The 56,796-nt window shown below is 68.2% G+C and carries 52 protein-coding genes (2 of these 52 running past the window's edge); 20 read left to right on the top strand and 32 right to left on the bottom strand.

From position 1 onward, the window contains the following. The 5 genes in view from P7L68_RS00710 to P7L68_RS00690 are tightly spaced (each overlapping or abutting the next) and all read left to right on the top strand, a layout consistent with a single transcriptional unit that may run on beyond the window. Positions 1-2,596, top strand: the 3' portion of a protein-coding gene (locus P7L68_RS00710) for a tape measure protein (protein WP_371999080.1). Its footprint begins 1,712 nt before the window's first position; 2,596 of the gene's 4,308 nt are visible here — the last part of the coding sequence; the start codon falls outside the window, past its left edge; its stop codon occupies positions 2,594-2,596. Continuing rightward, the gene (locus P7L68_RS00705) at positions 2,593-3,000 is read left to right on the top strand and encodes a hypothetical protein (protein WP_371999079.1); all 408 of its coding nucleotides are present in this window, start codon (positions 2,593-2,595) and stop codon (positions 2,998-3,000) included. The genes P7L68_RS00710 and P7L68_RS00705 overlap by 4 nt, the downstream gene beginning before the upstream one ends. Next, positions 2,997-7,238 carry a hypothetical protein gene (locus tag P7L68_RS00700; RefSeq protein ID WP_371999078.1) on the top strand — a complete coding sequence of 1,414 codons (4,242 nt, stop codon included), beginning with the start codon at positions 2,997-2,999 and terminating at the stop codon, positions 7,236-7,238. Before P7L68_RS00705 ends, P7L68_RS00700 begins: the two co-directional genes overlap by 4 nt. After that, a complete protein-coding gene (locus P7L68_RS00695) occupies positions 7,238-8,032 on the top strand; it encodes a hypothetical protein (RefSeq protein ID WP_371999077.1) in 795 nt (264 codons plus the stop codon). Before P7L68_RS00700 ends, P7L68_RS00695 begins: the two co-directional genes overlap by 1 nt. Beyond that, entirely contained in the window at positions 8,032-9,129 is a 1,098-nt protein-coding gene (locus tag P7L68_RS00690) for a hypothetical protein (RefSeq protein ID WP_371999076.1), read from the top strand. Before P7L68_RS00695 ends, P7L68_RS00690 begins: the two co-directional genes overlap by 1 nt. Positions 9,130-9,135: 6 nt before the next feature. Here the strand turns inward: P7L68_RS00690 and P7L68_RS00685 are convergent, their stop codons facing one another. Beyond that, positions 9,136-9,666, bottom strand: a complete 531-nt coding sequence (locus P7L68_RS00685; protein WP_371999075.1) for a superoxide dismutase family protein — start codon at positions 9,664-9,666, stop codon at positions 9,136-9,138. A gap of 160 nt (positions 9,667-9,826) precedes the next feature. Between P7L68_RS00685 and P7L68_RS00680 the strand changes: the two genes are divergently transcribed. Further along, positions 9,827-11,608, top strand: coding sequence for a thiamine pyrophosphate-dependent enzyme (locus P7L68_RS00680; RefSeq protein WP_371999074.1), 1,782 nt, complete (start codon positions 9,827-9,829; stop codon positions 11,606-11,608). A 24-nt stretch (positions 11,609-11,632) separates the two neighbouring features. Here P7L68_RS00680 and P7L68_RS00675 read toward each other — a convergent pair whose 3' ends face one another. The 8 genes from P7L68_RS00675 to P7L68_RS00640 all read right to left on the bottom strand — a co-directional run bounded on the left by P7L68_RS00675 (position 11,633) and on the right by P7L68_RS00640 (position 19,136). Then, a complete protein-coding gene (locus P7L68_RS00675) occupies positions 11,633-11,920 on the bottom strand; it encodes a type II toxin-antitoxin system RelE/ParE family toxin (protein WP_014752916.1) in 288 nt (95 codons plus the stop codon). Further along, positions 11,917-12,219, bottom strand: a complete 303-nt coding sequence (locus P7L68_RS00670) for a type II toxin-antitoxin system RelB/DinJ family antitoxin (protein ID WP_014752915.1) — start codon at positions 12,217-12,219, stop codon at positions 11,917-11,919. The genes P7L68_RS00675 and P7L68_RS00670 overlap by 4 nt, the downstream gene beginning before the upstream one ends. A gap of 98 nt (positions 12,220-12,317) precedes the next feature. Next, on the bottom strand, positions 12,318-13,118 hold the full coding sequence (locus tag P7L68_RS00665; RefSeq protein WP_371999073.1) for an ABC transporter ATP-binding protein: 801 nt from the start codon (positions 13,116-13,118) through the stop codon (positions 12,318-12,320). Further along, entirely contained in the window at positions 13,103-13,879 is a 777-nt protein-coding gene (locus P7L68_RS00660; RefSeq protein WP_062764148.1) for an ABC transporter permease, read from the bottom strand. Before P7L68_RS00660 ends, P7L68_RS00665 begins: the two co-directional genes overlap by 16 nt. A 119-nt stretch (positions 13,880-13,998) precedes the next feature. Continuing rightward, positions 13,999-14,937 (bottom strand): ABC transporter substrate-binding protein, encoded by a 939-nt coding sequence (locus P7L68_RS00655; RefSeq protein ID WP_371999252.1) that lies wholly within the window; start codon positions 14,935-14,937, stop codon positions 13,999-14,001. A 252-nt stretch (positions 14,938-15,189) separates the two neighbouring features. Then, on the bottom strand, positions 15,190-17,031 hold the full coding sequence (ilvD, locus tag P7L68_RS00650) for a dihydroxy-acid dehydratase (protein WP_371999072.1): 1,842 nt from the start codon (positions 17,029-17,031) through the stop codon (positions 15,190-15,192). Positions 17,032-17,303: 272 nt separating this feature from the next. Beyond that, positions 17,304-18,005 carry a pirin family protein gene (locus tag P7L68_RS00645; RefSeq protein ID WP_371999071.1) on the bottom strand — a complete coding sequence of 234 codons (702 nt, stop codon included), beginning with the start codon at positions 18,003-18,005 and terminating at the stop codon, positions 17,304-17,306. 129 nt (positions 18,006-18,134) lie between these two features. Beyond that, on the bottom strand, positions 18,135-19,136 hold the full coding sequence (locus P7L68_RS00640; protein WP_371999070.1) for an ABC transporter substrate-binding protein: 1,002 nt from the start codon (positions 19,134-19,136) through the stop codon (positions 18,135-18,137). Between the two features lie 175 nt (positions 19,137-19,311). Here P7L68_RS00640 and P7L68_RS00635 point away from each other — a divergent pair, with 175 nt between their 5' ends. The 9 genes from P7L68_RS00635 (at position 19,312) to P7L68_RS00595 (ending at position 27,301) form a co-directional block, all read left to right on the top strand. Further along, complete coding sequence (locus P7L68_RS00635) at positions 19,312-20,004, top strand: TetR/AcrR family transcriptional regulator (RefSeq protein ID WP_371999069.1); 693 nt, start codon at positions 19,312-19,314, stop codon at positions 20,002-20,004. 116 nt (positions 20,005-20,120) lie between these two features. After that, positions 20,121-20,942 (top strand): ABC transporter permease, encoded by an 822-nt coding sequence (locus P7L68_RS00630; protein WP_014752905.1) that lies wholly within the window; start codon positions 20,121-20,123, stop codon positions 20,940-20,942. After that, positions 20,939-21,982, top strand: a complete 1,044-nt coding sequence (locus P7L68_RS00625) for an NAD-dependent epimerase/dehydratase family protein (protein WP_371999068.1) — start codon at positions 20,939-20,941, stop codon at positions 21,980-21,982. Before P7L68_RS00630 ends, P7L68_RS00625 begins: the two co-directional genes overlap by 4 nt. Further along, the gene (locus P7L68_RS00620) at positions 21,969-22,823 is read left to right on the top strand and encodes a GNAT family N-acetyltransferase (protein WP_371999067.1); all 855 of its coding nucleotides are present in this window, start codon (positions 21,969-21,971) and stop codon (positions 22,821-22,823) included. Before P7L68_RS00625 ends, P7L68_RS00620 begins: the two co-directional genes overlap by 14 nt. Positions 22,824-22,848: 25 nt before the next feature. Continuing rightward, positions 22,849-23,910 carry a dihydrodipicolinate synthase family protein gene (locus tag P7L68_RS00615; RefSeq protein WP_371999066.1) on the top strand — a complete coding sequence of 354 codons (1,062 nt, stop codon included), beginning with the start codon at positions 22,849-22,851 and terminating at the stop codon, positions 23,908-23,910. Next, positions 23,907-24,701: an ABC transporter ATP-binding protein gene (locus P7L68_RS00610; protein WP_371999065.1), complete on the top strand. Its 795-nt coding sequence runs from the start codon at positions 23,907-23,909 to the stop codon at positions 24,699-24,701. Before P7L68_RS00615 ends, P7L68_RS00610 begins: the two co-directional genes overlap by 4 nt. Positions 24,702-24,766: 65 nt before the next feature. After that, positions 24,767-25,687 carry a LysR family transcriptional regulator gene (locus P7L68_RS00605; protein ID WP_371999064.1) on the top strand — a complete coding sequence of 307 codons (921 nt, stop codon included), beginning with the start codon at positions 24,767-24,769 and terminating at the stop codon, positions 25,685-25,687. Positions 25,688-25,755: 68 nt separating this feature from the next. Continuing rightward, positions 25,756-26,361: a LysE family translocator gene (locus P7L68_RS00600; RefSeq protein WP_371999063.1), complete on the top strand. Its 606-nt coding sequence runs from the start codon at positions 25,756-25,758 to the stop codon at positions 26,359-26,361. Positions 26,362-26,461: 100 nt separating this feature from the next. Beyond that, positions 26,462-27,301, top strand: coding sequence for an isopenicillin N synthase family dioxygenase (locus P7L68_RS00595; protein ID WP_371999062.1), 840 nt, complete (start codon positions 26,462-26,464; stop codon positions 27,299-27,301). A gap of 5 nt (positions 27,302-27,306) precedes the next feature. Here the strand turns inward: P7L68_RS00595 and P7L68_RS00590 are convergent, their stop codons facing one another. Continuing rightward, positions 27,307-31,455, bottom strand: a complete 4,149-nt coding sequence (locus P7L68_RS00590) for a PAS domain S-box protein (RefSeq protein ID WP_371999061.1) — start codon at positions 31,453-31,455, stop codon at positions 27,307-27,309. Positions 31,456-31,697: 242 nt separating this feature from the next. On the opposite strand from P7L68_RS00590, the gene P7L68_RS00585 reads away from it, so the two are divergent. After that, entirely contained in the window at positions 31,698-32,888 is a 1,191-nt protein-coding gene (locus tag P7L68_RS00585; RefSeq protein WP_371999060.1) for an NAD(P)/FAD-dependent oxidoreductase, read from the top strand. A 10-nt stretch (positions 32,889-32,898) separates the two neighbouring features. On the opposite strand, the gene P7L68_RS00580 is transcribed toward P7L68_RS00585, so the two are convergent. The 3 genes from P7L68_RS00580 to P7L68_RS00570 form a co-directional block, all read right to left on the bottom strand. Then, a complete protein-coding gene (locus P7L68_RS00580; RefSeq protein ID WP_371999059.1) occupies positions 32,899-34,065 on the bottom strand; it encodes a GGDEF domain-containing protein in 1,167 nt (388 codons plus the stop codon). Between the two features lie 115 nt (positions 34,066-34,180). After that, positions 34,181-34,969, bottom strand: a complete 789-nt coding sequence (locus P7L68_RS00575) for a sulfite exporter TauE/SafE family protein (RefSeq protein WP_371999058.1) — start codon at positions 34,967-34,969, stop codon at positions 34,181-34,183. Positions 34,970-35,083: 114 nt separating this feature from the next. Then, positions 35,084-36,310 (bottom strand): NAD(P)/FAD-dependent oxidoreductase, encoded by a 1,227-nt coding sequence (locus tag P7L68_RS00570; RefSeq protein WP_371999057.1) that lies wholly within the window; start codon positions 36,308-36,310, stop codon positions 35,084-35,086. A gap of 163 nt (positions 36,311-36,473) precedes the next feature. Here P7L68_RS00570 and P7L68_RS00565 point away from each other — a divergent pair, with 163 nt between their 5' ends. Beyond that, positions 36,474-37,139 carry a TetR/AcrR family transcriptional regulator gene (locus P7L68_RS00565; protein ID WP_371999056.1) on the top strand — a complete coding sequence of 222 codons (666 nt, stop codon included), beginning with the start codon at positions 36,474-36,476 and terminating at the stop codon, positions 37,137-37,139. Here P7L68_RS00565 and dmpG read toward each other — a convergent pair. The 15 genes from dmpG to P7L68_RS00490 all read right to left on the bottom strand — a co-directional run bounded on the left by dmpG (position 37,130) and on the right by P7L68_RS00490 (position 50,830). After that, the gene (gene dmpG / locus P7L68_RS00560) at positions 37,130-38,188 is read right to left on the bottom strand and encodes a 4-hydroxy-2-oxovalerate aldolase (protein ID WP_371999055.1); all 1,059 of its coding nucleotides are present in this window, start codon (positions 38,186-38,188) and stop codon (positions 37,130-37,132) included. The two genes, P7L68_RS00565 and dmpG, sit on opposite strands and share 10 nt — an antisense overlap. A gap of 3 nt (positions 38,189-38,191) precedes the next feature. Further along, the gene (locus P7L68_RS00555) at positions 38,192-39,130 is read right to left on the bottom strand and encodes an acetaldehyde dehydrogenase (acetylating) (protein ID WP_371999054.1); all 939 of its coding nucleotides are present in this window, start codon (positions 39,128-39,130) and stop codon (positions 38,192-38,194) included. Next, positions 39,127-39,918 (bottom strand): 2-keto-4-pentenoate hydratase, encoded by a 792-nt coding sequence (locus P7L68_RS00550; protein WP_371999251.1) that lies wholly within the window; start codon positions 39,916-39,918, stop codon positions 39,127-39,129. Before P7L68_RS00550 ends, P7L68_RS00555 begins: the two co-directional genes overlap by 4 nt. 5 nt (positions 39,919-39,923) lie before the next feature. Beyond that, entirely contained in the window at positions 39,924-40,946 is a 1,023-nt protein-coding gene (locus P7L68_RS00545) for an NAD(P)H-dependent flavin oxidoreductase (protein WP_371999053.1), read from the bottom strand. A gap of 31 nt (positions 40,947-40,977) precedes the next feature. Then, positions 40,978-41,790 (bottom strand): 3-(cis-5,6-dihydroxycyclohexa-1,3-dien-1-yl)propanoate dehydrogenase, encoded by an 813-nt coding sequence (gene hcaB, locus P7L68_RS00540; RefSeq protein WP_371999052.1) that lies wholly within the window; start codon positions 41,788-41,790, stop codon positions 40,978-40,980. A 33-nt stretch (positions 41,791-41,823) separates the two neighbouring features. After that, positions 41,824-42,366 carry a 3-phenylpropionate/cinnamic acid dioxygenase subunit beta gene (locus P7L68_RS00535; protein ID WP_371999051.1) on the bottom strand — a complete coding sequence of 181 codons (543 nt, stop codon included), beginning with the start codon at positions 42,364-42,366 and terminating at the stop codon, positions 41,824-41,826. An 11-nt stretch (positions 42,367-42,377) separates the two neighbouring features. Further along, a complete protein-coding gene (locus tag P7L68_RS00530; protein ID WP_371999050.1) occupies positions 42,378-43,766 on the bottom strand; it encodes an aromatic ring-hydroxylating dioxygenase subunit alpha in 1,389 nt (462 codons plus the stop codon). Positions 43,767-43,843: 77 nt separating this feature from the next. After that, entirely contained in the window at positions 43,844-44,167 is a 324-nt protein-coding gene (locus tag P7L68_RS00525) for a Rieske (2Fe-2S) protein (protein ID WP_371999049.1), read from the bottom strand. Positions 44,168-44,181: 14 nt separating this feature from the next. Beyond that, positions 44,182-45,009 (bottom strand): protocatechuate 3,4-dioxygenase, encoded by an 828-nt coding sequence (locus P7L68_RS00520; protein WP_371999048.1) that lies wholly within the window; start codon positions 45,007-45,009, stop codon positions 44,182-44,184. Further along, positions 45,006-45,305 carry a hypothetical protein gene (locus P7L68_RS00515; protein ID WP_371999047.1) on the bottom strand — a complete coding sequence of 100 codons (300 nt, stop codon included), beginning with the start codon at positions 45,303-45,305 and terminating at the stop codon, positions 45,006-45,008. Before P7L68_RS00515 ends, P7L68_RS00520 begins: the two co-directional genes overlap by 4 nt. A 33-nt stretch (positions 45,306-45,338) precedes the next feature. Beyond that, entirely contained in the window at positions 45,339-46,181 is an 843-nt protein-coding gene (locus P7L68_RS00510; RefSeq protein WP_371999046.1) for an alpha/beta fold hydrolase, read from the bottom strand. An 81-nt stretch (positions 46,182-46,262) separates the two neighbouring features. Beyond that, the gene (locus P7L68_RS00505) at positions 46,263-47,552 is read right to left on the bottom strand and encodes a TRAP transporter large permease (RefSeq protein WP_371999045.1); all 1,290 of its coding nucleotides are present in this window, start codon (positions 47,550-47,552) and stop codon (positions 46,263-46,265) included. Then, entirely contained in the window at positions 47,549-48,070 is a 522-nt protein-coding gene (locus tag P7L68_RS00500; protein WP_371999044.1) for a TRAP transporter small permease, read from the bottom strand. The genes P7L68_RS00505 and P7L68_RS00500 overlap by 4 nt, the downstream gene beginning before the upstream one ends. A 4-nt stretch (positions 48,071-48,074) precedes the next feature. After that, positions 48,075-49,154 carry a TRAP transporter substrate-binding protein gene (locus tag P7L68_RS00495; RefSeq protein WP_371999043.1) on the bottom strand — a complete coding sequence of 360 codons (1,080 nt, stop codon included), beginning with the start codon at positions 49,152-49,154 and terminating at the stop codon, positions 48,075-48,077. A 101-nt stretch (positions 49,155-49,255) separates the two neighbouring features. After that, positions 49,256-50,830, bottom strand: a complete 1,575-nt coding sequence (locus tag P7L68_RS00490) for a class I adenylate-forming enzyme family protein (protein ID WP_371999042.1) — start codon at positions 50,828-50,830, stop codon at positions 49,256-49,258. A 582-nt stretch (positions 50,831-51,412) separates the two neighbouring features. Between P7L68_RS00490 and P7L68_RS00485 the strand changes: the two genes are divergently transcribed. Genes P7L68_RS00485 through P7L68_RS00475 form a run of 3 tightly spaced genes read left to right on the top strand, consistent with a single transcriptional unit; the run spans position 51,413 to position 54,042 of the window. Next, the gene (locus tag P7L68_RS00485) at positions 51,413-52,888 is read left to right on the top strand and encodes a cytochrome ubiquinol oxidase subunit I (protein WP_371999041.1); all 1,476 of its coding nucleotides are present in this window, start codon (positions 51,413-51,415) and stop codon (positions 52,886-52,888) included. Positions 52,889-52,892: 4 nt separating this feature from the next. Continuing rightward, a complete protein-coding gene (gene cydB, locus P7L68_RS00480) occupies positions 52,893-53,900 on the top strand; it encodes a cytochrome d ubiquinol oxidase subunit II (RefSeq protein ID WP_371999040.1) in 1,008 nt (335 codons plus the stop codon). Position 53,901: 1 nt separating this feature from the next. After that, a complete protein-coding gene (locus P7L68_RS00475) occupies positions 53,902-54,042 on the top strand; it encodes a hypothetical protein (RefSeq protein WP_371999039.1) in 141 nt (46 codons plus the stop codon). 15 nt (positions 54,043-54,057) lie between these two features. Here the strand turns inward: P7L68_RS00475 and P7L68_RS00470 are convergent, their stop codons facing one another. The 4 genes from P7L68_RS00470 to cmr4 all read right to left on the bottom strand — a co-directional run. Beyond that, positions 54,058-54,774: a DUF6602 domain-containing protein gene (locus tag P7L68_RS00470; protein WP_371999038.1), complete on the bottom strand. Its 717-nt coding sequence runs from the start codon at positions 54,772-54,774 to the stop codon at positions 54,058-54,060. Positions 54,775-54,787: 13 nt separating this feature from the next. Beyond that, positions 54,788-55,528 carry a type III-B CRISPR module RAMP protein Cmr6 gene (cmr6, locus tag P7L68_RS00465; protein ID WP_371999037.1) on the bottom strand — a complete coding sequence of 247 codons (741 nt, stop codon included), beginning with the start codon at positions 55,526-55,528 and terminating at the stop codon, positions 54,788-54,790. Positions 55,529-55,676: 148 nt separating this feature from the next. Further along, on the bottom strand, positions 55,677-56,087 hold the full coding sequence (gene cmr5, locus P7L68_RS00460; protein WP_371999036.1) for a type III-B CRISPR module-associated protein Cmr5: 411 nt from the start codon (positions 56,085-56,087) through the stop codon (positions 55,677-55,679). Continuing rightward, positions 56,084-56,796, bottom strand: the 3' portion of a protein-coding gene (gene cmr4, locus P7L68_RS00455) for a type III-B CRISPR module RAMP protein Cmr4 (RefSeq protein WP_371999035.1). The gene runs 130 nt beyond the window's last position; the window shows 713 of its 843 coding nt (coding positions 131-843); the start codon falls outside the window, past its right edge; it ends in the stop codon at positions 56,084-56,086. The genes cmr5 and cmr4 overlap by 4 nt, the downstream gene beginning before the upstream one ends.

The following is a 56,796-nucleotide window of genomic DNA, read 5'->3' as shown; positions in this document are numbered from 1 at the left end:
CGACCGGGCGGTGGAGCGCACCACCGTGGTCGACAAGACGGATCAGCCGACGACCACGCCGCAGACGCCCGGGCGGACCACGCCCGATGACGGCTTCTGGCCGGAGATTTCGAAGCATTTCGAAACCGCCTTTGAGGAGGCCGTCGACAAGCTGGTCTCGGGCGATTTCGGCGGGCTGAAACAGACCGGCCGGACCCTGTTGAAAGATGTCGGCAGCGAGATCACCAAGGGCCTGAAAAGCAGGGTTCTCGACCCGCTGGTGAAGGATCTGGGTGGCGCCCTGCAGGGACTGGCGGGCAATCTCCTGGGCCGCTTCAGCGGGCTGTTCACGCGCGGTGGATCGGCCGTCACCACGGTGGCCGGCAATGACGGCAGCCTGCTCGGCGGGCTGTGGTCGGTGCTGAGCAAGGCGAACGGCTCGCTTAACCTGGGCAATCTGGGCACGCAGACCTTCGGCAGCCTGGCCGGGCCGATCGACGTGATCGGCCGGTCGCTCGGCATGTTCCAGGCGGGCGCCAGCACCTCGGCGGCCAGCCTGGGCCAGCTTGCCGCCGCGGAAGCGGCGGGCTTCACCGGCACGGCGCAGCTGCCGATGGGCACGGGCGGCTGGACGGCAACCTCACTCGGCTCGGCCCTGGGTGCCGCCGGCATCGGCTTCACCCTGGGCGGGCCGCTGGCCGGGCTGTTCGGCGGCAACCAGCTGGGTGGATCGATCGGCGGCGGGCTGGGGGCGGCGGGTGGTGCGATCCTGGCCGGCGTGCCGGGCATTGCCGGCACCGGCATCGCAACCGCCCTGGGCGGGCTGGCGCTGCCCGGGATCGGGCTTGTGGCGGGCGCGGCCCTGGGCGGGCTGATCGGCAAGAAGAAGCCCAGCAATTATGCCGCCTGGGCCACCATCCAGCCCGGCACCGGAGAGATCGAGCGATCGGGCTATACCCGCGACCAGCGCAATGTGGAGGCCCGTGACCAGCTGATCGACGCGATCTTCCAGGTGGGCACGCTGCTTGAAGACATCACCGGCGGCAGCCTGGACCATGTGCGCCGCCAGATCGATGTCGGCAGCCGCGACGGCATCCAGTACGGCACCAGCCATGGCAGCAAGAGACGCATCGCCGACAGCGACGATCCGGAAAAGGCCCTCACCTACATCGCCCGCGACCTTGTGTCGGAACTGACCGGCGAAATCCCCGAGGCCCTGACCCGTGCCGTCGACAAGATCGACTGGTCCGACCTCGACAAGGCCTTTCAGGACATCACCTTCGCGACCAGCCTGGCCGACACGCTGAAATGGCTGAACGAGGGGCTGGACCTGAACGACAACGCCGCCAAGCGGGCGCGCGAGGCGGCCGAAGCGCAGATCGACCAGCTGGAAAGCTTCCGCGAGACCGCGGAACGGCTGAACCAGGACATGGAGCCGGTGAACGCGGCGCTGACCGGCTTCGTCGAGCGGCTGCTGGGCATCCGCGATCAGGCACCGGCGGTGACCGAGTTCTCCCAGGCCATGATCACGGTCGAGGAGACCTTCGCGACCTATGCGAAATCGGCCGCCGATTTCGGCCTGACCGCGGCCCAGGTGGCCGATGCGCTGGCCGCCGCGCGCGAGAAGATCGCCAATGACTACAGCGAAGGGCTGGACCGGCGCATCCGCAGCGCCCGCGGGCTGGGGGTGGTGGACCAGGTCGCCGACATGATCACCGCGGCGGAAACCGCAGCGCGCGATGCCTTCACCGCCGCGGGCAGTGCCGGGGTTTCGAAGTTGTCGGAAGCGCTGGGCCTTGAAATCCGCAATATGGTGGATGGCGCGGGCCTGTCGGCCGAGGCGATCGATGCCCTGGCCGCCCGCTTCCCCGACCTGGCGGAGATGATCCGCCGGGTGGCGGTGGACACCGATACCGCGACCGGCGGCATTCGCGACTGGCTGGCGGCGCTGGACCAGAGCGAGGCCGGCGGCGGCAATGCCACCAGCCGCTTCCAGGCGGCACAGAGCGCCTTCGCCGCCGATCTGGCCGCGGCACGCACGGGGGATGCAGCGGCGCTGGGCCGGATCACCGCCAGTGCCGATACGCTGCTGGGCCTTGGTCGCGAGATCAACGGATCGGGCGTGCGCCAGGCGGCCCTGGTCGACATGGTGCGCAGCAGCCTGGCCGGCCTGCCGGCACTGACCGATGCCGGCAACGACGAGGCCGCGCTGGCCGAGGCGATCGCGGCCCTGAACCAGCTGCTGCAGGGATCGGTGGGCGGCACGGTGACGGCCGCATCCGGTACCGGCACCGCTGCCGCCACCGCCGCGGCACCCGCCGCGGCTGCGGCACCCGCCGCGGCTGCGGCACCCGCCGCAAGCGCCAATGCCACGGCCGGCGGCGCGGTTGCAGCCCAGGTCGCGGAAACGGCACGCAACGACGCGCTGATCGGCGAGGTCCGCGCGCTGCGCGAGGTGCTGACCGCGCTGCGCAACGACACCCAGGCGGTGGGGCGGCAGATCGCGTCCGGCGCCGAGGGCACCGTCGGCGCCATCGTCACCCAGACCGAAGAGCTGCGCGAACTGCGCCGGCTTGAAGAGCGCGGTCTGCTGCTTCAGAAGATGAGGGTCGCATGATCGTCCATTCCCTGCCGATGCGCCGGGCCGCCACCGATGCGGTGGCCGCCCTGCTCGCCGATGCCCGCCTGCACCTTTATCAGGGCGTGCGGCCGGCCAGCCCGGACATCGCGGCACCCGCCGGTAATCTGCTGGCCGTGCTGCGCCTGCCGGAGGTGCCGTTCAAACCCGCAGATGCCACGGGTGCTGCGATGACCGGGGAATGGACCGGCACTGCCCGTGCCGCGGGCATGCCCGCCTGGTTCCGCATGGTGCTTCGCGACGGGACCACCGCCTTCGACGGCGATGTGTCGCTGGCCCCTGCCCTGCCCGACGCCCCGGCCGGCGACCTGGTGCTGGCGGCGGGCCCGGTGGAGATCGGGCATTTCATCCAGGTGACCAGTTTCAGGATGGCCCTGCCATGAGCGTGCAGATCATCGGCACAGCGGTTCAGGCCTTCGGCGTGCTGAACGGCACGACCCGGACCATGACCGTGGACGCCACCGGCGCCGACCTGCTGGTGGTCATGGTGCCGTTCAGCTTCTATGACCCGCAGAACCAGGGCACGGTCTACGACCTGGGCCCGGCGGTGAGCTTCGCCGGCACGCCCATGGCCAAGGACTATCCTGAGCCGCTGGTCAATCACGAGAGCTTCGGCACCGTCGCCGTGTTCCATCTGGCGCGGCCGGCGGCCGGGCCGCAGGAACTGGCGATCACCGCCCCCTACTGGATCGGCTCTACCGAGGTTGCGGTGTTCGCGCTGGCGGGCACCGCCGGCCGGATCGGCATCGTGAAGGCCGAGGCGGTGGAAGGGGCGGACAGCACCACCGCGATCACCCTGCCCGGCATCGAACCGCCGGGCATCGGCGAGGACGGGCTGCTGCTGGCGGTGGCCACGGGCTTCTACAACGACACGGGCGACATCCCTGCCGCCGGCTGGACGGCCCATGGCGTGGCAGGCCAGGGCTGGGCGCGGGTCGCCGCCCTGTCGCGCAGCCTGGCCGATGCCGCAGAGGCGGGCCCACCGCATCTGGTGGCGCGCACCCCCTGGGCCGATATCGCATTGCTGGCCGCCGCCATTTCGGTGCCGCCGCGCGGCCGGCCGCGCAAGCCGATCGAGGTGACGGCGGCCGAGAGCTTCTATCTGGGCGCGCTGGACCAGACCATGCGCGGCGTGACCTTCGGCAGCACCCCGGCCGCGGGCCCCGAGGGCGGCATCATCGACGGCACCGGCGCCGATCTGCTGCTGGTGGCCGTGGGCTATACCCATGCCGATCCGCCACCGGCCCTGGTCTATGGCGGCCGGCGCCTGCGCTATGTGAACGGCTTCGACGCCGATATGGACGAGACCGGGCGGTTTCGCCTGGCCATCCTGGCCGACCCGCCCGCCGGACCGAACCTGCTGGAGGCCGCCGCCGAGGACCGATTCGTCGGCATCGTGACCCTGACCGCCGTCGCGCTGTCGGGTGTGACCGGCTGTATCGAGGCGCGCACCGCCCTGGTGTCGACCGATGCGACCACCCGTGTCCCGCTTGAGGACACCCATCTCGACAGCCTGCTTCTGGCTTTCGTGTTCAACCCCTGGGGGGCTACGGCGGGCTTCACGGCGCCCGGCTGGAGCAAACCGGCCGAGGCGGTGGGCGAGCATGCCGGCGCCCGCCTGTTCACCCGTCCGGGCGGCGGCCGGATCGGCTTCGACCTGGTGCGCGACACCGCCTATTCGACCCAGTTCATTCTGGCGCTGGAGCTGACCGCGGCCGTCCAGGACCAGGAGAGCGGCCGGATCACCGCCGAGGCCGCGCTGCCGACGCCGGTAACGGCGGCGGTTGCGGCCGGCCTGACCAGCCGCCGGCTGGTGCCCTCAGGGCAGAGCTGGAACGTCTATTGGGAGAGTTGGTTCGACATCCCCGCCGATTACGACGACCCGGTGGCGATCGACGCCATGCGGTTGATGCGCGTGCCCAACGGCACGGCCCGGGTGTTCCTGCACACGGCGAAGCCGCGCTGCAGCTATGCCGGGCCCGACGACCGGCTGGACCAGACCGGCGGGCTGCCCATCCCCTGCACCGGCCGGCAGCTGCGCCGGGTGCTGGACCGGTTCCGCCGCCGGCATCCCGCAACCCGGCTGATCCTGGTGGTGATGCAGTATGGCGAGCAGTGGATGCCCGAGCCCTATCACCCCGACGGGTTCGGTGGCCAGACCGAAGCCGACATGGCGGCGCTGCGCCGGATGGTCGACGATCTGGGGCTGGACGGGGTGGATGTGGACTATGAGTGCATCTCGGAACTGCCCGGGCTGGAAACCCATTGCCGGACCGACGAAAACGGTCGCCGCGTCTGCTATACCGATGCCGAACTGGTCACGGTGATCAAGCGCTTCCGGCGCTGGTTTCCCCGCGATCTGGGCTACGAACTCGGCTGGGCCGGCATGCATGTCGGCTGCTTCGGCGAGCCGCCCTTCGCGACGGCCAGACCTGTGGGCGGCGGCTGGAACGGCGGCTATGCCCTGGCGCTGGCCCGCGACCCCGAAGCCCGGGCGGCGCTGGACTACATCAACATCATGACCTATGACGCGGGGCTCGATTACGAGCCCATGGTCGCCTACGACGCCTATCGGCACTGGTTTCCGGACACGGCCCTGCATATCGGCCTGCGGGTCGGGCCGCCGGAATGGGGCTTCACCCCGCCGCACACCGATACCGGCGCCCGCCGGTCGCTCGACGACATGCGGGCCTATCTCAATCACGTGCTGTTCCGGCAGGGGGCCGGCGCCTTTCTGTATGGCTGGAACTGGGATGCGGCCGAACCCTCGGCCGCGACCTATTCCCCCACCGCCCGCTATGGCGAGGCCTATCCCGATGCGGCCATGGCCACCGCTGCCGCGCTCGACATGTTCGGGCTGGACGGTGTGATCCGCCTGCCCTTCCGGCCGGCGGTCGACCAGGTGGTGACGGTGGAGGTGCAGGCCGCCGATCTGGCGGCGCCCCGCGGCCGGCCGCGCCTGGCGGCCGCCTGGGCGGCGCTGCCCTGGGCGACATTGCCGCCCGAGAACGGGGGCGCCAAAAACGGGGCCGGGGCCTCTGACGGCCGGGTGCCGGTGGTGGTGCTGCGCTATACCGACAAGGCCTTCGCCACCGTGCCCGACGACCAGCCGGCCAGCACCTGGTTCGATCCGCGCGGCGCGGTGCCGCTGGTGATCGAACGCTCGATGCCGATCGCGCCGGAATCGCGGGATCGCGCCATCCTTCAGATCGGCCGGATCGATCTGATCAACGCCGACGGCGCACTGGACCAGGTGCCGGACGTCTACGACGTCGCCCGGCGGCGGGTGGTGGTCCGGGCCGGACATCGCGACGTCGCAGGCGCCCGGCATCGCGATTTCGCCCTGCTGTTCGACGGTGTCGGCGACGAACTGACCGGCACCCGCAACGCCGTGGCCCTGACGGTGCAGGGCATGGCCGGCCTGCTCGACCGACCGCTGACGACGCGGCTTTATGCTGAGCATCCGGCAATCGAGGTCTCGCCCGATCTGATCGGCAAGCGCATGCCGATGGGCTTCGGCCGCCTGCGCAATGTGGAACCCGTGGCGGTGGCACCCGCGCTCGGCATCCTGCAGCTGAGCGCACGGCGGATCCAGGCGGTGCATGCGGTCTATGACCGTGGCCTGCCGATCGCCCCCTCGGGACAGGATGTGGCGGATCTGACGGCGCTGGCGGCATTGGACGTGCCGCCGGGGCATTTCGCCACCTGCCTGGCCGAAGGGTTGATCCGGCTGGGCACCACCCCGCCGGTGGGCGTGGTGACGGTGGATTTCGACGGCGATGCCGAAGGTGGTTTCGTGTCCGACACCGCCGGCATCGTGCGGCGGATCATGCTCGACTTCGCGAGCCTGCCCGCCGACCGGCTGGATCCCACGGGCTTCGCCGCCATCGCCGCCGATTGCCCGGGCGTGATCGGCTGGTGGCAGGGCAGCGACGGCACCGCCACGGCCGGCGAGGCGGCGTCGGAAATCCTGCGCGGCATCAATGGCTGGTGGGGCGAAGACGGCACCGGGCGGATCGGCATCGGCATGGTCCGCGCCCCTGCGGCCACGCCGTCGCTGGTCATCGATCCGACCATGATCCTGGAAGCGCCGGAACGGCTGGAAATGCCGGGCAGCACCGCCCGCGCCGCCTGGCGGCGGCGAGTCAATCACACCCGCAACTGGCGGCCGATGACAGCATCGGATTTGCCACCCTCGGATGTGGAAACCGCGCTCGACCGCAGTTTCGCGGCCGAGACCTGGCGCGTGGCCTCGGCGGCGGATCTGGGCGTTCTGGTCGGCCGTGCGGCGGCACAGGATGTGGAGCCGGTCGACAGCTGGTTCGACACCGCCGCCGATGCCGAAGCCCATGCCCGGCGGCTGCTGGATCTTTATGGCCGGCCGGGGCTGATGATCTCGCTGGCGATGCCGGCCCTGCTTGCCGAAGAGCTGACGCCCGAGGGCCGTATCCGCTTCGTGCGGCCGGTGCGGATCGGCGCCACGGTGCGGGTGACCCACCCGCGCCACGGCCTGGCCCGGGGCCGCGACATGGTGGTGATCGCCACCTCGGAACAGTGGGACCGCGGGCGGCTGGTGCTGACCCTCTGGTCCCCCAACCTTCAAGATGAACAGGTCGCCTGATGAGCGGATCCCTCTCTCCCGACAGCGATCGGCGGATCATCGTCGATCACGTCAACCACACCGCCGGCCTTGCGGCCTCTGATCTGCGCTGCACGGCGCCGGTTGCCGCGGGGCTGCCGCTGGCGAACATGCTGGACGCCTGGCCGGCACGGGTGGCACGCATTGCCGCGGCCTCGTTCTCGATCGACATCGATCTGGGGGACGAGAAGCCGGTGGGCGCGCTTGCCCTGGCCCGCACCAGCCTTGGCCCGGGTGACATGGTCGCCTGGTCGGCGGGTACGCTGCGCGGCGGCGACGATCTCTGGCAGGGCCCGGCGGTCCCCGGCGCCCGCACCGGCATCGGCTTTCATCTGGCCCTGGCCCCGGCCGGGCTGGTGGCCCGCCATCTGCGCATGACGGTGACCACGGCGCCCGCCGCACCGCATGTCGATATCGGCCTGATCTGGATCGGCCCGGGCGACCGGCCCGAAGCCAACATGGCCTATGGCTGGCGGCTTGAGATGGAGGATGCAAGCCGCATCGCCGTCGCCGAAGCCTCTGGCGCCGAATGGGTCGATCAGGGCCCGAAGCGCCGCAGCCTGGTGTTCGACTTCTCTATGACCGCCGGCGACCGGCAGGCCGCCATCGATCGGCTGTTCGACCGCGGCCTGACCCGGCCGGTGCTGTGCGTGCCGGCCCCGCTCGGCGACTGGCCGCGCGAGGGCATGATCGGACGCATCGCCGCCCATGGCGGCTTCATCCGCACCGATCCCCTGTTCCATTCCACGTCCCTGACCATCCGGGAGCTTCTGTGATGCTTGTCGATCGCGGCTATCAGACCACCACCACCGAGGGCACCGGGGCACTGCAGCTGCTGCCCCCGCCCACCGGCCTTGCCCCGCTGTCCGCCCGCGGCGACGGTCCGGTGTTCTACGAGATCCTGGCCCCCGAAGACGGGATCTGGGAAATCGGCCAGGGCATCGTGACCGGCAACCAGCTGGAACGGGTGACGGTGCTGTCGAATTCCAACGGCACCACCGGGCTGATCAACCTGCCGGCCGGCGAGAAGCTGGTCTTCTCGGTGCTGCCGGCTTCGCGGGCGGTGTATGTGGACGAGAGTGGTGCCCTGGCCGGCGCCGATCTGGTCACGCCGGTGCCGCGCACCCGCCGGGTGGATACCGGGGCGGGGCTCACCGGCGGCGGCAGCCTGGACGCTGATCGCACGCTCAGCGTGGACATTGCCGGCACCCCGACGGCCGCCGATACCACCGGCAGCACGCGGCTGCTGGTGCACGATACGGCAGAAAATGCACTCCGGGCCGTGACCCGCGACACCCTGCTGGCCGATCACGTGCCCGACAGTCGCCGGGTGATCGCAGGCGGCCTGGTCACCGGCGGGGGCGCGCTCGGCGGCGACGTGACCGTTACCGTGACCGAGGCGACCGCGGCCGAGATGACGGCGGGAACCGCAGCCGCCAGCGTCGCAACACCGCGCCGCGTGAAGGGCGCCATCGATGCCCGGCTCGCCACCACGGCCGAGATGCAGACCGGGACGAATGCGACGAAGCTTGCCACGCCAGCCGGGGTGAAGGCCGCCATCAACGCCCTGTCGCCGGTGACGGCGGTTGGATCCACCGATCCGGATGACTACCGGTTGGGCTTCTCGTCGATTTCCCGAGTCAGCGGCAAGGTTCGAGCGATATTCACGAACCCAAGGCCGAACACCAACTATGTCGTGCAAGCCCAGGCGCCAGGCATCTATCTCGATTCGAGCCCCGACGCCAACCCTCAGATCCCGATGCTGGCTATCACGAAAACCACCGACTGGGTGGAAATCGAGATTATGATGTACGGCTTTGGCACCGGGTCCACGAGCACGGCCATTCCTGTGACGATTGTCGTCTATGGGTGACGCGCGTCACTCAATCACCGCACAGGCCAGCCGGTCGCCGGCATTGCCCGAGGGCTGGCTGCGGTGGTCGTCGCGGCCGGCATGGATCATCAGCGTCCGGCCGCGAATGCCGTTCGGGCCGTCGTCGAGCCGGACCATCGGGTTGAAGGCCTCGGCGTGAAGCGTGCCGTCGGCGCCGACCATCTGGTTGGGCATGTCGCCGGCATGCGGCCCGCCTTCGGCCAGGAAACCATGGGCCGTGTTGCCCGGGTTGAAATGGCCGCCGGCCGATTTGTGGTGGTCGGCCGCATCGCAGGTCCCGCCTTCATGGATGTGAAAGGCGACCCACTGCCCGGCCGGCAGGTCCCGGACCTCGGCCTGGATCAGCACGCCGCGCGCAGTGCCGGTGAGGGTGGCGGTGCCGGTTTCTTCGCCCGAGAGGCCGATGAAACGCGCTTTCGCGCGGATGGTCTCGGCCTCGGCGGCAATGGCGGGGGCGGCCGCGATCATCAGCATCGCAGTGAGGGCTGCGGTAAAGCCGTGGATCTGTGACGGCATGGCGTCGTCCTTTCCGATGACATAACGGGGCGGTCAGCGATACGGCGGGCACGACGACAGAACGCCACATATGCCGGAAGGTTTCCAGAGAACATTTCGAGGAACATGCGCGGCCCCCGGGCGTTCGCCCGGGACATCCCCGCAGATCGGAGATCGCCCGATGACCGCCCCCTCCCCCGCCCTCACCGCCGCCGACATCCTGGTCGAGACCCTGATCGCCTGGGAGGTGGATACCGTCTTCGGCCTGCCGGGCGACGGCATCAACGGCGTCATGGAGGCGCTGCGCACCCGTCAGGACAGGATCCGCTTCATCCAGACCCGGCATGAAGAAAGCGCCGCCTTCATGGCGTCCGCCCATGCCAAATTCACCGGGAAGCTCGGCGTCTGCCTGGCGACCTCCGGTCCCGGCGGCACCCATCTGATCACCGGGCTGTGCGATGCGGCGCTCGATCAGGCGCCGGTGCTGGCGATCACCGGCATGCAGGCCCATGACCTGATCGACAGCTTCACCCAGCAGGATATCGACCTCACGCGGATGATCGGCAATATCGCGGTCTTCGACACCAGGGTCGCCGATGCCGCGCATATGGAGACGGTGGCCGGTCTCGCCTGCCGCGCGGCGCTGACCCGCCGCGGCGTCGCCCATCTGTCGATCCCGGCCGACATGCAGGGTCAGAGGCTGGAAGACAGCCCGCGATCGTCGCGCAACCGGCCGGGCCATGTGTCGAACCGCCGCTTCCACGGCCGCAGCCTGCCCGATCCCGATCAGGTGGAGCTGGCGGCCTCGGTCCTGAACCGGGCGGAACGGGTGATGATCCTGGTCGGCCAGGGGGCCGCCGGTGCGGTTTCAGAGCTTGAAAAGACCGCCGACCTGCTGGCCGCGCCGGTAGCCAAGGCGCTGCTGGGCAAGGCGATCCTGCCCGACGACCACCCGCATTCGACCGGCGGCATCGGCATGCTCGGCACCCTGCCGTCCGAGGAAGCGATGGAGGGCTGCGATGCCCTGCTGATCGTGGGATCGACCTTTCCCTATATCGAATACTATCCGGAACCGGGCCAGGCACGGGCGGTGCAGATCGATCGCGACGGCGAGCGCATCGGCCTGCGCTATCCGGTGGAGGCCGGGCTGGTGGGGGATGCGGCCGAAAGCCTGCATCTGCTGAACCAGAAGCTGGAGCGCAAGCAGGATCGCAGCTTCCTGAAACGCGCCCAGGACGGCATGGCGCGCTGGCGCGAGATGATGCGCGCGGCCGAGCGCCAGGACGACGTGCCGATGAAGCCGCAGGTGGTGGTGGGCGCGCTGGGCCGGCGGCTGCCGCCCGAGGCGATCCTGACCAGTGACAGCGGCCAGAACACCGAGCTTGCCGCCCGGCATGTGCCGCTGGGTCCCGGGCAGGATTACGCCGTCTCGGGCACGCTCGCCTCCATGGCCTGCGGCCTGCCCTATGCCATTGCGGCCGGTCTGGCCTATCCCGACCGGCCGGTTTTCGCGATCGTCGGCGATGGCGGCTTCGCCATGCAGCTGGGCGAGTTCTCCACCGCCGTGCGCCACGGGCTGAACCTGAAGCTGCTGGTGATCCGCAACGGCATGCTCAACCAGATCGCCTGGGAGCAGATGATGTTCCTGGGCAATCCGCAATTCGCCTGCGAGCTGCAGCCGATCGATTTCGCCAAAGCCGCCGAGGCCATGGGCGGGCGTGGCTTCACGATATCCGACCCGGACCAGGTGGATGCGGTGCTGGACCAGGCACTCGCCACCCCCGGCCCGGTGGTCATCGATGCGATCGTCGACCCTTACGAGCCGATGATGCCGCCGCGCCTGCCCGAAGCCCATGCCCGCAATCTGCGCGAGGCCCTGCCCGAAACCCCCGGCCGGGAAAAGATCGAAGCCGCTCTTGCGGCCGAGCCGCTGCGGACGATGATCGAGGCGGGGCGGAAGTGACGACGGCAATCGCGCGACGGGCCGTTACTCCAGCTCGTCGGGCCAGAGCTGGGCGCCGTGCAGCAGGCGCAGGAGCCGGACGGTCTCTTCACCCGGCCGATAGGCCAGGATGTAAGGCGTGCCGTGGATGACCAGTTCGCGGGTCCCGGGGATCCTGCCCGGCCGGCCCCGCTGCGGGAACCGGGCCAGATCCGACGACTGCTGCTGAATTCGTTCATCGATACCGATCGCCGCGCCAAGATCATGCGCGGCGATGCGGTCGAAAATCCGCTCGCGGTCCAGGGCCGCGAAGCGGGACCAGATGATCCTCACGCGCCGCCGGCCCGCCGGAGCGCTGCCTCCCGGCGGGCGGCAAGACGGGCGTTCACCTCGTCATGAGAGAGATCGCCGGCCGTGTCGTCGAGCGCCTCCTGCACCCGGGCGCGGAACCAGGCATCATGGGTGGCCGGATCGGTGACGAGGCCGGGGGGCAATGCCCCTTCCCGCGCCACCCGGGTCAGGACGATGCGCACGACATCCGAGAGGGTGAGCCCGACACCGTCGAGCACCGCACTCGCCTTCTCCTTCACCTCGGCGTCGATGCGCGCCTGAACCAGAGCCGTGACCGCCATTCTATCCTCCTGCCGCGAGAGGCCGGGTGTCATTCACTTGAATGACAATAAGCTCGCCCGCGCTCCACGACAAGCCCCCCCGGTAACGGGGGCTGCGATCAATGATCCCCCGCCGCCCGGATCGCCTCCGCCCGGATCTCCTCGGTCAGCTTTGCGCGGAGTTCGCTGAAGTCCGGGCTGGATTTGACGGTGTAATGGCGCGGATGGGCGAGCGGCACCGGCGTGATCGCCTTGATCCGGCCGGGGCGGGCCGACATGGTGATGACGCGCGAGCCCACGAAGATCGCCTCTTCGATGTCGTGGGTGACGAAGATGACGGTCTTGCGGGCGCTTTCCCAGATGCCGAGAAGGAGTTCCTGCATCAGCCCGCGGGTCTGGTTGTCGAGCGCGCCGAAGGGCTCGTCGAGCAGCAGGATCTTGGGGTCGTTGGCCAGCGCCCGCGCGATGGCGGTGCGCTGCTGCATGCCGCCCGAGAGCTGCTTGGGCCAGTGATTTTCGAAGCCGCGCAACCCGACCTGATCGATGAAGCGCCCGACGATCTCGCGCCGCTCCGCCTCTGCCATGCCCTTCTCGCGCAGGCCGAAGCCGATATTCTGTTCGACGGTCAGCCAGGGAAACAGAGTGTAGGACTGGAAGACCATGCCCCGATCGGCGCCGGGGCCGGTGATCTCACGCCCGTCGAGCGTCACCCGCCCGGTCGACGGCCGGTCGAGCCCGGCGATGATCCTGAGCAGGGTCGACTTGCCGCAGCCCGACGGCCCCAGGATCGACACGAAATCATTGTCCGGCACCACCAGATCGGTGGGCTGGAGCGCCAGCGTCGGCTTGCCGCCGCGCACACCCGGAAAGGTGCGGCTGACGTTCTCGACGATCAGCCCGCCGCTCATGCCAGCCGCCATGCGAAGAGACGGCGATTCGCCAGCTTGAACAACACGTCGGAAATCAGCCCGATCACGCCGATGACGATGATGCCGAAGATGATCTGGCCGGTGGCCATCAGCGCCTGGGAGTTGATGATCATGTAACCGATGCCCGAGGAGGCGCCGATCAGCTCGGCCACGATGACATAGGTCCAGGCCCAGCCCAGCACCAGGCGCAGGGTCTCGGCGATGTCGGGGGCATTGGCCGGCAGCAGCACCCGGCGGAGGATGCCGCGGTCACGCGCACCCAGGGTATAGGCCGCTTCGACCAGATCACGCCGGGTGGCGCCGACCTGCACCGCCACCATCAGGGTGATCTGGAAGACCGAGCCGATGAAGATCACCAGCAGCTTCTGCATCTCGCCGATGCCGGCCCAGAGGATCAGCAGCGGCACGAAGGCCGAGGCCGGCAAATAGCGGGCAAAGGAGACGAAAGGCTCGAACAGCGCCTCGATCGGCTTGTAGGCGCCCATGGCGATGCCGAGCGGCACGGCGATGACGGCGGCCATGGCGAAGCCGCCCACCACCCGCCAGACGGTCATGCCGATATCGGACAGGAAGCCCTGGTCGGCCAGCAGCGACCAGCCATCGGCGAGCATGGTGAGCGGATCGGCAAGGAAGGTCGGCGAGACGAAGCCGCCGAAGGTCGCCACCGCCCAGCCGGCCGTGAACAGCACGAAAAAGCCGATGCCGAGCAGGATCCGCGTGCGCGGGCTGACCGGCTCGAAAGGTCGGAGCATGGGTTCAACCAGGTCTTTGGGTCGGAGAGAGACAGCGACGGAGGCCGCGGATGGAGGGGGCGGAGGGCCGTGCCCCCACCCCCCCGCGGATCACCCCCCCGCGAATCACCGGCCACGTGTTACTTGATGTAGCTGGTGTCGACGATGGCGTCGAGATCCGGCTTCTGCTTGATCACGCCGATTTCGAGCAGCAGATCGGCCGCCTCGGCCGAGAAGGTCTTGAACTCGCCCTCGAAGAAGGCCTGGTTCGCCGCCTTGTCCTGCCAGCGCAGATACTGCGCCGAATTGCCGAAGGCCTCGGCGGTCTGCTTCACATCGGCGCCCATGATGCCATAGGCCTTGTCCTTCTCGGCCGCGATCATCTCAAGCGCCGCGAAATAGCTGTCGGCCAGCGCCTTGCCGGCGGCGGGGTTTTCCGACAGGAAGGCCGGGGTGCAGCCGACGGTATCCATCACCGCCGGATAATCCAGCGTGGTCGCCAGGATCTTGCCCTTGTCGGGGGCGTTGCGGACGGTGGAGAGATAGGGCTCGTAGGTCATCGCCGCATCGTTCTGGTCGGCGACGAAGGCCTGGGCCGCCGGCCCCGGCTCCATGTTCACCACCTTCACATCCGACATCTTCATGCCGTTCTTGTGCAGCATCCAGGCGAGCAGGAAATAGGGCGAGGTGCCGGGCGCCGAGGCCGCGACCGTCTTGCCCTTCAGATCGGCGAACCCGTTCACGCCACCACGCACCGCGATGCCGTCGGCGCCATAGGACTTGTCCATCTGGAAGATCTGCTTCGCAGCCACGCCGTTGGCATTCCACACGATCCAGGTCTCAACGGTCGTCGCCGCGCACTGGATGTCGCCCGAGGCGAGCGCCAGATGCCGGCTGGCCTGCGGGATCTTCTTCAGGGTGACGTCCAGCCCGTGCTTTTCGAAGATGCCGGCCTCTTTCGCCAGCGTCAGCGGCGCGAAGCCGGTCCAGCCCGACAGGCCGATGGTCACCTTTGTGGTCTCGGCGGAGGCGGGCGCGGCGATCGCCACGGCCGCCAGACCGGCCATGGCGGCGGCCATGCCGATAGTCCGACGAAGCTTCATGAACTGGTCCCCCGTATGTGAACGGACACTGATGGTCCTGACCCGGTCACCCCTGCGCCCGCGGATCGTGCCGCGGGTCGTTGCTTTGCGTAAACTCATAGCAGCACAGCGGATCGCCCGGCGTCAATTGCCTATACATATCGCAGAATGATCCGGCGACAGACGCAGGAACCCCCGCCATCGCAGCCGATGGCGGGGGTTCGCAGCCGTCAGGACCGGGCGGAGGGATCAGTCCGCGGCGGGGATCCGGCGCACCGCCCCCCGGGCTGCGCTGGTGGTCAGCATGGCATAGGCCTGCAGCGCCTTCGACACCTTGCGGGCGCGCGGCTGGGCGGGCTTCCAGCCCTTCGCCTCCTGCGCCGCACGCCGCGCGGCCAGGGTGTCGTCGTCGACCGCCAGATGGATGCGGCGGGCGGGGATGTCGATCTCGATGATGTCGCCTTCTTCCACCAGGCCGATGGCGCCGCCTTCGGCCGCTTCCGGCGAGACATGGCCGATCGACAGGCCCGAGGACCCGCCCGAGAACCGGCCATCGGTCACCAGCGCGCAGGTCTTGCCCAGGCCCTTGGACTTGAGGTAGCTGGTCGGATAGAGCATTTCCTGCATGCCCGGGCCGCCGCGCGGGCCTTCATAGCGGATCAGCACCACATCGCCGGCGGCAACCCTGCCGCCCAGAATGCCGGACACCGCCGCATCCTGGCTTTCGAAGATCCGCGCCGGGCCCTTGAAGGTGAGGATAGACTCGTCCACACCCGCCGTCTTCACGATGCAGCCGTCGAGCGCGATGTTGCCGAACAGCACCGCCAGGCCGCCATCCTTCGAATAGGCATGGTCGACATCGCGGATGACGCCGGCCGCGCGATCCAGATCGACGGCATCGAAGCGGCGATCCTGGCTGAAGGCGGTCTGGGTCGGCACGCCGCCGGGGGCGGCACGGTAGAAATCATGCACCGAGACGGCATCTGTCCGCTTCACGTCCCAGCGGTCGAGCGCATGGCCCAGCGTCTCGGCATGGACCGTCGGCACCGAGGTATCCAGCAGGCCCGCACGGTCCAGCTCGCCCAGGATCGCCATGATGCCGCCGGCGTGGTGGACGTCTTCCATATGCACATGGCTGACGGCGGGCGCCACCTTGCACAGCACCGGCACCCGCCGCGACAGCCGGTCGATATCGGCCATGGTGAAATCGACCTCGCCTTCCTGTGCGGCGGCCAGCAGGTGCAGCACGGTGTTGGTCGACCCGCCCATGGCGATGTCCAGCGTCATGGCATTCTCGAACGCCGCCCGGGTGGCGATGCTGCGCGGCAGAGCGGTGGCATCGTCCTGTTCGTAATAGCGCCGGGCCAGATCGACGATCAGATGGCCGGCTTCCAGGAACAGCCGCTTGCGGTCGGCATGGGTGGCGAGCGTCGAGCCGTTGCCCGGCAGCGACAGGCCCAGCGCCTCGGTCAGGCAGTTCATCGAATTGGCGGTGAACATGCCCGAGCACGACCCGCAGGTCGGGCAGGCCGACCGCTCGATGACCTTGACGTCCTCTTCCGAAATCCGGTCGTCGGCGGCGGCGACCATGGCATCGACCAGATCCAGCGCCTTCTTCTCGCCGCCCAGCACCACCTTGCCGGCCTCCATCGGCCCGCCCGAGACGAAGACCACCGGAATGTTGAGGCGCAGCGCCGCCATCAGCATGCCGGGGGTGATCTTGTCGCAGTTGGAGATGCAGACCATCGCATCGGCGCAATGGGCATTGACCATGTATTCGACGCTGTCGGCGATCAGCTCGCGCGAGGGCAGCGAATACAGCATGCCGTCATGGCCCATGGCGATACCGTCATCGACCGCGATGGTGTTGAATTCCTTGGCGACACCGCCCGCGCTTTCGATCTCGCGCGCCACCATCTGCCCCAGATCCTTGAGGTGCACATGGCCGGGCACGAACTGGGTGAAGGAGTTGACCACGGCAATGATCGGCTTGCCGAAATCCTCGTCCTTCATGCCGGTCGCGCGCCACAGGCCGCGGGCGCCGGCCATGTTGCGGCCATGGGTGGTGGTGCGGGAACGATAGGCGGGCATGGGGGATCCTCAAGGACGCGGCGCGCGGAGACGGGCGCGCATATGGGCTTCTTGTGTACCGCCCCGGAAATCGGCCCCGGGGACGGCGGGCACGGTATACCACACTATGTAAGCCGGGTCGCCGCGCTTCAATTCCATTCATGACCCGCCGCGGCCGATTTTCGAAGCCCCCGGTCCGGATCATGGCCCGCAACACGCAAGAAGACGCCCGCGCCGGATTGCACGATCCGACCCGTTCCCGATTCGGGGCGGGCGCCATGATATGCCCGGCGTCACGCCGCCATGTCGAAGACCAGCACCTCGGCGCCGTCGAGCCCGGCAAGGTCGATGCGGCCGCCGGTGATGGCGGCGCCGTCGCCTTCCTTCAGCACCTCGTCGCCCAGCTTCACCCTGCCGCGGGCGACCTGGACCCAGGCGATGCGGCCCTGGGCCAGATCATGGCTGGCGGCGGCGCCTTCCGGCAGAAGCCCGGCATAGAGGTCGACATCACGATGGATGGTGATGGAGCCCTCGCGGCCGGTGCGGGAGCCGACCAGACGCAGCCGGCCGGTCTTCTCGGCCTCGGCAAAGGTCTTCTGTTCGTAGCCGGGGGCCAGCCCCTCGGCCTCGGGGATGATCCAGATCTGCAGGAAATGCACCGGCTCGGTGCGCGAGGCGTTGAACTCGCTGTGCCGGATGCCGGTGCCCGCGCTCATCCTCTGCACGTCGCCCGGGCGGATCACCGAGCCGGTGCCCAGGCTGTCGCGATGCTCAAGCCCGCCCTCCAGAACATAGGAGATGATCTCCATGTCGCGATGCGGATGGGTGGGGAAGCCGCCGGCCGGGGCCACCCGGTCGTCGTTGATCACCCGCAGCGGGCCGAAGCCCATGTGGTTCGGGTCGAAATAATGCCCGAAGGAGAAGCTGTGATGGCTGTTCAGCCAGCCGAAATCGACATGGCCCCGGTCTTCTGCACGACGGATGATGGTGGTCATGATCCTGTTTCCCCTGCTTGCGGGAGGTCCACCGCGGGACCGTTGAGAGGAAGATAGACCCGACCACCACATCCCACAATCCGGCCGATTTCGGCCGGACTGCGTCTGAAATGGATACAATCGTGCCGGTCACTCCGCGGTCATGCGGATCCCGGGGTCCAGGAAGTCGTTGGTATAGGCGCTGGTCACGTCGAAGGGCTTTTCGATGCCGAAATAGGTCTCGACCAGCTGGTAGTCGGCCGCAACCCGCTCAGGGCTGAAGGCGCCGAGTGCCGTGCCGGTGGTGGTCGGGTCGCGCATCAGTTCTTTCACCCGGTTCCACTGGTCGCGCTGATTGGCTTCGGTCAACCCCGATGCGGCGGCCAGCAGGGCCTGAAGGCAGGGGGTGACGTCCTGGACGCAGGCGGCGAAGGCACGCTGGCTGACCCGGGTGAAGGCCTTCACCACCTCGGGCTTGTCCTTCAGGAAACCGCCATTGACGATGATCGCATTGCCATAGGGGTTGATGCCGATATCGCGCCAGGCCACGAAGCCCAGATCATCGCCGAACTCGCGCAGCTTCAGGTCGTGCTCGTTATAGAAATCGGTGGTGACGTCGATCGCGCCGCTCTTGAGCGAGGCCATCTTGGCCTGCGGGCTGACATTCACGAAGCTGACCGAGCCGGGATCGATCCCCACCTTCTGCGCGAAGGCCGGCCACATCACCCGCGAGGCATCGCTCGGCGGGTTGCCGATCTTGTGGCCGGGAAAGTCGGCAGGGCCGGTGATGCCGCGGCTTTTCAACCAGTAGAACCCTTGCGGGGAGTTGGCATAGACCACCATCACCGCGGTGAGATCGGCGCCCTTGCTTTTCGCCAGCAGGGCCGTCGCCATGTCGGCGATGCCGATCTTCGACGCCCCGGCGCCGACACGCTGGGCCGAAACGCCCGAGCCCTTGCCGGTCTGGATGTCGAGATCGATGCCCGCCTCTTCATACCAGCCCTGGGCCTTGGCGTAGTAATAGGGCGAATGGTCGGCGGTCGGCACCCAGTTCAGCACCAGATCGACCTGTTCCGCCGCCGCGGCCGGCTGTGCCCAGACCGTCGCGACCATGGCGACGGCAACGGCTGCGGAGGTCTCCGTGATCTTCATGCCCTTCAACTCCCTGACTTTTCCCGGTGAGGCCAGACTTTTCCCTGATCGGCACCGCCGCTTCCATTGTGCTAAGGAAGGCATTACGGCCCTGTCGCGGACGAGCTTAGCGCTTCACCCCGGCGCCGGGCAATGTTAAATCAACTGGTTGGTTGATAATCTGGAAGTGGCCCCGATGAACGACTCCCCGCGGATGAACGACAAGCGCCCCGCTCGCCAGAAGCGCGATCCCGAGGCGACACGGCGCGCTTTGCTCAGCGCCGCGATCGCCGAATTCGCCGACAAGGGCCTGGCCGGATCGCGGGTCGACGAGATCGCGCAGCGGGCCGGGGTCAACAAGCAATTGGTTTATCATCACTTCGGCAATAAGGAAGACCTGTTCCGCGCCGCGCTGGAACAGGTCTATGGCGAGATCCGCGCGCGTGAACAGGCGCTGCATCTGGCCGACCTGCCGGCGGTGGCGGCGATGGAACGCCTGGTCGGCTTCTCCTTCGATCATCTGGCCGAACATCCCGAACTGGTCGCCCTGCTCAACGACGAGAACCGCCACCAGGCCCGGCATATCAAGGATGCCCCCCAGATTCAGGCAATGCATTCGCCCTTGATCGTGATGATTGAAGAAACCCTGACCCGCGGCGCCCGTGACGGCGTGTTCCGCGACGACATGGATGCGATCAACGTCTATATCTCGATCGCCGGCCTCGCTTATTTCTTCTTTGCCAACAACCACACATTGTCCGCCATCTTCGGCACCAATCTGGATTCGGCCCGCGAGGTCTCCAGGCGGCGGCGGCATGTCATCGATTTCGTGCTCTCCGCCCTGCGGCCGGTGCCGGCCGCACCTCGTGAGATTCAGTCAACTGTTTAGTTGACTCGATAACCGGGCCGTTTTAGCCTCGATCCGTGGTCGAGGGATGCGGGGGCCGAGGGAACCGGACGCCCCGTCGCCATGGGCCAGCTCCTGTTCGAAGAGGGACGCATGTCATGACCAGCCTCGTGGAGGAGGACGCCCGCAGCGCGGGTGCGGCGGCCGAGGTGAAGGCCGAACGGGCGGCGGCACGCCGGCGCCAGGCGGCGGTCGTCGCCGTCCATCTGGGCGCGATCGCGCTCTGGGAGCTGACGGTCCGCCTGGCAGACCTGCCCGCCTTCATCCTGCCGTCCCCGGCTGCCGTCCTCGCCACGCTCGGCGGCGAGGGCTATGACTGGCTCGGCAATACGGCGGTGACCGCGGCCGAGATCTTCGGCGGCTATGCGCTGTCGGTGGTGGTGGGGGTGGCGCTCGCCCTCGCCTTCTCGTGGTCGAAACCGCTGACCCTGCTGGTGTTTCCGCTGCTGGTGACGCTGAACATGATCCCCAAGGTGGCGCTGGGGCCGCTGGTGATCGTCTGGTTCAGCTACGGCATCGGCACCAACATCCTCATCACCTTCCTGCTCTGCTTCTTCCCGATCCTGCTGACCACCGCGCGCGGCCTGAAGGAAGTGGAGCCCGACCTGCTCGACCTGGTGCGCTCGCTTAAGGGCTCGCGCTGGCAGGCCTTCCGCTACATCCAGCTGCCGGGCGCCCTGCCCTATCTGTTCTCGGGCATGAAGGTGGCCGCGATCCTGGCCGTGGCCGGCGCGGTGGTGGGTGAATTCATCGCCTCGGAACGCGGCCTCGGCTATCTGATGATCCAGGTTCAGGCCTCGCTCGACACGCCCGCCATGTTCATGGCGGTGGTGATGCTGACCCTGCTCGGCCTCGCCCTTTATCTCGCGGTGCTCGCCGCCGAACACCTGTTCCTCCCCAAGGATGCGAGGATGAAATGACCGTCTGGCTCGACGACGCCGCCTTCCCCGACCGTTTCGACGGCCCCGAGGCGCTGGACGACTTCCTGACCCGCCCGTCGCGTGCGCTCGGCGCCGACCTCGCCTCGATCGACGGCGACATCATGGTGCTGGGCGTCGGCGGCAAGATGGGCCCGACGCTCGCCCGCCTCGCCCGCAATGCCGCACCGGACAAGCGCGTGATCGGCGTCGCCCGGTTCAGCGAGCCGGGCCTGCGCGACAGCCTTGAAGCCCATGGCGTCGAGACGATCGCCTGCGATCTGATGGACCGCGACGCCATCGCCGCCCTGCCCCGGCTGCGCAATGTGGTGTTCATGGCCGGCCGCAAATTCGGCGCCACCGGCTCCGCCAACCTGACCTGGGCGATGAACGTCCATGTGCCGTCGATGGTGGCCGAACATTTCCGCGACAGCCGGATCGTCGCCTTCTCCACCGGCTGCGTCTATCCCTTCGTCGACGTGTCGAGCCAGGGCTCGACGGAAGACAGCATCCTGAACCCGCCCGGCGAATACGCCTTTTCCTGCATCGGGCGCGAGCGGATCTTCGGCCATTTCTCGGAACGCTACGGCACCCCGGGCCGGCTGTTCCGGCTGAACTATGCCGTGGATCTGCGCTATGGCGTGCTGTTCGACGTGGCCCGCAAGGTCCGCGACGGCGAGCCGGTCGACGTGACCATGGGCCATGTCAACGTGATCTGGCAGGGCGATGCCAATGCCCAGGCGCTGCGCTGCCTGGCCCATTGCACCGATCCCACCAGCCCGATCAACGTCTCGGGGCCCGAGACCATCGCGGTGCGCTGGCTGGCGCGCAGCTTCGCCGAACGGCTGGGCCGCGACGCGGTGATCACCGGCTGCGAGGCGCCGACCGCCTGGCTCACCAACACGGCACAGGCGGCCGGCCTGTTCGGTTACCCGCTGGTGCCGCTCAGCCGGATGATCGACTGGGTGGCGGACTGGGTGGCGGCGGAACGCCCGGCCTTCGGCAAGCCGACCCGGTTCGAGGTGCGGGATGGCACCTACTGAGCCGGCGCCGCTCACCCCCCACGCCCCTGCCCCCCACGCACTTGCCCCCCACGCCCTTGATGACTGCCGGGCGCTCTCGGCCGAGGCCGGCTGGAACCAGACCGCCGCCGACTGGATGACCTTCTTCCGGTCGGGCACGGTTTTCGGCATCACCGAGGGCGGAACGCCGGTCGCAACCGGCGCGGTGATCGCCCATGGGCCGCGGGTCGCCTGGATCGGCATGGTGCTGGTCCGGGGCGACCGGCGGGGCGGCGGGCTCGGCACGCAGATCCTGAAGGTCTGCCTGGACCATTGCCGCGCACGGGGCCTGCTGCCGGTGCTGGATGCAACACCGGCAGGGGAACGGGTCTACCGCCCGCTGGGCTTCCTGCCCTGGTTCGGCCTGACCCGATGGGACGGCGCCGGCGGCGGCAGGGCGGCCGGGGGGATGCGCAACATCGGCCCTGCCGACCTGCCCCGGATCGCAGAGGCCGATGCCGCGGCGCTCGGTGCCCCCCGCCCGGCCCTGCTCGCCGGGCTTGCCGCCAGCGGCGCACCGGCGCTGATCGCAGAGGCGGGCAGCGGCTTCGCCCTGGGCCGCCCCGGCCGGATCGCCACCCAGATCGGGCCGGTGGTCGCGGAGGACGAGAGCACGGCGGCGCGGCTGATCGAGGCGGCCATCGCGGCCGTCTCGGGCCCGGTGATCATCGATCTTGCCGACCATCATGCCGGCCTCGCCGACCTGCTGCGAGCCCGGGGCTTCACGCCCCGCCGCCCGTTCCTGCGCATGGCGCTGGCCCAGGCGACGCCGCTTGGCACCCCCGCTCACCTTTATGCTGCCGCCGGCCCCGAATTCGGGTAATGGCCTCCTTCGAGGATGACGTCCGATGACCCTGCACCGCTCGACCCTGCCGCCGGAGATCCTGGAGCGGATCCGGACCGGCACCGCGATTCCGGCGCACCCGCTGGCGCTGGACCGTGACCGGCGTTTCGACCGGCGCCGCCAGCGGGCGCTGACCCGCTATTATGTCGATGCCGGCGCCGGCGGGCTGGCGGTCGGCGTGCACACCACCCAGTTCGCGATCCGCGATGTGGGGCTGTACGAACCGGTGCTGAGTGCGGCCATGGCCGATGCGCGGGCCTGGACCGACCGGCCGCTGGTGATGGTGGCGGGCCTGGCCGGCCCCACCGGTCAGGCGGTGGCCGAGGCACGGACGGCGGCGGGGCTGGGCTATCATGCCGGGCTGTTGAGCCTGGCGGCGATGGCGGGCCAGGACACCGACGCGCTGATCGCCCATTGCGCCCGGGTTGCGGAAGAGATCCCGCTGATCGGCTTCTACCTGCAACCTGCGGTCGGCGGCATGTCGTTGGATGCCGATTTCTGGTCGCGGTTCGCGGCGATCGACAATGTGATCGCGATCAAGGTCGCCCCCTTCAACCGCTATCGCACGCTCGACGTGATCCGCGGCGTGGTCGCGGCGCGGGCGGAAGATCGGGTGACGCTCTATACCGGCAATGACGACCATATCGTGCTCGACCTGCTGACCCCGTTCACGGTGATGCGCGACGGCGCGCCGGTGACGCTGCGCTTCCGCGGCGGGCTGCTGGGCCATTGGTCGGTCTGGACCAGGCAGGCGGTTTTGATGCTGGAGCGTCTGAAGGCCGCAGCCGATGGCGGCGACGTGCCGGCCGATCTGCTGGCGCTCGATTCCCGCGTCACCGACTGCAACGCCGCCTTCTTCGACGTCGCGAACGACTTCCACGGCTGCATCGCCGGCTGTCACGAGATCCTGCGCCGCCAGGGCCTGCTGGACGGCATCTGGTGCCTGGACCCGGAAGAGGGGCTGAGCCCGGGCCAGGCCGCGGAACTCGACCGGGTGTGCCGGATGCATGCCGATCTGTCCGACGATGCCTTCGTGGCCGAAAACCTGGAGCGCTGGCTGTCATGACCGCAAACGCCGCCCGCATCGACACCACGCCCGAGCCGCTGATCCGGCTGAAGGGTGTGCGCAAGGTCTATCGCACCGGCACCCGCGAATTCGTCGCGGTCTCGGATGTGACCATGGATGTGAACGAGGGCGAGATGGTCTCGCTGGTCGGCCCCTCGGGCTGCGGCAAGAGCACCCTGCTCAAGATCCTGGCGGGGCTGCATGATGCCGAAGAGGGCGAGGTCCGCATCGGCAACGCCACCTCCGCCTTCACCCCCGGCCGCGATGTCGGCATGGTGTTCCAGCAGGCCCTGCTGCTGAAATGGCGCACCATCCTGCAGAACGTGATCCTGCCGGCGCAGATCCTGGGCCTGCCCCGGCGCGAGGCCGAGGCGCGGGCGCGCGAGCTGCTGGCCATGGTCGGCCTGTCGGGCTTCGAGACCAAATACCCTTACGAGCTGTCGGGCGGCATGCAGCAGCGCGCGGCCATCGCCCGGGCGCTGGTCCACGACCCCAAGCTGATCCTGATGGACGAACCCTTCGGTGCGCTGGACGCACTGACCCGCGAGAAGATGAATCTGGAGATGCTGCGGATCTGGGGGGAGAGCCGCAAGACCATCATCTTCGTGACCCATTCGATCCAGGAGGCCGTGTTCCTGGGCTCGCAATGCGCGGTGCTGACCGCCGGCCCTGCGCGGATGGCCGATCATTTCCCGATCGATCTGCCCCATCCGCGGACGCTGGACATGAAGGCAACGCCGGAATTCGGCGCCTATACAAAACGCATCTACCATCTGCTCGGCATGGGCTGATCCGCTCGCAGGCGACGCCCCGAGATGCTATCCCATGGGCGGGACCCACGCGGACGAGGGCGTTCATGGACAAGCTGGATGCGATGCAGGCCTTCACCAAGGTGGTGACGACCGGCAGTTTCGCCGAAGCCGGGCGCAAGCTGGGCCTCACCCGATCCGCGATCAGCAAGGCGGTGGCGGAGCTTGAACATCTGCTGGGCGCCCGGCTTCTGGACCGCACCACCCGCAGGGTGAGCCCCACCCATGCCGGCCGCGCCTATTACGAACGCTGCCTGGACATCCTGGCCGCGATCGACGAGACCGAATTGCAGGTGGCGCAGCTTCACGACCAGCCGCGCGGCACGCTGAAGCTGAACGCGCCCATGTCCTTCGGCACCCTGCATCTGGCCGAAGCGATCGCCGACTTCGCCGGGCTCTGGCCCGATCTCAAGATCGAGATGGTGCTGTCGGACCGGTTCGTGAATCCGCTGGAGGAAGGTGTCGACGTCACCATCCGCATCGGCCAGCTGGAGGATTCAAGCCTGATCGCCCGCAGGCTGGCCCCCTGCCGCCGGCTGCTGGTCGCAGCCCCGGATTATCTGGCCGCCCATGGCGTGCCCCAAAGCCCGGACGATCTGGCCCGGCATCGCTGCCTGGTCTATGGCCACAGCACCAGCCTGCAGAAATGGACCCTGACCGCCCCCGACGGCGGCACGATCCGCACCGATGTGAATGCCGCCATGTGCTGCAACAATGGCGAGGTGCTGCGCGCGGCGGCCGTTGCCGGCAACGGCATCACCTCGCTGCCCAGCTTCATCACCGGCCCCGACATCGCCGCCGGCCGGCTGGCGGTGGTGCTGCCCGACCATCCGCCCACATCGCTCGACATTTTCGCGCTCTATGCGCCCAACCGCTATCTGGCGGCGAAGTCGCGGCTGCTGATCGATTTCCTGGTCGCCCGTTTCGCCGGGGTGCCGGTCTGGGACCGGTTCGATGGGGGGACATGATCGCACCCTCTTGACGTTCATATCCGGGCGGCCGTTCATAGTCTGGCGGGAGTTGACGGAGGGGCACCATGGATCTGCAGACCATCCTGACCTTCACCATCGCCTTTTTCGTGTTCGCCGCCAGCCCCGGCCCCGACAACGTCACGATCCTGTCGAAGACCGTGGCAGACGGCCCGGCCCACGGCCTGGCCTATGGCGCGGGCGTGGTGACCAGCATTTTCGGCTTCGTGATCCTGGCTGCGATCGGCTTCAACGCGCTCGCCCAGGCCATGAACGAACAGCTGGCCTTCGTGCAGTATCCAGGCGCCGCCTATCTGGTCTGGATGGGCATCTCCATGTGGCGGGCCGCACCCGTGATCAAGCCGCGGGCGACCTCGGGCGGGGTATTCCGGCTGTACATCACCGGTTTCCTGCTCAATGTCAGCAACCCGAAGATGCCGATTTTTTATCTGGCACTGCTTCCGGGCGCGCTTGGCGTGCGGCCGCTGGGGGTGGCCGATACCGCCCTGCTGCTGGCGATCATCGCCGCGGTCGAGGTGGTGGTGGTGGGCGGCCATGTGCTGATCGGCATGAAGGCCCGCAACCTGCTGGACCGCCCGGCCCGGATCCGCGCGCTGAACCGCGGCGCCGGCAGCCTGATGATCGCGGCGGCGGCGGTGGTGGCGGCGCGCTGAGGCCGTCACTTTCCGACTTGCGATCGGGCGGCGTTCGGGCCAGAGCTAGGGTATATGCCCCGTCTGCCCAAGAGACCCGTCTGCCCAAGAGAGCTGGCCCATGTTCGCCATCGACAGCATCGATATGACCGACCCGCAGGCGCCGGCGCGCTTCCTCGCCTCTCTGCGCGATACCGGTTTTGCGGTGCTCCGCGCCCATCCGATCGATGCGGCGCTGATCCGGCGGCTGCATGACGGCTGGGCGCGGTTCTTCGCCGACCCCGCAAAACATCGCTGGACCCGCGCCCCGGGCAGCCAGAGCGGCTATTTCCCCTTCCGGTCGGAGAATGCCAAGGGGGTGGCGGTGAAGGACCTGAAGGAGTTCTTCCACGTCTATCCCGGCACGCCCCTGCCGCCAGAAGTTACAGACGACACCCGGGAAATATACCGGCAGCTGTCCGATCTGGGGACGACCCTGCTCGGCTGGCTTCAGGACGAACTGCCGGCGGCGATCCGCGACCAGCTGTCGGAGCCGCTGCCGGCGATGGTGGCGGGGTCGGACCGGTCGCTGTTCCGGGTGCTGAACTACCCGCCGGTCGGCGAGGATGCCGAACCCGGGGCGGTTCGGGCGGCGGCGCATGAAGACATCAACCTGATCACCCTGCTGGTCGCGGGCTCGGAACCGGGGCTGGAAGCGCGCGATACCGCCGGCCGCTGGCATGCCGTGCCCTGCGATGCCGGCATGATCGCGGTCAATGGCGGCGACATGCTGGCACTCGCCACCGCCGGCTATCTGCCCGCCACCACCCATCGGGTGGTCAACCCGACACGGGGCGACCACACCGCCCGCCAGTCCATGCCGATCTTCATCCATCCGCGACCTGAGGTACAGCTGGCACCGGAGAGAACCGCCGCCGACTATCTGGCGGAGCGGCTGCGCGAGATCGGGCTGGCCGGCTGACGCCGTCAGGCCGCCGACCGCGGCGAGCCGAAGCGGTTGCGGATGGCCTCGATCGCGGCCGGGCCGACATCCAGGATTTCGCCGGCCACTTCGACCGCCTGGTCCAGATCGCCGGCGCGGGCCGCGACCTGCAGGCGGCGGCCGGCATCCGACAGCTGCATCAGCCCGCAATTGCCGGCGGTGGAGATGATGTCGTGGCCGCTGCGGCGCAGGCGATCGAGATCACGGGCGGCGCAGGCCGCGCGCACCTCGTCGAGCTGCGCCACGCCGGCCGTGACGAAGCTTTTGACCAGATCGTCGAACTTCTCTGCCGACAGCACCGCGGCGACCTGATCGAGCGCGGTTTCATCGAGCACGGGTACGGCAGCCGCCCGGGGGGCCGGTGCGCTCCGCCGGCTGCCTTCGGCCGGACGGTCGGTGCACCAGCGCGCCACCACGGCCAGCAGGTCGTCCACCCGGAAGGGCTTGGCAAGATAGTCGTTCATGCCGACCGCCAGATATTCTTCGCGCATGCCCGCCATGGCGTTGGCGGTCAGCGCCACGATCGGCACCGGCGGCAGGCAGGCGGCCGCCTCGGCGGCGCGGATGCGGCGCGTGGCCTCGATACCGTCCACCACCGGCATCTGGATGTCCATCAGCACCACGTCGAAGCTGCCCCCGACAACCCGCATCTCCACCCCCTCGCCGTTCCCCGCCGTTTCGACCGCATAGCCCTGGCGTTCCAGCATCACCGTCGCCACGGTGCGGTTGGTGGCATTGTCTTCCACCAGCAGCAGGCGGCGGCCATGGCCGGGCCCTTCGGCCGGCACCGGTGCCATGCGATGGGCAGCGGCGGCGGCGGGGTCGAGCAGCCGGTGGACGAGCCCGGCAAATTCCCGCCGACGGATCGGCTTGTCCATCACCGCGTCGTAAACCTCCTCGTCCGGCACGGGCGTGCCGCAGCTGGCAGCGATGATCCGCACGGATGCCAGATCCGGATCGAGCCGCACCCAGCGCGCCAGCCGTGCCGCGCTGAGCCCGGTGAGGTTGAGGCCGGTGACCACAAGATCGACCGGCCGCTCGCCCGCAACGCTCATCTCAAGGATGATCAGCGCCTCTCCGGCCGATCCCACCTCGATGCAGTCCATGCCCAGCGCCTCGATCTGCCGGGCGATCATGCGGCGGGTGACCTCCACCGCATCGACCACCAGCGCGCGCCTGCCGGTCAACACCGGCAGGGCGGGCGCCATGCGCGCCGGATCGGCCGCGCGCTCCAGCCCGATCTCGACCGTGAACACCGAGCCCTCGCCCTCGCGGCTCTCGACCCCGATCGTGCCGCCCATCAGCGCGGTCAGATCACGGCAGATCGCAAGGCCCAGCCCCGTGCCGCCGAAGCGGCGGGTGACGGAGGCATCGGCCTGGGAGAAGGGCCGGAACAGCTGCTCCAGATGATCGGCCGCGATGCCGACGCCGGTATCTTCCACCCGGAAGCGCAACCGCCCGCGCCCCTCCGTATCGGCCAGGGCCGAGACCTCGATCGACACATGGCCGGCGGCGGTGAACTTGACCGCATTGCCTGCCAGATTGACCAGGATCTGCCGGATACGGGTGGGATCGCCGATCCAGCTGCCGACCGCCGACGGGTCGACCACGCCGGCCAGATCGATGCGGCGGTCCCGCGCCCGCGGCGCCAGGATCGCCACCACCCCGTCGACCAGATCCTCCAGATCGAAGGGCAGGCGCTCCAGCTCCATGCGGCCGGCTTCAAGCTTGGACAGGTCGAGAATATCGTCGATCAGCCCAAGCAGGCTGTCGGCGCTGTCGCGGGCAACCTCGGCATAGCGCCGCTGATCGGCATCGAGGGGGGTGCCGAGCAGGATCTGGAGCATGCCGGTCACACCGTTCATCGGCGTGCGGATCTCGTGGCTCATATTGGCGAGGAAGGCCGATTTGGCGGCATTGGCGGCATCCGCCTCTTCCCGCGCGCGGCGCAACTCGGCCATGGAGCGGTTGCGCTCGGTCATGTCGGCGATCGCGACCACATACATCGGGCCGTCACCGGTGTCGAAAGACCCGATCGAAACCTCGACCGGCACCGCAGCACCGTCGGCCCTGAGGGCGATCGCCTGATGGATCCTGCCGCAGCCATCAGCGATCGAGCCGCGGCACTCACTGTCGCCGGCAGCCTCCAGCCCTTCGGGCCTCGGCACCAGATGGCAGAAATTCTCGCCCACCACCTCATCGGCCCGGCGATCGAACAGGCGCTCGCCGGCCGCGTTCATCATCGTGACCTGGCCCTCGCCATCCAGCACGACGATGCCCACGCCCACCGTGCCGATCATCGCCTGCAACCGCGCCTCGCTTTCGCGCAGCCGGGCCTCGCGGATCCGGGCTTCGGTGACGTCGGCCGCCGTGATCACGCAACCATCCCCCAGCCGGACGGTCTGGATCATGACCCAGATGTCGCGGCCTGCGCGGTGGACCAGCTGATAAAGGCGCTCGGGACGGCCGGTTTCGACCACGCTGCGGGCACGGCGGAAGATCTCTTCCTCGCCGGGTAGCAGGCTCCCCCGCAGGGAGTTGCCGATCACTTTTTCGGCGCGCACCCCCGACAGCGCCTCGCCGGCCGCGTTGATCATGCTGAGGCGCAGATCGATCAGCCGCCCCGCCTCGTCACGCTCGGCCACATAGACGAAAACGGCGTTCAGCGATGCATCCAGAACGCCGGCGATGGTGGCATAGGCCTGCTCGATCTCCCGCCTTGCAGCGACGTCTTCGGTGACGTCGCGGCCCGATCCGCGATAGCCCTGGAACCGGCCGTCGGGCCCGAAGATCGGGTCGCCGCTGATCTCGATGGTGCGCACCACCCCCTTGCCATCGGCGATACGATAGGCGACACGGCGGAAGGGCCGGCGGCGGGCAACCAGCGCGTCATGGATCGCAAGGCCCGGATCATCCGGATCCACCGCCATCTCCCGGCGGCTCCGGCCGATGGCGTCCGTGGCCCCCAGACCCAGACGCTCGATCCCGCCCGAAATCTCGGTGAACCGGCCGTCGGTATCGGTCTGCCAGTACCAGTCGGCCGACAATTCGGTGATGGCGCGGAAACGTGCCTCACGCTCGCGGAGTTCGGCCGTCCGCATCCCGACCAGCCGCTCCAGCTCATCGGCTGCGGCCAGCCGGCGCGCATCATCGCGCAGCCGCCGTTCCAGCCGGGCCAGAAGCAGATAGGCCAGCAGGCCGGCGATGACCGCGAGGCCGAAATGGCTGGCCGCCACCCACCAGGGCGACAGAAGGTTCAACCGGTCGACGAAGACCGCGGTCGGCACAACATCGACACGCCAGTCCCGCCCGAAAAGGGTCACCGGCAGCCGGACCCGCATGTCGGCAAGCCCGGCCGGGCCGCTCAACTGCAGGATCGCGCCGCCGGCATGGTCGGTGACGTCGGAAATCATCACCATCAGGCTGCAGTCGCGCCCAAGGCCCGGGCCGAGAACACGGTCGACCGCCAGGGACATGATCAGCAGGGCATCCGCCGGTCCCTGCGATGCGCTGCGCATCGGCAGGGCCATGATCATGCCGGTCATCTCGTCGTCCGATCCGGACGGGTGCAGGATCAGGGGGGCACTGAGGGTCGGCGCACCGGTCGCCAACGCCGCCTGCGCCGCATCCCGGATCGCCGGGTCGGCCATCAGGTCCTGCCCGGCGGCAAGCCCGGCGGCAGCCCCGGGAGACAGGTATTCCACGATCAGATGCTCACCCTGCCGCCCCGGCAGGACCGGCTGTATATGGAAATCGTGGCGGCCTTCCCAGTGCTCGCGGGCCTGGAAGGCGGTGAGATCTGCCGTTGCGACCCGGCGCACGAAGCCGAGGGCGAGCGCACCCGGCAGTTCCTCGCGAAGATCGACCGCCTCGGCGAAGCGGCGGAAACGTTCCGCATCCAGGCCGCGCGACCCCACGGCGATCATGGCGCCACGGGCGCCGTGCAGCACATGTTCGACGCTGCGCAGCCGGCCGGTCAGCGTCTCGACGACCTCTTCGGCCGCCATATCAAGCCGGGCCCGGGTTTCGGCGCGGTTCTCGTCGCGCTGGACATACCAGGCATTGAGCGCGACAAGCAGCCCCGAGAACACCACGACGAGCGGCACGATGCGGACATACGGCAACCGGAGCATCCGTTGCCGGTGCCCCCGTTCCCTATTGCCCAACCAAGACCGACGCGCCATGCCGATGCCCCGCCTCTCTCGCCCCCCTTTTGTCCGGAAACCATCGCGGCAGGGCTGGCCTTTGTCCCGGTTTTGTAACCCGGAAGCGGTTAAGAAATTCTCATACGATGCCGTGTTTTCCGCAGGGTGGCCCTTCAGCCGGCGCAAGGCTCGTGGTAGAGCAAAGCCTCAGCTTTGAGGTGACGTCCGGAATGAAGACGCGATATCGCGACGTGGTGATCATCGGCGCCGGTGCCGCCGGCATGATGTGTGCGGCAGAGGCCGGGCGGCGGGGGCGCCGGGTGCTGGTCATCGATCATGCACAGACACCGGGTGAGAAGATCCGCATTTCGGGCGGCGGGCGGTGCAATTTTACCAATATTCATACCGCACCACGGAACTTCCTGTCGAACAACCCGCGCTTCTGCATTTCAGCGCTGTCGCGCTATACCTGCCAGGATTTCATCGCCCTGGTGCGCCGCCACGGCATCGGCTTCCATGAAAAGACCCTGGGTCAGCTGTTCTGCGATGACAGCGCGATGCAGATCATCACCATGCTGACCGACGAGATGGCGGCGGGCGGCGTGGATCTGGCGTTGTCCACCGGGGTGGAGACTGTGGAGGCGGCAGCCGATGGCGGCTTCCGGCTGCGCCTCGGCAACGAGACCGTCAGCTGCGCCTCGCTGGTGATCGCCTCGGGCGGGTTGTCGATCCCCAAGATTGGCGCCACCGGCTTCGGCTATGATCTGGCCCGCCGGTTCGGGTTGAGGGTGACCGAGACCCGGCCGGCGCTGGTGCCGCTGACCTTCGCACCCGAGGATCTCGCCCGCGTGAAGCCGCTCGCAGGGGTTGCGGTCGAGGCTCGTGTCGCCTGCGACGGCACGGGTTTCGACGAGGCACTGCTCTTCACCCATCGCGGGCTCAGCGGCCCGGCGATCCTGCAGATCTCGTCCTTCTGGCGCGACGGCCGCGACATCGTAGTCGACATGGCCCCCGGCACCGACGTCTTCGAGCTGCTGCGCCAGGCCCGCGCGGAAAACGGCCGGCAGGCGCCGGTGACGGTGCTCTCGCGCCTGCTGCCACGCCGGCTGGCGCAGCGCATCGCCGAGGATCACGGGGTGGAGACGGCCCGGCTGGCGGATCTGGCGGACAAGCGCCTGAAGGCGCTTGCCGATGCGGTCGGCGCCTGGCGGATCCGCCCGGCCGGCACCGAAGGCTATCGTACCGCCGAGGTGACGCTGGGCGGCATCGACACCCGCGATCTGGACCAGAAGACGATGATGGCGCGCAAACTGCCCGGCCTGCACTTCATCGGCGAGGTGGTCGACGTGACCGGCTGGCTGGGCGGCTATAATTTCCAATGGGCCTGGTCGTCGGGCTGGGCGGCAGGACAGGTGGTCTGAGGCCGGCCGGTCAGACCGCGGCCAGTTCTTCCACCCGGTTGCGCCCGCCGCGCTTGGCGGCATAAAGCGCGCGGTCGGCGCGTTCCAGGGCGGGGGTGAGGTCGGTGTCGTCGGCCGCGGGGAAGGCGAGGCCGATGCTGACGGTGATCGCGAGCCGTTCGCCCCCCACCAGAAAGCTGCCGGTTTCGACCGCGCGGCGAAGCCGTTCGGCGAAATGGCGGGCGGCATCGGGGTCGGCATGGCGCAGCAGGATCACGAATTCCTCGCCGCCGATCCGGGCCAGCAGGCTGTCTTCGGCCGGGCAGACATCGCGGATCAGATGGGCGAAGGTGGTGAGCACGGTGTCGCCCCCGGCATGGCCGTGGGCGTCGTTGATCCGCTTGAACCGGTCGATATCGGCGATGATCACGACCAGCGGCCGGGTGCGGGCCAGCCAGGGGCGGGCGCCTTCATGCAGGCCGCGGCGGTTGAACAGGCCGGTCAACGGATCGATCCGCGCTTCGCGGGCAAGGTCGGCCCGGGCACGTTCCCACAGCATGCCGGCAAGCGCGATGCACGAGATCACGCCCAGCAGGTTGTCGATCACGGAAACGATGACGATCACGGCCGTCATCGCCGATCCGCCGCCCTGCCAGATGACCAGCGCGGAGGCAAGGAAACTGAGACCGTAAAGACCGATGCAGAGGGTCATCACCGACCGTGCGACCGGCCAGCGCCCGGACAGGCCGGCATCACGACCGAGGCCACGCGCAAGAACATGAGTGTTCACGGCGTAGAGCACCGCCAGCAGAAGCGCGGACGTGGCCGCAACGGTGGCCGGCGGATGGCCGAGTTCGGTCGCCGCGACGTGGTGCAGCCCGGGAATCGCCCCGACGATCAGCGCCGGCCCCCGCCAGACCGGGCGGATCCCGTCGAAATAGCGCGTGCCCAGCCAGAAACAGGCGGGCGAGATGCCGCAGAGCAGGAAGACCGCGCCACCCGCCCAGGCGGACGGGTATTCGGTGGTGGGCAGCAGCATCATGCCGAGCAGGCCGAGCGAGACCAGGACATAGCCGGCCGCCCAGAGTGCAAGTTCCGGCGCGCGGCGATCGGCCAGCCAGAACAGGCTGAACACGATGGCGCCCGAGGCGTTGATGAACATGCTGCTCGCCAACAGGGTGTCGGGATCGAGAGGCATGGCGGCCTCGTCGGCGTCGGTTGCGGAGAGATGACGGAAACGTCGATCTTCGGCTTATAGCCCGCCCGGCGCAGCGAAGCCAGCGGCTTGCCGGCCGTGACGGGGATCCCCGAAGTTACAGGATCTCACGCGCAAGGGTCACGACGGCCGCCCCCACCAGCACCACCAGCGCCGCCGGGCGGTAGTGGCGGGCATCGGCCCGGCGGAAACCCGCCGCCCCGATCGCACTGCCGCCCACCACCAGCGGCAGGGCGGCCGCAGACATCACCAGCTCCGGCCAGCCGATCAGCCCGGCGAACCAGGCACTGGCACAGCCGGTGATGGCGGTGAAGAAGAAGAACACCATCAGCGTCGCGCGGATGATCCGCGGATCCCGCTCCGCCGCCAGCATATAGGCCACCACCGGCGGGCCGGGCATGGCGGCAAGCCCGGTGAACAGCCCCGCCACCAGCCCGACCCCCAGCCGGGTGATGCGGGCATGCAACAGGCCGCCCTTGCCCGCAGCTTCCGCCCGCGGCGGCCGCCAGGCGGCTGCGGCACCGAGCAGCACGATGCAGGCGATCACGATCCGGGTGATGTCGCCCGGCAGCGCCACCAGTGCCCAGGTGCCGAGCGGGGTGGCGATGGCAAGCCCGAGGGTCAGCCAGCCCATCAACTGCCAGTCCACCGCCCGCCTTTCGCGCACCGCATCGGCACTGCCGATCACCAGCTGGGTGAGCATCACCACCGGCACGATCATCCCGGGCGGCAGCACCAGCCCCGCAAGCGGCACGGCGGCAAGTGCGAAACCGAAACCGGTGAAGCCGCGCAGCAGCCCGGCCACGAAGATGGCAAGGCCGGCGCCGGCGAGGTCGGCGGGGGCGAGGTCGGCGGGTGCGAAGCCGAAGAGCAGATCTTCAGCCATGGTGCAGCAATGCGGGGCAAGGCAGGGGAGCGGCAGAAGACACGACAGATCGTCCCGGAAAGTGAGACGACATCATCCGTCGTGTTCTCCCGCCCCGCAAGCCCTGCCGGCACCTCACGCCGCCCGGAACACCGCATCCTTCAGCGGTACCGCCGCATCGGCGGCGCGGGGGCGGTCGATGACCAGGCCGGTGCCGATCAGGCGGCGGGCCATGGCGATGTCGCGGGGGGCGTTAAGGGCGATGACGGCGCAGAGGCGTTCGGCCGGGTCCAGCCAGAGCAGGCTGCCGCGGCCGGTTTCAGGACTGCCGCGCCGGATGGGCTGCACCGCCATGTCGGGCAGGCCCAGGATCTGGAGGTTGACGTCGTACTGATCCGACCAGAACCAGGGGGTTTCGGCCGACGGAACCGGGAGATTCAGGATCGCGCGCGCCGCCGTCTCGGCCTGGAGATTGGCCATCTGCCAGCTTTCCAGGCGGGCGGCGCTGCCCAGGGCGGGGTGCGGGGTGCGGGCCACGTCGCCGATGGCGAAAATCGCCGGGTCTTCGGTGCGGCCGGCCGGATCGGTCAGGATGCCGTCGGCGGTGGCGAGACCGGCGGCGCGGGCCAGATCGTCCTCGACCGTCAGACCGACCGCGACCACGGCCATGTCGGCGGCCAGAACCGCGCCCGAGGCCAGACGCGCCGAGACGCCGCCATCGGCCGGGGTCAGCGAGACCGGGGCGTCGCCAAGACGCAGATCCACCCCGCGGCGGGTATGGAGATCGGCCAGGATGGCCGAAACCACGGGCGGCAGCACCCGGCCGCAGAGCCGGGGGCCCGCCTCGACCAGGGTGACGTCGAGCCCCGTCTTGCGGGCGCTGGCCGCGACCTCCAGCCCCAGCCAGCCGCCGCCGATCACGAGCAGGGAGCGGGACCGGGCCATGCGCGCGCGGATCCCCCCGGCATCGGCGGCGGTGCGGATGGCGAAGATGTCGCGGCCATCGGGGGCAAGCCCCGGCAGCGCGCGGGCGCGACCGCCGGTGGCCAGGATCAGGGTTCCGTATGGCAGAACGTCGCCGGCATCGGTGGTCACCGTCTGCGCCGCCCGGTCGATGGCGGTAACGGTGGTGCCGAGGCGGAGCGTGATCGCCTGTTCGGCCGCGACGGCTTCGGACAGCACGACCAGCCGGTCGAAGGGGGTCTCGCCCAGCAGCAGACCCTTGGAGAGCGCCGGACGTTCATAGGGCGGCAGCGCTTCGCGACCGATCAGGGTGATGGGGCCGGTCGCGCCATGGCGCCTGAGGGCCAATGCCGCGGCCCCACCGGCCTGGCCGCCGCCGATGATCACGATCTGGCTCATCTTCATCTGCCTTTCAATTGGTCGCGAGCGCACGTGGGCGCCCGCTTTCGACCCCTGGCCCGCTTTTGCCCCATGGACACGGCAAGACCCTGGGGTATTGTGGCGGCTTGTTTCAGTGCAAGGGGGGCTGCCCCCGTTGCGGAACCACCGGATATCCCGAGACATGGCCGAGACCAGCGAGACCGCCCCGCCCGAAAAGCGCCGCCGCGCCCCCACGAAGCGTGTCAAGGACCGGCCTTTGACCGAGGCCGACTGGGTGGAGGCCGCGATCGACATCCTGGTGGACGAGAACGTCCGCGGCATCCAGCTGCACAAGCTGTGCGACAGGCTGGGCGTCACCAAGGGCAGCTTCTACTGGCACTTCAAGAAGCGCAGCGACCTGCTGGCGGCGATGCTGAACACCTGGCGCAGCCGGATGACGCTGAACGTCATCCGCAACGTCACCAAGGCGGGCCCGGCCGGGATCGAACGCCTGCGCCGCCTGCTGATCCTGCCCCGCCGCCCGAAATCCCAGGCCTTCGCCGCGATCGAGACCAGCATCCGCGACTGGGCGCGGCGGGTGGAAATGCCGCGCAAGGCGATCTGGGAGGTGGACCAGATCCGCATGAGCTTTTTCGAGCAGATCTTTCGCGACCACGGTTTCGACGAGGCCGAGGCGCGCAAGCGGTCCTACATCGCCTATTGCGCGATGATGGGCGACAGCGTGCTGCACAAGACGCTGGGCGACCAGGTGGCGGAGCAGGACTATATCGACAAGGTGATGGAGCTGCTGACGGCCCCCGCGGCGACGACACCGGACGGCGCCACCAGCAGCCCATCTCAACCCTGAGGCGCCTCGCGCGCCAGATCCAGCGCCACGTCGACGATCATGTCCTCCTGGCCGCCGACCATGCGGCGCCGGCCGAGTTCGGTCAGGATGCGGCGGACATCGACGCCATAGGTGGCGGAGGCGGTTTCGGCATGGCGCAGGAAGCTGGAATAGACCCCGGCATAGCCGAGGCTCAGCGTCTCGCGGTCTACCCTGACCGGCCGGTCCTGAAGCGGGCGGACCAGATCGTCGGCGGCATCCATCAGCGCATACAGATCGCAGCCATGCGCCCAGCCATAGCGGTCGGCGGTGGCGATGAACACCTCCAGCGGCGCATTGCCGGCACCGGCCCCCTGCCCCGCGAGCGAGGCATCGACCCGGATCGCGCCGCATTCGACCGCGACCACCGAATTGGCGACGCCCAGCGACAGGTTGTGATGGGCATGGATGCCGATCTGGGTTTCAGGCGCCAGCACCTCGCGGAAAGCCCGCACCCGGTCGGCGACACCGGCCATGGTGAGCGCACCGCCCGAATCGACCACATAAACGCAATGGGCGCCGTAGTCTTCCATCAGCTTCGCCTGCGCCGCCAGCTTATCGGGCGGGTTCATATGGCTCATCATCAGGAAGCCCGAGACGTCCATGCCCAGCTTGCGGGCATGGGCGATGTGCTGCTTCGCGATATCGGCTTCGGTGCAATGGGTCGCGACCCGGACCGAGCGCACGCCGGCGGCAAAGGCCCGCTCCAGATCATGAATGGTGCCGATGCCGGGCAGCAGCAGGGTGGTGAGCTTCGCGCGGGTGATCACCGAGGCCGCGGCCTCGATCCAGTCCAGATCGGTGGTGCGGCCGAAGCCGTAATTGAAGGACGAGCCCGCGAGCCCGTCGCCATGGGCGATCTCGATCGCATCGACGCCGGCCCGGTCGAGCGCGGCGGCGATCGCCGTCACCTGATCCAGCGTGTACTGATGGCGGATGGCATGCATGCCGTCGCGGAGCGTGACGTCCTGGACGTAGAGACGCAAGGGAGCGGTGGTCGCCGTGCTGTCGGTCGCAATGATGTCGGTCATGGGTCAGGCTGCCTTCTCGCGCCGCAGATCGACCAGGCGTTCGGCGGTCTTCAGCGCCGCCGAGGTCATGATGTCGAGATTGCCGGCATAGGCCGGCAGATAGTGGCCGGCGCCTTCGACCTCCAGGAAGACGCTGACCTTGAGGCCGGTGGCCGCCTCGGCGACGCCGGGGATGCGGAGCGGCGCGTTGTCGCCGATCACCTCGAACTGCACCGCCTGCTTCAGCCGGTAGCCGGGGACATAGGCCTGAACCTCGGCCACCATCTTCTCGATCGCCGTGCGGATCGCCTCGCGGTCATGGGTCTGCGCCAGGCAATAGACCGTGTCGCGCATGATCAGCGGCGGCTCCGCCGGGTTCAGCACGATGATCGCCTTGCCGGCACCGGCACCGCCGACCTCGCGGATGGCACGCGAAGTGGTCTCGGTGAACTCGTCGATATTGGCGCGCGTGCCGGGGCCGGCCGAGCGCGAGGAAATCGAGGCCACGATCTCGGCATAGGTCACGGGTGCGACGCTCGCCACCGCCGCCACGATCGGGATCGTGGCCTGGCCACCGCAGGTGACCATGTTGACGTTGGGGGCATCGCGCATGGCATCGAGATTGACCGGCGGCACCACATAGGGGCCGATCGCCGCCGGGGTGAGGTCGATCACCTGCTTGCCGTCGGCCTGAAGCAGCCGGTCGTGACGGGCATGGGCGCCGGCCGAGGTGGCATCGAACACGATGCCGATCTCAGGATAGACCGGCAGGGCCTGCAGCCCCTCGATACCCTCATGGGTGGTGGCGACGCCGAGCCGCGCGGCGCGCTTCAGCCCGTCGCTCTCGGGATCGATGCCGACCATGGCCGCCATCTCCAGCGTCTTCGACATGCGCATGATCTTGATCATCAGATCGGTGCCGATATTGCCCGAACCGATGATGGCGCATTTGACCTTGGTCATGGGTGTTTGTCTCCGAACACGAAGGAAAGCGGCGCGAAGCCCTGGATCTCGACGGTGCAGACATCGCCCGCCGCCACCGGCACCATGGGACCCAGGGCGCCCGAGAGCACGATGTCGCCCGCCTCCAGCGGCCGGCCGAGCTCCGCCATGCGCCGGGCCAGCCAGAGCGTGGCATTCAGCGGATGGCCGAGACAGGCGGCACCGACGCCGATTGAGGCCGGGCGGCCGTTCAGGGTCAGCACCATGCCGCCCAGGCGCAGATCGACATCGCCGATCCGCCGCGGTTCGGTGCCGAGCGCGAAGCCGCCGCCCGAGGCATTGTCGGCGACTGTGTCGGCGAGGCGGATGTTCCAGGCGGCAATGGCGCTGTCGACGATTTCGACCGCGGCATAGGCGCAGTCGATCGCCCCGGTCAGCCGGGTGAGGGAGATCTGCGGATCATCGAGCCGCCGGCCGATGACGAAGGCGATCTCGGCCTCCACCTTGGGCTGCATGAAGCGGCGGAGCGGCACGACATCGCCCTCGCCGAAGGCGTAATCGGCCCAGAGCGTGCCGAAATCGGGCTCGCCCACGCCCAGCTGGTCCTGCACGGCCTTCGACGTCAGGCCGATCTTGGCGCCGACCGGGCGGCGGCCGGCCTCGATCCAGCGGGCGGTGTTCAGCGCCTGTACGGCATAGGCCGCCTCGACATCGGCGATGCCGTGGCTTTCCCGCACCGGCGGGATCTGGGTCAGGGTCTCGCGGGCGGCGAAGATCGCTTCGGCCGCCGCCCGGATATCGGGGGTGATCTGGGTCATTCTGCGGCATCCGCTGCGGCCTGCCAGCCATTGCGGCGGGCGAAGGCGATATGGGTGGTGCGTTCGGCCCGGAAGGCCGCGAGATATTCGGCGACCAGCTGGTCGGCCAGTTCCCGCACGGGGACGACCCGGTCGGCGGAACCGACGCCCTGGCCGGCGCTCCAGACGTATTTCCAGGCCTTCACGCCCGAATGCATGTCGCCCGAGAAATCGATCTTCGCCTCGGCCTTCATGGCGTCGAGCGGGATGCCGGCCTTTTCGATCGAGGCCCGCATCCAGTTGCCGAGCGCGCCGGTGATGGCGCGGGACGCCACCAGATCCTCCATCCGGCTGTCGACCACCATCGCGCGGTAGTCGTCGGACACCAGGCTTTCGGGGGTGGCGATGAACCGGGTGCCCATATAGGCGAAATCGGCGCCGAGCAGTTCGACGGCACGCACGCTGCGGCCATGGCTGATGGCGCCACCGACCACGATCGGTCCGTCGAAAAAGCTGCGCACCTCGTCGATGAAGGCGAGCATGGCATATTCGCCGGTATGGCCGCCGGCGCCGGAACAGACCAGCACCAGCCCGTCGGCCCCCTTGTCGACCGCCTTGCGGGCGAAGCTCGCCGAATTGACGTCGGCGAAGACCAGACCGCCATAGCCGTGCACGGCATCGGTCACCCGATGCGGGCCGCCGAGCGCGGTGATGACCATGCCGGGCCGGAATTCCTGCACCAGCGCGATCTCCTCGTCGAAGCGGCCATAGCTCTGATGGGTGATCATGTTGAAGGCCCAGGGCGCCGGCCGCTCGCCCGCCGCGCGGGCGGCATCCAGCCGGGCGGCGATATCGGTGAACCAGGCGCGCAGATCCCCGATCGTCCGGCCGTTGGGCCCGGGCAGCGCGCCCATCAGCCCGGCCCGGCAGGCCTCGACCACCAGATCGGGGCCGGACACCAGGAACATCGGCGCCACGATCACCGGCAGGCGCAGCTGGTCCTTCAGCGATGCAACCCGGTTTGCCAGGTCATTGGTCATTTTCTTGATCTCCGGTTGCAATTGAGGCGGATCAGCCGCGCTTGCGCCGCCCGCCGCCGCGCACCTCCAGCCCGCCATCGGAGGGCAGGATCACCGCGGTCATGAAGCGCGAGGCCGTGCGGCTGGCGAGCAGGACATAGGCGGCGGCATGGTCTTCCGGCTCGGACAGGAAGCCCAGCGGCACGGTTTTGGCCACCATGCGGTCGAAGCCCTCGACCGCATCCAGACGGGTGGCCTCCGCCCCGGCCGAGGCGAGACCGCCAAGCCCGGTGCGGGTGCCGCCGGGGGCGACGGCATTGACCCGGATCTCGGGCGCCAGCTCGAAGGCGAGCTGGCGCACCGTGCCGACAAGGGCATGTTTCGAGGTGACGTAGAGCACCCCGCCGCCGCCGGCGTAGAAGGACGAGGAAGACAGCGTGAAGACGATCGACCCGCGCGCGGCCCGCAGCGGTTCCAACGCCGCCCGGGCGGCGAGCAGATAGCCCTTGACGTTGACGGCCACCAGCTCGTCGAAGCGCTCGGCGATCTCGGGTCCCGTCTGATCCTCGAACGGCACCGAGAAGTCGTAGACGCCGGCATTGGGCACCAGCACGTCCAGCTTGCCGAAGCGGTCGACCACGGTCGTCACCGCGCGGAGATTGTCGTCCCAGGACCGGACATCGCCGATCACCGGGGCCACCCGGTCGCCATGCGCCCCGACCAGATCATCGGCATCGGCCGCAGAGCGCACGAGCACGCCGACCCGCGCACCCTCGGCCACGAAGCGGTCGACCACCGCCCGGCCGATACCCTTGCCGCCACCGGTGACCAGCGCCGCCTCGCCTTCAAGGGCCATGCCCGTCATCACGCCGTCCTCCCAGAGATTGGAAAAATTGTGTCAGAAGAAGGTGTTCAGATTCTTGGACAGCAGGATGTTCTGCACGATCAGGATCCGGCGTTCGGCCAGGGTGATCCGATCGCCGTCCAGCTTCAGCAGATCTTCGCGGCGGCCGTGGATGACGTCCTGGTCCTTCTCGTTGCGATTGCGCACGTTCTCGAAGCACGAGAAGGCGCGCACCAGACCGGGGGTGCCGGTCTCGATCGCCTCGATATTGGTGACGATGTGCAGATGCCGGGTCGCCGGGTTGTCGGCCCAGGCCGAGGGCTGTTCATAGCGGGCGACCCGGACCTTGAGCATGGCGAAATCGTCGTCGAAATAGGACATCTCGCCATCGGTCCAGGGGCCGCGCTGATCCCCGCGCTTGCGGGTTTCCATCGCCGGCATCCAGTAGCGGATGCCGGGGTCGAGCAGGGTCAGCCAGTCGGCATAGGCCTCGCGGTCGAGCAGCCGCGCCTCGCGGTAATAGAAGCGCTCGATGCGGCGGAGCAGCGCATCGCCGACGGGGGTTTCGTCCAGCATGGGAACGGTTTGCACGGTCATCCTCGCCTCCCTCACTCGGCCGCCTGGGGCAGCGGTTTGGCCGGCGGCGCGGTCTCGGCGCGCTGCAGATCGCCCCAGCTGTCGAAGCGCATGAACTCGGCCCAGCGCTTGTAGAACTGGCGCTGATTGGCATCGTTGAGCGAGCCGCGATGGATGTGGCCGGGCAGGTCCGACTCGGACCAGGCGCTGTCCTGGCCCAGGCCGTAATGCAGCTTCTGATGCCGGGTCACCCAGCCCTGATTGGCCTTGGTGCAGTATTCCCAGTTCTCGCCGTCATCCATCTCGAACACGCCGCCGGGCGAGAAGGTGATCATGGTGCCCTTGCGGTACAGCTCCTTGATCCGCTCGGGCATGTTTTTGTTCACCAGCGTCCAGGTGTAGAGATCGATCCGGTCCGGCCCCTTGGGGTGCCAGACGCGGAAGGTCGCCTGCCCGGGCAGGAAGGAGAAATTGGGGAAGACGGTGCAGGACGACACGGCCCCCACCATCCGCGCCCTGACCTCGCCCAGCCGCGCCTTGACCGCCTCGTAGCGGCCCAGCACATAGTCGTTCAGCTCGGGGAAGCCCAGCGTGCGGGTGTTGCCGACCTTGTCGAGATTGGTCTCGATGCCATGGCCGTAGACGCTGGCCTGAAAGGCGCGCTCGTCATAGCGCGAGCCCAGATCGACGGCCCCGCCCAGGATCGCCTCGGCACCCGACTGATGGGTCCAGAAGGCGTGGAGGATGTCGCCGACGAAGTTTTCGGCCGGGAACTTCCAATTGCACTCGACGGTGGACTTCACGCAGCCGCCGATGAATTCGGTGCCGCCCTCGTCATTGTCGAGCATGACGTCGAGATACCAGGTGAACGGCCCGAAATAGTCTTCGAGCGACGGCGCCTCGGGATCGAAGGTGCCGAAGACCAGGCCCTTATAGCTTGCCACCTGGGCGACCGGGGTCAGGCCGATGGCGGATTTCTCGAAACCGGGATCCTTGTCGTAGACCTTGCCGTCGGTACCGTTCAGCCGGCCGTCGATGCCGAAGGACCAGCCGTGATAGTTGCAGATGAAGCCGCGGGCCTTTTTGCCGCTGTCCACCATGCACACCCGGTTGCCGCGATGCGGGCAGGAATTGAGATAGGCGCCGATGCGGCCATTGCGCTGGCGGACGACGATGACATCGTCCTCGCCCATATAGGTGCGCACGAAATCGCCGGGATTGGGGATCTGGCTTTCATGGGCCAGGAACAGCCAGGCCCGGCCGAAGATCTGCCGAAGCTCGGCTTCATAGATCGCGCGGTCGATGAAGACCCGGCGATCGACCTGGGCGCGGCTGTCGTCGACCAGATCGGCGAAATCGGGATAGCTGCCGGCCTTGGGATAGACCGGCCGCATGTCGGGGCGCGCCTTGGCGTCGCACATGACTTGTTCCTCCGAATGGCGGACCGAATGGGAGAGCTTGTGTTTTTTTGTGGCGCAGGCGCGCGTGTCGGGACCGTTCAGCCGAGGCTGGCGAAAACCGCGCCGTCGCGCAGTTCGGCCGCATAGGCGCGGAGCTTTCCGCAGCCCGCCGGCGCGTTGTGGACGCTGCCGTCGGTCAGGTCGAATTCCGCGAAATGAACCGGGCAGACCACCCGGCCATCCTCCACCCAGCCCTTCGACAGCGATTCCTCGGCATGCGGGCAGGTGTCGTCGAAGACATGGACCACGCCGTCGACCAGGGTTGCAGCAAGCGGCTTGCGGCCGTCGATCTCGATCTTCAGCACCTCGCCTTCGGCAAGATCGGCGGCGTCGCAGAGGCGGATCAGGGTGGTGTCGGTCATGGGGAGAGACCTCCTCAGGCGGCGGCGAGTTCGGCGAAACCCAGGCCGGTGATCCAGCCGGGAACCGGCAGATAGTCGATCACCCGGGCATGGCTGCCGCCCACCGCCCCCATGGCGCAGATGAAGGTGCGGATTTCCATGGCGCCATTGCCGCCCTGTTCCAGGATGGTGGCGTCGTCGAGCGCGATCAGCGCCTCGGCATCGCCGCGGGCGACGCAATCCAGCACCATCCGGTCGAAATCGGGGTTGATGCGCCCCATCTCGGCCGTGCCGACCCAATGGGAGATGCCGCCCGAGCCGATCACCACCACCCGTTCGTCGCCGGGATGGCTTTCGACCGCCCGGCCGATCTGGCGGCCCAGATCGAAGGCGCGGCGCTTGTGGATATAGGGGTCGACGCCGCAGGCCAGCATCACCGGCACGGTCTTCACCCCCGCATTGGGGGCGATCAGCAGCTGATGCGGAATGGCGATCGAATGATCGACCTGCATCGAGCGGCCGACCGTCCAGTCGAACCCTTCGGCGAAGCCCTGTTCGGCGATGTGGCGGGCGAGATCGCTATGGTTCTCGATGGGGCCGCGCTTCAGCCCGGGCAGCTGGTCGATCGGCCCGTCGACCTCGCCGGTCGCGATCACGTATTGCGGCAGGCAGTCGGTGCCGAACAGGATGTAGTGGTCGCAGCCGATGACGATGGCGGTGGTGGCCTGAAGCTCGCCGATCCGGCGGGCGATCGCCGCATAGGCGCCATAGACCGCCGCGGCCTCGGCCTCGCTGGCGGCCTTGGGGGCGGCATACATCACGGGGTCGTGGGGGACGACGAAACCGCCGACGATCCGGCTCATGACGGGGCTCCTCCGGTCGGGGTGGTGCCGCGCGGGCCGGTCGTCTCCCGGCCCTGCATGGCGCGAATGTAATCGGGGTTACGCCGGCCGGCCTGGAGCCAGAAGCCCCAGGTCAGCATGGTGTTGACGCCAAGATCGGCCAGCGCGCGAACGTCGTAGTCGCGGACCAGCGCCTTTTCCTCTGCGCTCAACCGGTAGCGGCCGAGATATTTTTCGGCATCCGCGGCAAAGGCCTCGCGGTTCTGGCGGCTGGTCGACAGGTCGTAGAGCAGCTTTTCGAGCACGTCGCGGCTCATGGGGGTGGCCCTCCTTGAAGCCTGGCCGCCGGATCAGTCGCGGGCCATGAATTCGGTGACGAGATCAAGGAAGCGGGCCTCGCGCTCGATCTGCACCCAATGGCCGCACTGGCCGAAGGAATGCAGCTCGGAATTCGGCACCGACCGGTGCATGTCCAGCGCCCGCTCGAACGGCACCACCCGGTCTTCGCGGCCATGCAGGATCAGCGCAGGGTGGCGGAGCGTCGCCAGCGCCTTGAGCGGGATGCCCCGCACCGTCGGCCGCTCGTCGCCGGTGGGGGCCGGCATCAGCTTGCGGAAGGCTTCAAGCGCCCCCGGCTGGGTGGCCGCCTCGAACCGGCGCTGGATCAGCTCTTCGGTGATGATGCTGTCGTCATAGGGGAAGAAGCTGACCGCGCGGCGCATGCCCTCGATCGTGCCGTCGAATTCCAGCTGCGCCCGCAGGCCGTCGGTCATCGGGAATTCGCCGCAGGGGGTGCCGAGCAGGACCAGCCGGTCGATACGGGCGGGATGCGACAGCGCGGTCGCAAGCCCCAGCGCGCCGCCGAAGGAATTGCCCACCACGCTCACCTTCTCAAGGCCCAGCGCATCCAGGATGCCGATGAAATGCGCAACCCAGAGCTTGATGTCGTAGCGCGCATCGGGCTTGAGTTCGGTCATGCCGAAACCGGCGATATCGGGGGCGATGACGTGGAAATGCCGGGCGAGATCCGGGATCACCTTCGACCAGTTGGCCGCGGCCGAGACACCGGCGCCGGAACCGTGGAGCAGCACCACCGGGCGGCCCTGGCCGGCCTCGTGCAGATTGGTGCGGTGATCATGGGCCTGGATGGTGCGGGTCACGACCTGGATGGCGGCAGGGGCCTGAGCATTCATCTGTGCAGTTCCTTTTCAGTACCTGAAGGTATGGAAGAGACGCAACCCCATGGTCGGGGACATGACAAAGGGCAGGATCGGCTAGCGCATCAGCTGCGGCAGGGCCAGCGACAGCCAGGGCACGAACAGGATGAGGGCAAGCCGGACGATATCGGCGGCGATGAAGGGCATGACCCCGCGGAACACCGAGGCCAGCCGGACATCGGGCAGCACCGCGCGCAGCACGAAGACGTTGAGGCCGATCGGCGGGGTGATCAGGCTGATCTCGGTCACCACCACCACCACGATGCCGAACCAGATCAGGTCGTAGCCCAGGCTCGCGACCAGCGGATAGAACACCGGCACGGTCAGCAGCATCATCGACATGCTTTCCAGCACGCAGCCCAGCACCAGATAGACGCCGATGATCGCCAGGATCACCACCAGCGGCGGCACGTCCAGAGCCCCGATCCAGGCGACCAGCGCCTGGGGGACGCTTGCCACATTGATCAGATTGGCGAAGAGGAAGGCGCCGATCAGGATCGCGATCAGGGCGACGGTGGTATGGGCGGCATCGGTCAGCGCATCGCGGATCATGGAGAACGTCGCCCGGCCACGGGCGGCGGTGATGAGCAGGGCGCCGACCGCGCCGATGCCGGCGCTTTCGGTGGGCGAGAAGAACCCGCCATAGATGCCGCCCATCACGATGAAGAACAGCAGACCCGTGGCCCAGACATCGCGCAGCGCCCTCAGCCGTTCAGCCAGCGGCATCCGGTCCGCCGCCGGCCCGGCGGTGCGGTCGAACGTGGTGACCGCCACCACCGCCGCGGCATAGAACAGGATGCCGACCACACCCGGCAGAAGCCCGGCGATGAACAGCTGGCCGATATCGGTCTCGGTCAGGATGCCGTAGAAGACCAGCGCGATCGAAGGCGGGATCAGGATGCCGAGCGTGCCGCCGGCCGCGATCGAGCCCGAGGCCAGCGCATCGCTGTAGCCGTATTTTTTCATCGGCGGATAGGCGACCCGCGACATGGTGGCCGCGGTGGCGAGGCTGGAGCCGCAGACCGCCCCGAAGCCGCCGCAGGCGACGACGGTGGCGACCGCGAGCCCGCCCCGGCGATGGCCGACCAGGGCATGGCAGGCCCGGTAGAGCTCCTCGGCGATGCCCGACCGGCTGATGAAGGCGCCCATCAGGATGAACAGCGGGATGACCGCGAATTCATAGGTGAGCACCGTCTCGGTGGCGATGATGCCGATCTGCGACAGCGCCGGGCCGATGCCCTGATAGACCGCAAGCCCGCCGATGCCGACCAGGCCGGTGGCGGCCGCGATCGGTGTGCGCAGCAGCAGCAGCGCGAACAGGATCAGGAAAGCGATGGTGACGATCATCCGACCTGCTCCGCTTTGCCGGCCCCGGCGGGGGGCGTGATGTCACGGCCGGTCAGCGACAGCCAGCCCCGGGCCAGGTGGCCGGCCAGCGCCACCCAGGCAAGCACCGCGATGGCATAGAGCGGCACATGCTTCGGAACCGGCAGGAAGAGAAAGGTCTCGCCATAGGCCATGGAGGTGCCGGCCTGGCGGGTGATCCAGGCGGCGACCAGCCCCCAGAACAGAGCCTCCACCAGCCAGACCAGGCCGCCCCGGGCCGCATCGAACCGTGGCCAGCGCCGGTAGCGATCTTCCAGCAGGTCGATCGCGATATGACCGCGATGCAGCTGGGTGGCATAGAGCCCGGCATAGGTGGCAAGGCCCAGCAGCACGCCGATCATCTCGTAGGCGAAGCCCAGCGGCGCGTTGAACAGCACCCGGCCGGCGACGTCGACGAAGGTGACCAGGGCCATGAGCATCAGCGTGCCCATGGCGATCCGGTCGGTCAGGCCGCGCACCATGCGGATCAGGGCGATCATGGCCTTACTTGCCCCCGCTGCGGGCCAGTTCGGCGCGGTAGAAATCGAGCGCGCCGCCGCCGTCGACACCGAGCTTCGCGGCCTGTTCCAGCCATGCCACCTCGGCCGGCTGGAAGGCAGCCTTCAATTCGGCCACGAAGGCCGGGCTGGCATCACGATAGGCATCGCCCAGTTCGGCCTTGATGGCCTCACGCGCGATCAGGTCGTGTCTGTGCCAGAGGGCGCCCATCTTTTCCGAGAGCGTCTCGCCCGACAGCTTCAGGATGGCGGCACGGTCGGCTTCCGAGATCTTGTCCCACTTCGCCTTGTTGACGATCACGAAGGCGGCGTTGGAATAGAGCCCGCCGGGGATGCGGGTAACGTGCTTCACATACTGTTCGACCTTGAAGCCGGTGACCAGTTCGTCGGAAATCGCCGTGCCGTCGATGATGCCGCGAGAGAGCATCTCGCGCAGTTCACCCAGCGACCCCGAAACCGGCACCGCGCCCACATCCTTCAGCACCCGGCCGACGGTGGGGGTGGGCACGCGGATCTTCTGCGCCTTCAGGTCGGCAAGGCTTTCGACCGCGGTCTCACGCATATGGATGTTGCCGCCCGAGGTGACGTGCATCGCCAGTGTCACCACATCGCCCTGCATGCCGGTGGGCGCGAAATAATTCTCCCACAGCCGCCAGAAGGCGACCGAGCTTTTGCCGGCATCCTCGGTGATGAAGGGCAGTTCCACCATTTCGGTCAGCGGAAACACGCCGGGGGTATAGCCATGAGGCCCCCAGGCGAGATCGGCGACACCGTCGACCACCGCCTGATAATTGCGGTTCGGCGGCGCGATCGGCTTGGCCGACGGCTCCACCTTCACCCGGCCTTCGGTCGCCTTCTCGATCTCGGCGAACCAGGGATACAGACCCTCGGTCTGCGACCAATGGCCGGTCGGGAACCACTGGTTGTAGCGCAGCACCACCGGCTCGGCCATGGCCGCCGCGGTCATCGCGAACACGGCGCCGGCTGTCGCCAGACCGAGTTTGAGGCCGCCGAGTTTGAGGCCGGCGAGTTTGAGGCCGGCGAGCCTCAGGCCTTGCATCTTCATGGACAATCCCCCCTTCTGCTGACGCCCTGCAGTACTCTTTGGTATGTTGAGGGCAAAAAGCGGCGCGCCACACAGGGCGCGCCATGGCCGTCGGTCGGCGTTCAGGCCGCAGCCTCTGCCGCCTCTGCCGCCTGGCGGCGCAGCGCGATCCGGTCCAGCTTGCGGGCCGGGGTCAGCGGCAGATCCTCGATCAGGCGGATCTCGGCCGGCACCTTGTAGGCGACGAGCCGGGCCTTGCAATGGGCCGTCAGCTCCGCCACACCGGTCCCGGCATAGGGGTCGACGACCACGAAGGCGATGATCCGTTCGCCGGCGCGCGCATCGGGCAGGCTCACCACGCCCACGCCGCGGACATCCGGATGCTGGTGGATGACCTCTTCAACCTCGCGCGGGAAGACGTTGAACCCCTTGACCAGGATCACGTCCTTCTTGCGGTCGGTGATGGTCAGGAAGCCTTCGGCATCGACGAAACCGATATCGCCGGTCAGCACCCAGCCATCGCGGATGGTGGCGGCGGTCTCGTCGGGCCGGTTGCGGTATTCGGTCAGGGCGTGCGGCCCGCGCACGCAGACCTCCCCCGCCTCACCCGTCGGCAATTCCCGCGACCAGTCGTTCAGATCGGCGATGCGGATCGCGACATCCGGCACCGGCTTGCCGACCGACCCGGCCTTGCGGCCGAAACTGTCGGTGTTGACCGCGATCGGCGCAATCTCGGTCATGCCATAGCCTTCGGCGATGTCGACCCCGGTCCGGTCCTTCCAGCGCTTCAGCACCTCCACCGGGAAGGGCGCGCCGCCGCCGCCGCAGACGGCGAGCGAAGAGAGATCGGCGGTCTCGAACTGCTGCGCCGCCATCAGCCCCTGATAGATGGCCGGGGGGCCGCCGCCGAACACCGTGACCCGGTGATGCGCGATCAGATCGACGACGTGATCCGGCTGGAAACGATCGGGGATCACCAGCGTCGCACAGGCATGGACGGGATTGCCCACCCCGAACAGCCAGCCATAGATGTGGAACATCGGCGCGACCGGCAGCCAGATCTCGCCATGGGCGCGGGTCGGCCAACCCCAGTCGATGCGCAGGATCGCATCCATCATCGCCCGATGGCTGTGGATGATCGCCTTGGAGATGCCGGTGGTGCCGCCGGTGAACATCAGCGCGGCCGGCGCCTCGGGCGAGACCTCGCGCGGCGTCCAGACCGCCGGCCCGCGGGCAGCCAGGGCCTCGGGCGTGAAATCCCCCTTGCCCAGCACCAGCACCTGGTGGCCGAAACGGGGCATCAGCGCGCGGGCGGCCTCTGCCGTTTCGGGCACCGTCAGCACCAGTGCCGGTTCGGCATCGGCAAACAGCGGTTCCAGCGCCGGCGCGGGGTAGAGCGGGTTCAGCAGCACCGGCGTCGCGCCGGCGTACAAGACCGCAAAGTATGCCAGATGATACTCGATCCCGTTCGGGATCAGCAGAACCACGGTGCGGCCGGCAAAGCCGCCGGATCCGATCCAGGCCGCGAGTTCAGCCACCGCGCGACCCTCGGCCGCATAATCCAGGCTGCGGCCGCGATGGACGAGTGCCGTGGTTTCAGGATGTTGGGTGACGGCGTGGTCGAAGGCCGCCAGCACGGACCCGAAGGCCGGCCGGGGCTCGCCACGGCCGTGAACGGCCGGAGCCTGCGACGTCATTTCGTCCTCCCTGCGTCGCTATTCGTTGGACAAGGAAGTACCGTGACGTCGCCGTTGAGTCAATACCTCTTGGTATGGAATGGCCAGCCTCTCACGGAATCGGGCGCCGCGCTTTGATCCAGATCAAAAATATCGCGGCCTGACGTCGCAAATGCGCGTTTGGTTAAACCGGCTGCGGCAGTGGCTGCAGGGGCAGCGCGGACAGATCGGCGGCGGGGTGGCGGAAGAATTCGCTGCGCTGTCTCAAGATGTTACCCGGCTGCGCGACCGGATGACGCAGCTGCCGGCCGGGCGCCGTCCTCTATTTCCGGTAGCGCGCCCCTGCGACAGGTCTGCGACATTGTTGCGGTTGAGGCATGGCCGCCGGCAGGTCTTGGATGGCGCTGCCGCGACACACCGCCTCGCCCTGCCTTGCCGGAACCGTGTCGCGGGCAACCTTATGATCCAGACGCCGTTGCGACGACGTCGTACCGCCCGTTCGAGCCCGGGACCATCTTCCGAGGAGGAGTGTCATGGCATCGACCCGCCCGCCGCGCCGCCGGCCCACCGCCCGGGGCCAGGGGTCACCCGATGGAGGCGGCCATGTTTGATCAGGCCGACGCCATCCTCCTGGCACGCATCCAGTTCGCCTTCACCGTGTCGTTCCACTTCATCTTTCCGGCCCTGTCCATCGGCCTCGCCAGCTATCTGGCGGTTCTGGAGGCGCTGTGGCTGAAAACCGGGCGCACGGTCTATCTCACCCTGTTCAAATACTGGCTCAAGATCTTCGCCCTCGCCTTCGGCATGGGCGTGGTGTCGGGCATCGTGATGTCCTATCAGTTCGGCACCAACTGGTCGGTGTTCTCGGACAAGGCCGGGCCGGTGATCGGGCCGCTGATGGCCTATGAGGTGATGACCGCCTTCTTCCTTGAAGCCGGCTTCCTGGGCGTGATGCTGTTCGGCATGAACCGCGTCGGCCGCGGGCTGCATTTCGCGGCAACCCTGATGGTCGCGATCGGCACCTTCATCTCGGCCTTCTGGATCCTGTCGGCCAACAGCTGGATGCAGACCCCGGCGGGCTTCTCGATCAACGAGGTCGGCCAGTTCGTGCCGGAAAGCTGGCTGGAGATCATCTTCAACCCCTCCTTCCCCTACCGGCTGGCCCATACCGTGCTTGCCGCCTATCTGACCACCGCGCTGGTGGTGGGCGCCGTGGGTGCCTGGCATCTGCTGCGCGACCGCCGCAACGAGGCGGCGCGGGTGATGTTCTCGATGGCGACCGGGCTGGTGATGGTGGCGGCCCCCGTGCAGATCTTCGCCGGCGACCTGCACGGGCTGAACACGCTGGAGCATCAGCCCGCCAAGGTGATGGCCATGGAGGGCCATTTCGAGAGCCATCCCGACGGCGCACCGCTGATCCTGTTCGGCATTCCGGATCAGGAGGCGGGGGAGGTGCGCTATCAGATCGCCATCCCCAAAGCCTCTTCCCTGATCCTGAAGCACGACCTGAATGCGCCGCTCGACGGGCTGGAGACGGTCCCGCGCGAGGACTGGCCCTATGTGCCGATCGTCTTCTGGTCGTTCCGGATCATGGTCGCCCTGGGCTTCCTGATGCTGGCGCTGGGCGGTTTCGCCCTGGTCCAGCGGCTGCGCGGCCGGCTGCATACGTCGCGTGCGCTGCACCGCTTTGCGCTGGCGATGGGGCCGTCGGGCTTCGTGGCGGTGATCGCCGGCTGGGTGACCACCGAAGTCGGCCGCCAGCCCTTCACGGTCTATGGCCTGCTGCGCACGGCACAATCCGCCTCGCCTCTGGAAGCACCTGCGGTCGCAACCTCGCTGCTGATCTTCATCATCGTCTACTTCATCGTCTTCGGCACCGGCACGCTCTACATCCTGAAGCTGATGCACAAGGCCCCGCAGACGACCACCCCCGACCAGACCCGCGACGACGAGGCGGAGGAACACCAGCCGGTGCGCGCCGCCGGCATCACGCCGGCACCCGCGGTTCATGCCGGCCGCACGATCGGCGGCCGCCACGGCCCCGGCACCCATGCCTCACCCACCCGCGAGGAGAGGTGATCCGATGACAAGCTTCTTCGACCTGCCAACCATCTGGGCCTTCGTCATCGCCTTCGCCGTCTTCGCCTATGTGGTCATGGACGGCTTCGATCTGGGGCTCGGCATCCTGTTTCCGGCCTTTGCGCCGGGCCCCCATCGCGACCGGGTGATGAATTCCGTGGCCCCCGTCTGGGACGGCAACGAGACCTGGCTGGTGCTGGGCGGCGGCGGGCTGATGGCGGCCTTCCCGCTCGCCTACGCCATCATCCTGCCGGCGCTTTATGCCCCGATCATCGCCATGCTGCTGGCGCTGATCTTCCGCGGCGTCGCCTTCGAATTCCGCTGGCGCGACGCCCGTCACCGCCGCGCCTGGGATTTCGCCTTCACCGCCGGATCGATCGTGGCGACGCTGGCCCAGGGCATCACCCTCGGCGCCCTGCTTCAGGGCATCGCGGTCGAGGGACGCAGCTATGCCGGCGGCTGGTGGGACTGGCTCACCCCCTTCAGCCTGCTGGTCGGTGTCAGCCTGGTGATCGGCTATGCGCTTCTGGGCGCCACCTGGCTGGTGATGAAGACCGACGGCGTGCTGCAGCTGCAATGCCGCAGCCTGGCCTTCCGGCTGGGCATCGCCACGCTCGTCTGCATGGCGGCGGTGAGCGCGGCGACGCCCTTCCTGTCGGGCGCCTATTACGAGGCCTGGTTCGCCTGGCCGCGGGTGCTGTTCACGGCGCAGGTGCCGCTGCTGGTGCTGATCTGTGCCGCCGCCTTCTTCCACGGGCTTCGCCGCGACCACGACTACACCCCCTTCCTGATGGCCCTGGCCCTGTTCGCCCTCGGCCTCGCGGGGCTCGGGGTCAGCATCTTCCCGCATGTGGTCCCGCAGGCGGTGACGATCTGGGACGCGGCCGCCCCCGATGCGAGCCTCAGCTTCATGCTGGTCGGCGCCGCGGTGCTGATCCCGATCATCCTGGGCTATACCGCCTATGCCTATTGGGTGTTCCGCGGCAAGACCGGCCATGAGGGGTATCATTGACATGGCAGAGCAGGACAAGCCCCGCCACCATCACCACCTGCCCCGCCCGCGCCAGTGGCTGTGGTTCCTGGGCCTCTGGGTCGCGGGGGTGGCGGTGACAGGGGCGGTGGGGCTGGTGATCAAGCTTTGGTTGGGGCAGTGATGGGGCGCCGGCCGATTAAAGCCACTTCGCATAGGCATCCATATCGACCATGGGCACCGAGCCGAATGCCTGCAAACATGAGATGAGTTTGAGCAGAAAAGCGGTGGCCGCTTTCTCATGGGGGACGGCGTTAACCTGCGCTGTCGATGGATCCACAGTGAAATAGCCATGGGATGCAATGCATCCCATGTCTATCTGCGACAAACCTTGCTGCATTTGCAGATTCTTCAGGAGCGACTTGCCCAGAGACGGGTTCCAATCGCTCCGGAGTGCGAGGATGCCCCCCAGGATGTGATGCAGAGGCTTGGGAGGATGGCACCCACCAGCATGCGGTATTGGCAGGCTCGTCCTGTGCAGGCGCCTGACACTTTCGATCTTTTTGCCACCGTAGCGGATCATGCTCGCGTTGATTGTCTGCTTGGCTTCGAAGACGGCATACACACTCTCCGCAGGCACATAAATCGCGCCTTCATTGCGAAAGATAAAGGGTGTGTACTGCCGGTCAAAAATCACGACGTCTATCTGATCACTGACCTCTCCGGCGCTATCGATGACGAAAGCCCGTGCGACCTGATATCTCTTGGGGAGATATTCAGATAGAAGATCACACCACACCGTTTCAGATGTATCACCTTGGGCGACAGAGTGCCCGACAATGCCGGCGCTTTTTAGTTTAACATGAACTCTGTCATGAAGTGATTTAAACAGATCTGGGAGCGATTGCTTTGTCATCCGAACAGCCGCCTCATGATTTCACTTCCGGGCTGAACCGCCCATACCCCACCGCCGTCTTCGCGCCGGTGCCGATCCAGTCCAGCGCCGCCGCCAGCTGAGCCATCACCTCGTCCAGGATGTCCTGATCCCGGGGCCGGCGCGGCAGGATCGCGAAGTCGAAAACCTGGCCCGGGGCCAGGGTCAGGAAGGGGATGGGGATCGGGCTGTACCAGTCGCCCGGGGCCGGCGGGTTGTCGCCGCCGGCGTAATAGGGGCCGTAATGGGGCGTCATCACGTCGCGGACCAGCTTCACCTCCGGCACCGGCAGGGCGTCGAGGACGATAAGGCGGCCGGCCGTGAGGTCGACCCCCTTGCCGGGCCTGGGGCCGAACAGGGCCGTGACGTCATCATCGCTGCCGCCCCAGGTCTCGTACCAGCTGCGCAGCATGCCCTTGACCGACGAGCCGGGCAGATAGGGCACGCCCAGGCTGTGATGCCAGTTGAAGCCGTTCTCGACCGGGCTGCTGCGGCCCAGACCGGCAGTCCAGCGCCAGTCGCTCGTGAACCGGGCAGACCGGCCGCTGCGGCTCCGGACCAGATCAGAGCGTCGGGCGAGCATGGCGTTCAGGGCATCGCCGGTCTTCGCCGCCTTTGCACATGTGATGACGCGATCGAGGAAACCCGCCTTCGCGGCGGGGTCTTCTTTGGTTCCCCACCTGTCCGGCCAGCCATCATAGAAGCGATCGAAATAGAGGCCGGGATTCGGGCGCATACCCTCAGGCCACCTGTCATCCGGCGTCGAGCGCAGCTGCCCGAATGCCTCAACCGCTTCCGTGAAACTTGGCAGCCGGAAGAGCGGCCGGGACGGCAGTGGTCGGTCGGGATGGCGCGCCGGCTTCCCGCCACCGGGTTTCCGCCGGTCATTTCCCGTCATCCGCACCTCCTTCCCCGGCGGAGATGCCGGCCTCGGCAAAGGTCTTCAGCCAGCCCAGATAAGCCAGCGTCTCGCGCTGCATCCAGACGAACAGCTCCTGGTCGCCCAGGACCAGCTGCTCGATCAGCGTCTTGTTCGCGGCGAGAGGGAAGGGATGAGGTGTGGTCCCGTCCGTCAGCCACGCCGTGAGATGGCCGCAGAGACGTTGGCTCTCCGCGTCGGAACTCCCATCGCGCATCAGCATCGCCAGGGCCTGACCGATGCCGTTGGTCAGCACCCGCGCCGGCATCTGCCGGGCCGCCCGCTTATAGTCCACCAGCTGCGCGCCGGTCACCGTCTTGACGGCCGCATAGGCATGCTTCGCCCGCAGCATGTCGAGGGATGGCGTCGTGGTCATCGGCCGCCCTCCGGCGCAGGCTGCGGATATCGGCCCGCCCGCACCCAGCCCTGACCGACGGTTTCATTGCCGCCGAACTGGAGAAATTTCTGGCCCTCGACGAAACCCGCCACCGCTGTTCGTCCCGTCTCGTCCGCCGAGCCGCGGGCTGTCAGGGTCATGTAGAGCAGCGTGTCGGGCGGCAGGCTTTCCTCGTACCAGAGGTTGTTGCTGGCCTTGGTGGCGGGGTCCAGCACATTGCGCGCCTGCACCGGCAGGGCATTTTCGGCGAACCAGCGGAAATCATGATTGGAGATGATGCAGAGCTGGTCGCTCAACCGCCCGCGGGCGCCGTCATCGGCGATCAGCTGGCCGATCACCTCCGGAATGGCCGGCGGCAGCTTGGATATATCGGCCTCGAACAGCCGGTCTTCCAGGAAGATCCGGCCGGTGATCCCGGTCAGCGCCTTGCCGCGATCGACCGTGAGAGTCGGCACATCACCGCCCTTCAAACCGGCCCGCTCCAGATCCCGCCGCAGTCGCTCCAGGATCAGCGGGCAGGTCAGCCAGAGATAGGCCCGGGTGAGCGAGCGTACCGGCAGCAGCAGCAGGCGGGCATCCGACACCAGCACGCTGCCGGCCCCATCCACCTGGCCGAACGCCGCATCGACATGCCCTTTGTGCTCGCCGCCGCCGTCGCACATGGCGGCACGCAGGGCGCCCTTCACCG

The organism is Tistrella mobilis (assembly GCF_041468085.1).
Taxonomy (GTDB): Bacteria; Pseudomonadota; Alphaproteobacteria; order Tistrellales; family Tistrellaceae; genus Tistrella; species Tistrella mobilis_A.
Note: the sequence above shows the minus strand (reverse complement) of the source record. Positions and strands in the feature narration are given on the sequence as shown.

Bases quoted from the DNA above. Each gene is read 5' to 3' on its own strand.
- P7L68_RS00705 (WP_371999079.1), top strand. From the start codon at position 2,593: ATGATCGTCCATTCCCTGCCGATGCGCCGGGCCGCCACCGATGCGGTG.
- P7L68_RS00700 (WP_371999078.1), top strand. From the start codon at position 2,997: ATGAGCGTGCAGATCATCGGCACAGCGGTTCAGGCCTTCGGCGTGCTG.
- P7L68_RS00695 (WP_371999077.1), top strand. From the start codon at position 7,238: ATGAGCGGATCCCTCTCTCCCGACAGCGATCGGCGGATCATCGTCGAT.
- P7L68_RS00690 (WP_371999076.1), top strand. From the start codon at position 8,032: ATGCTTGTCGATCGCGGCTATCAGACCACCACCACCGAGGGCACCGGG.
- P7L68_RS00685 (WP_371999075.1), bottom strand. From the start codon at position 9,666: ATGCCGTCACAGATCCACGGCTTTACCGCAGCCCTCACTGCGATGCTG.
- P7L68_RS00680 (WP_371999074.1), top strand. From the start codon at position 9,827: ATGACCGCCCCCTCCCCCGCCCTCACCGCCGCCGACATCCTGGTCGAG.
- P7L68_RS00670 (WP_014752915.1), bottom strand. From the start codon at position 12,219: ATGGCGGTCACGGCTCTGGTTCAGGCGCGCATCGACGCCGAGGTGAAG.
- P7L68_RS00665 (WP_371999073.1), bottom strand. From the start codon at position 13,118: ATGGCGGCTGGCATGAGCGGCGGGCTGATCGTCGAGAACGTCAGCCGC.
- P7L68_RS00660 (WP_062764148.1), bottom strand. From the start codon at position 13,879: ATGCTCCGACCTTTCGAGCCGGTCAGCCCGCGCACGCGGATCCTGCTC.
- P7L68_RS00655 (WP_371999252.1), bottom strand. From the start codon at position 14,937: ATGGCCGCCGCCATGGCCGGTCTGGCGGCCGTGGCGATCGCCGCGCCC.
- ilvD (WP_371999072.1), bottom strand. From the start codon at position 17,031: ATGCCCGCCTATCGTTCCCGCACCACCACCCATGGCCGCAACATGGCC.
- P7L68_RS00645 (WP_371999071.1), bottom strand. From the start codon at position 18,005: ATGACCACCATCATCCGTCGTGCAGAAGACCGGGGCCATGTCGATTTC.
- P7L68_RS00640 (WP_371999070.1), bottom strand. From the start codon at position 19,136: ATGAAGATCACGGAGACCTCCGCAGCCGTTGCCGTCGCCATGGTCGCG.
- P7L68_RS00635 (WP_371999069.1), top strand. From the start codon at position 19,312: ATGAACGACTCCCCGCGGATGAACGACAAGCGCCCCGCTCGCCAGAAG.
- P7L68_RS00630 (WP_014752905.1), top strand. From the start codon at position 20,121: ATGACCAGCCTCGTGGAGGAGGACGCCCGCAGCGCGGGTGCGGCGGCC.
- P7L68_RS00625 (WP_371999068.1), top strand. From the start codon at position 20,939: ATGACCGTCTGGCTCGACGACGCCGCCTTCCCCGACCGTTTCGACGGC.
- P7L68_RS00620 (WP_371999067.1), top strand. From the start codon at position 21,969: ATGGCACCTACTGAGCCGGCGCCGCTCACCCCCCACGCCCCTGCCCCC.
- P7L68_RS00615 (WP_371999066.1), top strand. From the start codon at position 22,849: ATGACCCTGCACCGCTCGACCCTGCCGCCGGAGATCCTGGAGCGGATC.
- P7L68_RS00610 (WP_371999065.1), top strand. From the start codon at position 23,907: ATGACCGCAAACGCCGCCCGCATCGACACCACGCCCGAGCCGCTGATC.
- P7L68_RS00605 (WP_371999064.1), top strand. From the start codon at position 24,767: ATGGACAAGCTGGATGCGATGCAGGCCTTCACCAAGGTGGTGACGACC.
- P7L68_RS00600 (WP_371999063.1), top strand. From the start codon at position 25,756: ATGGATCTGCAGACCATCCTGACCTTCACCATCGCCTTTTTCGTGTTC.
- P7L68_RS00595 (WP_371999062.1), top strand. From the start codon at position 26,462: ATGTTCGCCATCGACAGCATCGATATGACCGACCCGCAGGCGCCGGCG.
- P7L68_RS00590 (WP_371999061.1), bottom strand. From the start codon at position 31,455: ATGCTCCGGTTGCCGTATGTCCGCATCGTGCCGCTCGTCGTGGTGTTC.
- P7L68_RS00585 (WP_371999060.1), top strand. From the start codon at position 31,698: ATGAAGACGCGATATCGCGACGTGGTGATCATCGGCGCCGGTGCCGCC.
- P7L68_RS00580 (WP_371999059.1), bottom strand. From the start codon at position 34,065: ATGCCTCTCGATCCCGACACCCTGTTGGCGAGCAGCATGTTCATCAAC.
- P7L68_RS00575 (WP_371999058.1), bottom strand. From the start codon at position 34,969: ATGGCTGAAGATCTGCTCTTCGGCTTCGCACCCGCCGACCTCGCCCCC.
- P7L68_RS00570 (WP_371999057.1), bottom strand. From the start codon at position 36,310: ATGAGCCAGATCGTGATCATCGGCGGCGGCCAGGCCGGTGGGGCCGCG.
- P7L68_RS00565 (WP_371999056.1), top strand. From the start codon at position 36,474: ATGGCCGAGACCAGCGAGACCGCCCCGCCCGAAAAGCGCCGCCGCGCC.
- dmpG (WP_371999055.1), bottom strand. From the start codon at position 38,188: ATGACCGACATCATTGCGACCGACAGCACGGCGACCACCGCTCCCTTG.
- P7L68_RS00555 (WP_371999054.1), bottom strand. From the start codon at position 39,130: ATGACCAAGGTCAAATGCGCCATCATCGGTTCGGGCAATATCGGCACC.
- P7L68_RS00545 (WP_371999053.1), bottom strand. From the start codon at position 40,946: ATGACCAATGACCTGGCAAACCGGGTTGCATCGCTGAAGGACCAGCTG.
- hcaB (WP_371999052.1), bottom strand. From the start codon at position 41,790: ATGACGGGCATGGCCCTTGAAGGCGAGGCGGCGCTGGTCACCGGTGGC.
- P7L68_RS00535 (WP_371999051.1), bottom strand. From the start codon at position 42,366: ATGACCGTGCAAACCGTTCCCATGCTGGACGAAACCCCCGTCGGCGAT.
- P7L68_RS00530 (WP_371999050.1), bottom strand. From the start codon at position 43,766: ATGTGCGACGCCAAGGCGCGCCCCGACATGCGGCCGGTCTATCCCAAG.
- P7L68_RS00525 (WP_371999049.1), bottom strand. From the start codon at position 44,167: ATGACCGACACCACCCTGATCCGCCTCTGCGACGCCGCCGATCTTGCC.
- P7L68_RS00520 (WP_371999048.1), bottom strand. From the start codon at position 45,009: ATGAGCCGGATCGTCGGCGGTTTCGTCGTCCCCCACGACCCCGTGATG.
- P7L68_RS00515 (WP_371999047.1), bottom strand. From the start codon at position 45,305: ATGAGCCGCGACGTGCTCGAAAAGCTGCTCTACGACCTGTCGACCAGC.
- P7L68_RS00510 (WP_371999046.1), bottom strand. From the start codon at position 46,181: ATGAATGCTCAGGCCCCTGCCGCCATCCAGGTCGTGACCCGCACCATC.
- P7L68_RS00505 (WP_371999045.1), bottom strand. From the start codon at position 47,552: ATGATCGTCACCATCGCTTTCCTGATCCTGTTCGCGCTGCTGCTGCTG.
- P7L68_RS00500 (WP_371999044.1), bottom strand. From the start codon at position 48,070: ATGATCGCCCTGATCCGCATGGTGCGCGGCCTGACCGACCGGATCGCC.
- P7L68_RS00495 (WP_371999043.1), bottom strand. From the start codon at position 49,154: ATGAAGATGCAAGGCCTGAGGCTCGCCGGCCTCAAACTCGCCGGCCTC.
- P7L68_RS00490 (WP_371999042.1), bottom strand. From the start codon at position 50,830: ATGACGTCGCAGGCTCCGGCCGTTCACGGCCGTGGCGAGCCCCGGCCG.
- P7L68_RS00485 (WP_371999041.1), top strand. From the start codon at position 51,413: ATGTTTGATCAGGCCGACGCCATCCTCCTGGCACGCATCCAGTTCGCC.
- cydB (WP_371999040.1), top strand. From the start codon at position 52,893: ATGACAAGCTTCTTCGACCTGCCAACCATCTGGGCCTTCGTCATCGCC.
- P7L68_RS00475 (WP_371999039.1), top strand. From the start codon at position 53,902: ATGGCAGAGCAGGACAAGCCCCGCCACCATCACCACCTGCCCCGCCCG.
- P7L68_RS00470 (WP_371999038.1), bottom strand. From the start codon at position 54,774: ATGACAAAGCAATCGCTCCCAGATCTGTTTAAATCACTTCATGACAGA.
- cmr6 (WP_371999037.1), bottom strand. From the start codon at position 55,528: ATGCGCCCGAATCCCGGCCTCTATTTCGATCGCTTCTATGATGGCTGG.
- cmr5 (WP_371999036.1), bottom strand. From the start codon at position 56,087: ATGACCACGACGCCATCCCTCGACATGCTGCGGGCGAAGCATGCCTAT.